The following is a 57,671-nucleotide window of genomic DNA, read 5'->3' on the forward strand; positions in this document are numbered from 1 at the left end:
TGGTTGAAAGCACCGGTCTTGAAAACCGGCATACGTTAATAGCGTATCTAGGGTTCAAATCCCTATCTCTCCGCCACATTGAAAAGCCCGCTGCATACGCAGCGGGCTTTTTCGTTTGACCCAACAATAAAATCATTTCTCACTTATCAGTAATACTGCTGATAGATACTTTCCGTTTCTCTATCGAGAGCCATTTGCTCAAGTACTTGCTTCATCGGGTAGGGTTTAGAGTCCGAATCACTATTTCTTTGTGACCAAGTTGGTTGGCCACTCGTCATAAGGGACTGGTCGGCTGTAGAGGAAACCTTGACCAAGTGAGCAACCTAGTTTGGTAATTAGGCGCTCTTGCTCATACGTTTCAATGCCTTCGGCTACTATGCTGACTCTCATTCCTCGAGTCATGTTAACGATCGCTGCAACAATCGACGTATCGAGATTTAGAGGATCTAGGCTACGAACAAAGGCACGGTCTATCTTAATGCAGTCAAACGGTAGTTTATGCAGATAAGCAAGGGAGCTGTAGCCTGTTCCGAAGTCATCGATCGCAATTCTTACCCCTAGATCTCGGATAGCCTGCAAGTTTTGTATTGTTACTGGATCGTTGTCTACGATGCGTGATTCAGTAATCTCTAAGGTAAGGTTACTGGCTTTGAGGTTTGACTGTGCCAGTATTCTTTGTAGGACTTGGATAAAAGTAGGTTGGGAAAGCTGATTAACTGAGAGGTTAACATGCATATTAAATGCCTCGTCCCACTTGCCCTCTTTGAGACCCTGAACAGTATCATTGCACGCTTGAGTTAGAATATGCTCTCCTATTGCACCCATTAACCCGCTTTCTTCCGCTAATGGAATAAAATCCATAGGTGGTAGTAAGCCTTGCGTAGGGGAGAGCCATCTTGCTAGGGCTTCTGCACCCACGACTTTGCCACTGTTCAAATCAATGAGTGGTTGATAGAAAGGTAAAAACTCCTTGTGCTCAATGGCATCTTTTATCTTTGCTAACATCATGGTTCTATTTCGAGAGATATCCGCCATTTCAGGACGGTAATAGCTGATGCTTGTCGCGTCATGTTTTGCATTACTTAGCGCGATGCTCCCGTTTCTTAGCCACACCGTCATGTTGGCATCCGGTCCGTCTTCAACAACGCCGACTGAGACGCTGATTAGCACACTCTCTTGTTCAATCAGAAATGGCGATACGAACATTGCAATGATTTGATCTGCAAGGATTTTAGAATTAGCGCAGGTTTGTCGATCGGGTATGTAGATAGCGAACTCATCACCACCGATTCTGGCTAGATAGTGTTGATTGGTGAAAAGGGATTTGAGTCGGCGAGATATAACACTGAGAATCTGATCGCCTAGACTATGGCCTAAACTGTCGTTGATATCTCTGAATTTATTGATTCCCACCAGTAACAAAATACCGTCCAACTTACCGAGAGAATCACACGTATCAATCAAGCCTTCTCGACTATAGAGGTTAGTTAACGAGTCATAAAGTAATTGAGTTCGTAATGCTCTGAATGAGGCTTTTAAGTTGTTGGCCATTTCGTTAAATGCGAACACCAGCATAGAGGTTTCATAGATATTGCCTGGCTGTGGCATATGGCTATCCCAGTCACCTTTCGCAAGACGTTTGGCTGCTGCTGCTGTTGATGTGATGGGTGTCATTATCTGGTTAAAGGCGAGCAAACCAACAACGATGCCGATAAAGCTCGCTATTAATCCAATAACCCAACTATTTCGCTGACTTTCTGGCAGTTTACCGAGCAGATGTGACTCGGAAATAGCGACACCGATATACCATTTCAAACCATGCTCATCGATGTAAGGGGTGAAATGGTTGAAATAGCGATCTCCACTGATATCGATTGTGAAACGTTGAGTCTGGTTCAGTTGGTATAACTCTTGTGATGCCGAATACTCGGCATTGGCTTTGATTATTGGATTTGTACTTTCTGTTGCGAATAGTCGCTCTCCTTTTGGAGTTAAAGATGTACCCCAAGAGACGACATTACCATTTGTTGAGTGAGCAATGAGACGCTTCTTGTCATCGACAATATAGATCAGTGCGTTGGTGTGCTTTTGCTGTTCTTTTAGGAAGGTATTAAACGTGTCGATTTTGACATCAGTTACTACCACCCCTTGGAATTGATCGCCATAAAATACGGGGGTTAGAGCGGATAAGGTGATCTCTTGCCTTTCATCTGCATTGGCATAGATGGATGACCACATGGGCAGACGCGTTTTGGCTACGGGGGCATACCATGGTCGGACTCTTGGATCATAGTTATCGATCACCGAGCGAACATTTTCGTTAATGACTTCTCCACGATAAATGACCAACTTATATTGGGTACGATTATCCTGAACCATTACGGTGTAGCTTTTATCGGGCTCTTTGCGGAAACCTACGTACTCAGCACTTTCTCCGCCGAAGCCGATAACATCGAGTTGAGGGAAGGTATTGTAGAGATCGCGAAAGGAGGTTAGCAAATACTGCTCAATATTAGATGTGTCTCCTGAACGATAAAGTTCATTGAACCCAATAGAGTGGCTGAGAGCAAGACTTGCCTGAAAGGGTTCATTGAGAAAACTATTAAGCTCAAGTCTGACGTTCTCAGTTAGAGCGGATAGTTGTTTACTGCTGATATCGACGACCATCTCTTCATAGCTGTTCTTCTGTACTGCTATGATCACTCCGATTGTAAAGATAAATATCAATACAAACGGCAGTACAACAGCTGTTCTGAGGGTGATCTTTGTAGTCACTTTCATCCGACCCCTTATGCACTGATCGTAATACAAGGCGAGTGACAGAGGGTAAAAACGGTGATTACCATACAAATAATAGACTGCAATCTGTCCGTAGTAACCTTCATTATCTGAGTCGGTTGTTAAGCGACTTGATGTCAGTAAAGCTCTTTGAGCTTTCGGGTCAGGGTGTTTCGTCCCCAGCCTAAAACTTTCGCTGCGTCTTGTTTATGACCGTTAGTATGTTCTAACGCTGCTTCCAAAAGTATACGCTCAAATTCAGGAAGTGCGTAAGAAAGTAGCTCGGTATCTCCTTGAGCAAGAGAGTTTCTTGCCCAGCTTGCCAATTGTTGCTGCCATGAACCTGCTGAACTGACATTGTTGTGCCTTTTGTCCTCAAGCAATTCAGTGGGTAGATCTCCGGGTAGAATTTCTGAGCCACTCGCCATAACAGTTAACCAGCGACAGATGTTTTCTAACTGACGAACGTTACCTGGCCAATCCAACCGATTAAGCGTTTCTACCGTGCTGGGATGCAGTGTTTTGACATCAACACTGAGTTCTTCAGCCGCTAATGCTAGGAAGTGTAAAGTAAGTTTTTCTATATCCTGTTTGCGCTCTCTCAGTGCAGGGATATGAATTCGAATGACGTTGAGGCGATGAAACAAATCTTCGCGGAAATTGCCTTTTGAAACGAGTTTTTCAAGGTTCTGGTGTGTTGCTGCGACGATACGAACATCCACTTTGATGGGGGAGTGTCCACCAACGCGATAGAACTGACCATCCGCTAATACTCGTAGTAGTCGTGTTTGAATATCGAGCGGCATATCACCGATCTCATCCAAAAATAAAGTTCCACCATTGGCTTGTTCAAAGCGTCCTTGGCGAACGCTGTTGGCTCCGGTAAAGGCGCCTTTTTCATGACCAAACAGCTCTGATTCAATCAAGTCTTTTGGTATCGCCGCCATATTAAGAGCAATAAAGGGTTTGCTGGCTCGAGGGCTATGGCGATGAAGCGCATGAGCGACCAGTTCTTTACCTGTACCTGATTCACCGTTGATGAGTACAGAGATCGAAGAACGAGACAGTCGACCAATTGCACGGAATACTTCCTGCATTGCTGGCGCTTCACCAATGATCTCTGGAGGCGTGTAACCTTCGCCAGCCAGTGATGCTTGCTCTTGTCTCTGCTCCTGGCTATGTGTGATAGCTCGCTCAACTAAAGTCAGAGTTTCATCAACATCGAAAGGCTTAGGGAGATATTCAAACGCCCCTTTTTGGTAGGCATTGACTGCTGCATCAAGATCTGAGTGGGCAGTCATGATAATGACAGGAAGTTCAGGTGAACATTCATGTACCTGTTTAAGGAGCTCAATCCCATCAATGCCTGGCATACGAATATCTGAAACGAGTACGTCAGGCGTTTCTCGTTCAAGTGCCATTAAAACGCTTTCAGCATCTGCAAAGGTTTCACACTTTATGTTGGCAGATGAGAGAGTCTTCTCCATCACCCAACGGATAGAGCTGTCATCATCAACAACCCAAACGTATCCTTTACTCATATTGATTTCCTTGCAGCAAGATTACTTTCCATTGTTTAAATGGGTAAATAAATCGTAAATGTGGTTCTTCCAGGCCAACTCTCAACGTCAATTTTGCCTTGGTGTTGGTCTATTAAATTTTGTGCTATCGACAGGCCTAACCCTGTCCCCCCTTCTCTTCCGCTGACCATAGGGTAGAAAAGAGTGTCTTGTAGGTCGGCAGGAATACCTGGACCGTTGTCTGTAATTTCGATTCGTGCCGCTAGCTTGCAGCGTTGACCGTGAATATTGGCCTGATGCACTGTTCTGGTGCGAATAATAATTTCGCCGTTTTGTTGCCCATTCAAAATTTGTCCAGCATTACTCACAATATTCAGTAGTGCCTGCTCAATCTGATCCGCATCCATAAGAATTTCCGGCAGGCTGGGGTCGTAGTCGCGTTCGATAGTGACACTCTGGTTGGCTTCGAGATCAACCAACTGACGGACTTTTTCAAGGATAAGGTGGAGGTTTTCTGGGCGCTTTTTCCCTGGTCTTTGTGGGCCCAGTAGTCGATCCACTAAGGCGCGTAAACGATCGGCCTGTTCGATAATGATTTGGGTATATTCAGCTAGGCTAGGATCTGGGAGAGTGCGTTCTAGTAGCTGAGCAGCACCACGTAAGCCACCGAGAGGGTTTTTAATCTCATGCGCAAGGCCTCTAACTAGTAGCTTTGCGGCTTGTTGCTGAGCATGTTGATTCAGCTCTTGGGACAAGCGACGTTGCTGGCCTATTTTCCTCATTTCAACCAGCAGCATTATTTTTTTATTCCAAGATATTGGGCTTACAGTCACTTCAAGCATCAATGGTTTGCCATCGACAACAAAGGTAACATCGCTGTCAGTAATGCTTTGTCCACTTTGTAGTGGTTGTGACAGCAGTGCAAGATCCAGTGAGGCATGCTGGATTAAATGTGATAGTGGATGATTGACTATTCGCTTAGCACTTTGAGAAAACAGTTGTTCAGCCGCTGGATTGGCGTACTTCACCTGAAGTGACTCATTCATAATTAGAATCGCGGTCACTTGGTGGTTTAAAATAATGTTATTGAGTTCGCTGTCCACTGCTCTCTCCCTCATCCTTGAACTTGAATAGTGCAGCGCACCAAATTGGTGCGAAAGAAAATTCAAGTATGGCGCATTCACTGTAAGAACTGAAGCTAAAACCTATTGCATACAGGTACTTTAGTGTCGATTTTGTTCAGTTATTCATCATGGCTACTGCTAATGCACGGTTTCTAGAGTTGTTAATGCAATAAGCTTGCCGTCTATAAGATGTTGAATTACAAAAGAGTTGAAGGTGTAAGTAATGTCTGACTCTCGACACCGGAAAATAAAAAGGCTCGCCTAAAAGGCGAGCCTTAATAATGTTCATTGCAACCGTGTGTTGCGCACTAATGTCGATTATACAGAGTAGTACAGTTCGAACTCTAGTGGGTGAACAGCTGTGTTCACACGTTCAACATCAGCAGTTTTTAGTGCAATGTAAGAGTCGATAAAGTCATCAGAGAATACACCACCCGCAGTCAAGAACTCACGGTCTTCATCAAGACACTCAAGTGCTTGTTTTAGTGACTCTGCAACCTTTGGAATCTCTGCAGCTTCTTCAGCTGGTAGATCGTAAAGGTCTTTATCCATTGCTTCACCTGGGTGAATCTTGTTCTTAATACCATCAAGACCAGCCATCAGCATTGCCGCAAATGCTAGGTATGGGTTTGCTGCTGGATCTGGGAAGCGAACTTCGATACGACGCGCTTTAGGGCTTGGTACCACTGGGATACGGATAGAAGCACTACGGTTACGAGCAGAGTAAGCTAGCATAACGGGAGCTTCGTAGTGAGGAACCAAACGCTTGTACGAGTTAGTCGATGGGTTTGTTAGAGCATTTAGCGCGCGAGCGTGCTTGATGATACCACCGATGTAGTAGATAGCCATTTCAGATAGGCCGCCGTACTTGTCGCCAGCGAATAGGTTAACGCCGTCTTTCGCAAGAGATTGGTGAACGTGCATACCAGAACCGTTATCACCTACAAGTGGCTTAGGCATGAATGTCGCTGTTTTGCCGAATGCGTGTGCAACGTTGTGTACAACGTACTTGTAGATTTGGATTTCGTCCGCTTTCGTTGTTAGCGTGTTAAAGCGAGTAGCGATTTCGTTCTGACCAGCCGTTGCAACTTCGTGGTGGTGAGCTTCTACAACTAGGCCCATCTCTTCCATGATTAGACACATAGCAGAACGGATATCTTGTGAAGAGTCAACAGGAGCAACTGGGAAGTAACCACCTTTAACGCCTGGACGGTGACCTTTGTTACCACCTTCGATGTCTGAACCAGTATTCCAAGCTGCTTCAACATCGTCGATTTTGAAGAAAGAGCCAGACATATCTGTTGAGAATTTTACATCATCAAATAGGAAGAACTCAGGCTCTGGACCAACGAGTACAGTATCAGCGATACCAGTAGAACGCATGTAGTCTTCTGCGCGTTTCGCGATAGAGCGTGGGTCGCGGTCATAACCTTGCATCGTTGCAGGTTCAAGGATGTCACAACGGATGTTTAGCGTTGCATCTTCTGTGAACGGGTCAAGAACCGCTGATGATGCGTCAGGCATCATTACCATGTCTGATTCGTTGATGCCTTTCCAGCCAGCAACAGAAGAACCATCGAACATCTTACCTTCTTCGAAGAAGTCTGCGTCGATTTGGTGAGCAGGGATTGAAATATGTTGCTCTTTACCCTTTGTATCTGTAAAGCGTAGGTCAACAAACTTAACTTCGTTTTCTTGGATCAGCGATAGAACGTTTTCTACTGACATCTTGGATAACCTCCAGTGTTATTAAAGCGGTTTAGCTCGATTCGTTTGAAATCCAGCATTGATTAATTTCTTTTCAATCGTATTAATCGATGCCGATTTAATTAAAGCCAAAACCGTGCCAAAAAAATTATTCCATTAATTTCAATGCTTTGGCTTGTTGGTGTTTAACTTGGTGCAATAATTTGCACCAAAATGATCTGTTGTTGCACTATTTTGGTGCTCATTGGGTTTGTTGCACCAATAACAAACAAAATCGTGTTCCATTCAGCCCAGTTTTCCCTTCGATGTCAATCAGGATTTGGTGTTACGTTTGGTGATTTAGTGGTGGCTAGAAAAATATCTGTTGAAATGCAGCGAATCAGATCACATATTTCTGGGTTTTTCGCTAGAATCTGGTACATTATGGCCGTTTTTTTAATCAAGTAAGTGCGCTATCCAAAACTGAGTTTTTGCTAGCGGGCTTCTTCTATCGAGCGAATCAAATCCATGGCTACTCCACAGATTGATAAATTAAGAAATATCGCGATCATCGCGCACGTTGACCACGGTAAAACAACACTGGTTGATAAACTACTACAGCAATCAGGTACTTTAGAGTCTCGCGGTGAAGCTGAAGAGCGAGTCATGGACTCGAACGACATCGAAAAAGAGCGTGGTATTACCATTCTTGCTAAGAACACAGCGATTAACTGGAATGACTACCGTATCAACATCGTAGACACTCCGGGACACGCGGACTTCGGTGGTGAAGTAGAACGTATTATGTCGATGGTAGACTCAGTGCTACTTATCGTTGACGCAGTTGACGGCCCAATGCCTCAAACGCGTTTCGTAACACAAAAAGCATTTGCTCACGGTCTTAAGCCTATCGTTGTTATCAACAAGATTGACCGTCCTGGCGCTCGTCCTGATTGGGTTATGGACCAAGTGTTCGACCTATTCGACAACCTAGGTGCTACTGATGATCAGCTAGACTTTAAAGTGGTTTACGCATCAGCACTTAACGGTTGGGCAGCTCTAGAAGAGGGTGAAACTGGCGAGAACATGGAACCACTATTCCAAACTATCGTTGAAGAAGTAGCGGCACCAGAAGTTGACCTTGAAGGTCCACTACAGATGCAAGTTTCTCAGCTAGACTACAGCTCTTACGTTGGTGTTATCGGTGTTGCACGTGTAACACGTGGTAGCGTTAAACCTAACCAACAAGTAACGGTTATTGGTGCAGACGGTAAAACTCGTAACGGTAAAGTCGGTACAGTAATGGGCTACCTAGGCCTTGAGCGTCACGAAGTTGAGCAAGCTCATGCGGGCGATATCATCGCAATCACAGGTCTTGGCGAGCTAAAAATCTCTGACACTATCTGTGCTCAAAACCAAGTTGAAGCACTGCCGGCACTGTCTGTTGATGAACCAACAGTAACAATGACGTTCCAAGTAAACACGTCTCCGTTTGCAGGTAAAGAAGGTAAGTTCGTTACTTCACGTAACATTCTTGAGCGCCTAGAAAAAGAACTTGTCCACAACGTTGCACTGCGTGTTGAACAAACAGACGATCCAGACAAATTCCGCGTATCAGGTCGTGGTGAGCTTCACCTATCTATCCTGATCGAAAACATGCGTCGTGAAGGTTTCGAGCTAGCAGTATCTCGTCCAGAAGTTATTATTAAAGAAGAAAACGGTCAGCTAATGGAACCGTTTGAAACGGTAACTATCGACGTGATGGAAGAGCATCAGGGCGGTATCATGGAAAACATCGGCCTACGTAAAGGTGAGCTGAAAGACATGTCTCCTGATGGTAAAGGTCGTATCCGTATGGATTTCGTTATGCCATCTCGTGGTCTAATTGGTTTCCAAACAGAATTTATGACTCTAACTTCAGGTTCTGGTCTTCTTTACCATACGTTTGATCACTACGGCCCACACAAAGGCGGTAATATCGGTCAACGTATCAACGGTGTGTTGATTGCTAACGCAGCGGGTAAAGCGCTAACTAACGCACTATTTAACCTTCAAGAGCGTGGTCGCTTATTCATTGGTCACGGTGTAGAAGTGTACGAAGGCATGGTTATCGGTATTCACAGCCGTGATAACGATCTGACGGTAAACGCACTGAAAGGTAAGCAGCTAACTAACGTTCGTGCATCTGGTACGGATGACGCACAGGTTCTTACTCCGCCAATCATCATGACACTAGAGCAAGCTCTAGAATTTATCGATGACGATGAACTAGTAGAAGTCACTCCTGAAAGCATCCGTGTACGTAAGAAATTCCTAACGGAAAGCGATCGTAAGCGTGCTTCTCGTGCAGCTAAGTAATCTGTAACGGATTAAATTGAATAAGCCCTGAGCGATGCTCGGGGCTTTTTTTTATCCGTTATTTTTGGCTTAGTTTCTGTAGGAACTTATCTGATTCAGCAATGGCTGCGTTCATTTGTTTAATTGCGTATTGAATATCTTGCTCTAAGCTTGTGAACTCACCTTGCAGTGCGCCAATGGCACTCGCGTTGAGGTTATGTTTTAAGTAGAGAGTGTTGTCACGCAGTGTATTAAGCACTGGTGTCATCTTATCTTCAGCACGTTTCATCGCCGACAGCATTGTGTTGTATGAGCGTTGAGTCTCTTTTAATTTTTGCTCACTGGCGCGACGGAGCTTGCTGCTAGTGTAGAGTTCGAGCTCGCTTTGCCACTCTGCAAATAAGGCATCAGAAACATCTTCAATGGCCGCAATTCGATCACTCACTTCTTGTGCCGCTTTCTCGCTATCTTGATACTTGTCATTGATTTGGTTGTACACCGTTTCCAGTTCACCACCATCAAAGTGAGTTAAAGCCGAGAGAGCTTCCAAAGCACTGGTAAATTCTTGTTGGGCATCTTGTTGTGATTCTTTTGCATCTTCGACACGATCCACCATGATGTCGCGTTTGTGGTAGCCTACTTGTTCCATTGCAGAGTAATAGGCTGATTGACATCCTGTTAAGGTAAAAATCGACAATACAATCGCCAGTAAGTACGGCATGATGGGTTCCTTTCCTTTAGAATTAGAACGTTAGGATGACTGAGTTAGTTGGGAGATACAAGTTGAAAATCGAGCCATTGATTAAGCAAGCGGTGTTGTTTGTACGCTATCTGCTGACCCGTATGGGACATGATAGAGTCAATGTGAATGCGGGATATCTTGCTTACATTACCTTGTTATCTATCGTACCAATGTTGACCGTATTGCTTTCTGTTCTTTCGTCTTTTGCGATATTTGAAAATGCCGGTGACGCGATGCAAGACTTTGTTATTACCCACTTTGTGCCTGCGGCTGGAGATGCAGTAAAGGGGGCGTTGCTGGAGTTTGTCGCCAACACTGGCAAGATGAGTGCAGTGGGTGGTGTTTTTCTTTTTGTTGCCGCGTTGATGTTGATTTCAAATATCGATAAGAACCTTAACTACATTTGGCGAGTTAAACAAAAGCGCCGCGCTGTATTTTCATTTTCGATGTATTGGATGGTTTTGACTCTTGGTCCAATTCTGGTTGGTGCCAGTATAGCCGCGACGTCTTACGTTACGTCTTTGAAAATTATCGAAAGTGAAGCCATCTCAGGGATTTATGATCTACTGCTGCGTTGGTTGCCGTTTCTGTTATCTTTCTTCGCGTTTGTTGGTTTGTACCTTTTGGTACCGAATAAAAAAGTTCGCATTTCCCATGCTATGGTGGGGGCAATTGTCGCGGCACTGCTGTTTGAAGCAAGTAAAAAAGGCTTCGCGGCCTATATCACTCAGTTTCCCTCGTACCAGCTGATCTATGGGGCGTTAGCGGCTATTCCTATTCTGTTTGTTTGGGTGTATCTGTGCTGGCTTATTGTACTCGTTGGTGCCGAAGTGACCGCTGCTCTGGGAGAAAGAGAGCAGTGGAGCGAGCCCAAAGAAGTGGTACACTCAACAAAAATTCAAGTTAAACCGTCAGAAGGAAAGCACAGTGATAGCCCTGATCCAAAGAGTGAGTGAAGCAGCCGTACGCGTAAATGGTGAAGTGGTTGGAGAGATAGACAAAGGTCTACTTGTGCTGCTAGGGGTAGAAAAAGACGATGATGAAGCAAAGGCGAAGCGACTAATGGAGCGTGTGACGACTTATCGTGTTTTTGGTGATGATGAAGACAAAATGAACCTCAACGTCCAACAAGTTGAAGGTAAAGTTTTGGTGGTCTCTCAGTTCACTCTTCCGGCTGACACAAAAAAGGGCACTCGAGCGGGATTTTCTAGAGGTGCTCATCCTACGGAAGCTGAGCGCTTATATGAGTACTTTGCTGATCGCTGCGCAGAGGTTCTTCCTACGGAACGCGGACGTTTTGCTGCTGATATGAAGGTATCTTTGGTCAATGACGGCCCAGTCACCTTCTGGTTACAAGTATAATTATAAAAAATAGTGGGGAGACATTATCTGTCTCCATAAAAAAGGATTTTTATGTTTAAGCTGATCACGCCAAAAACAGAGAACCAACTCAATAAGTATTATCACTTTCGTTGGCAGATGCTAAGAGAGCCTTGGCGTATGCCGATTGGCTCAGAGCGTGATGAATACGATCCTATGAGTCATCACCGCATGATAGTTAATGGACGTGGCTTACCTATGGCGATTGGCCGTCTTTACATAACCCCAGATAGCGAAGGTCAGATTCGCTATATGGCGGTAAAAGGTAATCGACGCAGTAAGGGGATGGGTTCATTAGTCCTCGTTGCTCTAGAGTCGTTAGCACGCCAGGAAGGTGCCAAACGACTGGTTTGTAATGCCCGAGAAGATGCCATTTCGTTTTATGAGAAGAATGGATTTGAGCGACGTGGTGAGTTGACCGATGAGCGTGGACCTGTTCGTCACCAACAAATGGTGAAGCAACTCGATCCGATGGCTAATGTATTGCGTAAGCCAGAATGGTGTACAGAGTTGCAAGAGCGCTGGGAGAATCAGATTCCTATTAGTGACAAAATGGGTATCAAAATCAACCAATACACAGGCTATCAGTTTGAGTGTAGTGCGCAGCTAAACCCGAACTTAAACCCTCACAATACGATGTTTGCTGGCTCGGCTTTTACTCTCGCCACCTTAACGGGCTGGGGTCTAACCTGGTTGCTAATGAAAGAGCGTAACCTCACTGGGGATATTGTATTGGCTGACAGCCAAATTCGTTATCGTCATCCAGTCACGCAGAACCCCGTTGCATCTACGTCCCTTGATGGCATTAGTGGTGACTTAGACCGACTGGCTTCTGGTCGCAAAGCACGTATTGTGATTCACGTGACCATCTACAGTGGAGACAAAGCTGCGGTGGACTTTGTGGGTACCTACATGCTGCTACCGAACTACAAAGCTGTGCTGGGCCCTGCTTCCAAATCAAAATCATGACTATCGATGGCCTTCGGCAGCGGAGGCTCCTTGTCGCTACAGGTTTGTTTAATCACATTCGCTTTACCTAGAACATCAGACCAAAGCTCTTGGCATTTCTGTTCAGTTTTCAGTAACAAAGTAGCAAATTCAGGTTTGGTGAGATCGACTTCACCCGCTATTTGAGCGTTGTCATTTCCTCCCGCAATCACCATGCGTCCTCTGTCAGCGCGAAGCGTGATCTCGCTGAGCTCTAATGTTTGTTGGTAGTTTTTTTCACCATCAAGGCTGACCGCATCTAGCTGAGTGTGATGTAGTTGAGTGAGAATATGCCCCGATAGGCTATGAGATAGCATCGAGTAGTCACCAGATAACCCTTTAAGTTCGACTTCTGCTTCTGCCAATCCTGATAGCGAGAACGGCATTCGTTGTTGCAGAAGATAGTGGTCTAATGGAAGTCCATCGGCATGTACCGAGAGTGACCAAGGAGCGCTAACAGAGCCTATGTCCCAAATCCCTGACGCTTCGATATAGCCTTGCTCTAAAGGAATAAACGCACGCTCAAGGGTGACTAGATTGTTCTCTGCGTGTGCTTTCACGTGTGCCTGAGTGGCGATCAGTTTGTCGATGCTTGCCGCGTTAGCGCTGATGTCTAAGTCTCCTGACAGCAGTCCTGCTTTGTTCTCGTCGATTAATGTTAGTTGCGAACCGGTCACGTTTAGCCCAGAAACTTGCCAGTATGGGCGTTGTTCTACCTGAATAAATTGGCTGTTCTCAACCTTCAGGGTTTCGATGGTTAACTTATTGAGGTTGACCACCATTTCAGTAAAGGCAGGGATGGCCAGTTCGGTTTGCTCCAGCCACTTTATGCCTACGATCTTGAGTTGCTTCAAAGATACTTGTTTAGGGCTGATCGTCCCCTGTAACTGAACTCTCCCTTGTTGAAAATCTGCGTCAAACTCTTCAATCGTGACTTGTTGTGGTGCAAATGCCAATCTCGTTCTAGGGGAGAAGAGTTGTACTTGTTGATTACTGATACTTTCGGCATCAAAAGAGACATATCCACTTTGATGCTGCCACAGTGAATCATTGAGTGAGAGGTTTTCTAGCGACGCGTCAAGCTGTTCGAAGCGCCAGTGCCCATAGTTAAATGAACTACTGAGTATATCGAGGCTATTAATGTGATTGATCGGCAAGCTAAGGTTATTTAAGGTCGTGACCAGTTGCTCAACTTGCTCGCTTTCTGGCAAAGAGAGTTTGTCGATGGTGACATTAACTAACGACCAACCTTGGGAATACTGCTCTGCTTGCCCAGAAAAAACAGCGCCCCGCCAGTTAAATGAGCCACCAAAAATCGTACTATCTTCTTCCTGATAACGCATATCGATCAGCAAGTTATTCAGCGCCTCGCCTTGCATATAGAGCTGTTCAGCCGAAAGTTGGATATCACCGTAAGGTAAGGATTGGCTGTTGGTAACCCAACGAGGCTGTTCGATTTGCAGATTGACGCCGCGAGCTGACCATCTTGGTGCACTAATGTCGACATGTTTCAACGCGAGCTGGTGGACGTATACACCACCAATGAGTTCTGCATACATTGCCTCAAGATTAATTGTGGCACCTTCTATTAGGATCGAGTCGAAGGAAAGTTTGTTCTGTTGCCACGGTATTTGGCTAAGCCAAAGCGTCACTGCTGGCAGCATGATGGCACGTTGAGAAGATTGAATTTCAACATCACTGAGTTTGAGTTGAAAGGGGGCCGTATATTGCACGCCAGAAGTGGTTATTGAGTAGGGAGTAAGCTTGCTGATTAGTAAGTTGACCGCTTTAGGAGCGTATTGTGATTGCATCACGATATAAAGCGTCAAAATAGACAGAGTGGCAATACTGACAAGCAGGATACTCAGCAGCAACAGTGCTTTTTTCACGATGAATCACTTCCCTTAATGATTAGTGATACTAGCTTGGAACAAATTTTGGTTTCAGGCAACAAAAAGCCCCTCAAATGAGGGGCTTAGATAGACAAATAGTAAATAGGTCACTAATCGAGCTGAGGACCAGCGGCGACAAGAGCCTTACCTTCATCATTATCAGTGTACTTATCAAAGTTATTGATAAAGCGAGTAGCCAGATCTTTTGCTTTGCTTTCCCATTGCAGTGGATCTGTGTAGGTATCACGAGGATCTAGGATGCCAGGGTCAACATCGTGAAGCGCTGTTGGTACTTCAAGGTTGAAGATTGGGATGTGCTTCGTCTCAGCGTGTTCAATTGAACCGTCTAGAATCGCGTCAATGATGCCACGAGTATCCTGAATCGAAATACGTTTGCCAGTACCGTTCCAGCCAGTGTTCACTAGGTAAGCTTCAGCGCCTGCCGCTTCCATACGTTTCACGAGAACTTCTGCATATTTGGTTGGGTGTAGCGTTAGGAATGCTGCACCAAAACAAGCAGAGAATGTTGGTGTTGGTTCAGTGATGCCTCGCTCTGTACCTGCTAGCTTAGCGGTAAAGCCTGATAGGAAGTGGTACTTAGTCTGCTCTGGAGTCAGTTTTGATACCGGAGGAAGAACACCAAACGCATCCGCAGATAGGAAGATAACTTTGTTTGCGTGGCCGCCTTTTGAAACTGGCTTAACGATGTTTTCGATATGTTCAATTGGGTAAGAAACGCGAGTGTTTTCAGTTTTTGAACCGTCATCAAAGTCGATTGAGCCATCCGAGCGCACTGTGACGTTTTCTAGAAGAGCGTCACGACGGATTGCATTGTAGATATCTGGTTCTGCTTCTTTAGATAGCTTGATGGTTTTTGCGTAACAACCGCCTTCAAAGTTGAAGACACCATCGTCATCCCATCCGTGTTCGTCATCACCGATCAGTGCACGCTTCGGATCGGTGGACAGGGTTGTTTTACCTGTGCCAGATAGACCAAAGAAGATCGCAACATCACCGTCTTTGCCCATGTTGGCGCTACAGTGCATCGACGCAATGTCTTGTAGCGGAAGGAAGTAGTTCATCATCGCAAACATGCCTTTCTTCATCTCGCCGCCGTACCAAGTACCGCCGATAAGCTGCATGCGCTCTGTGAGGTTGAATACTGTGAAGTTTTCAGAGTTGAGGCCGTGTTCTTGCCACTTCTGGTTGGTACATTTTGCACCGTTCATGACAACGAAGTCTGGCTCAAAAGTTGCGAGCTCTTCTTCGCTTGGACGAATGAACATGTTTTTCACAAAGTGCGCTTGCCACGCCACTTCTGTAATAACGCGAATACTTAAACGCGTGTCTGGGTTAGCACCACAGTAACCATCGATAACGAATACTCGTTTACCAGAAAGCTGGCTAGTCACAAGCTCTTTTAAATCATTCCAAACAGCCTGGTCGATTGGTTTGTTATCATTTTTTACTGAATCTGAAGTCCACCACATATGTTCTTCAGTGGTCGAATCTTTGACGATGTATTTATCTTTTGGTGAGCGGCCGGTAAAAATACCAGTATCAACAGCGACTGCACCTAATTCGGTGACTACGCCTTTTTCATAGCCTTCCAGATCAGCGCGAGTTTCTTCTTCGAACAACACTTCATAGCTAGGGTTACGAATAACCTCCTTTACGTTTTGAAGCCCGTGTTTGGTAAGATCAATTGTTGCAGCCTTTGTATGTTCCATAACGGTCATAGGTGCTCCTTATCGGAATATTTGTAGGGATTTTGTAATAATTTTTTAATTTTTGTCTGCTCACCATGCTAGCAATGGGCCTCAGATAAAACAGGGATATAGCTCAAAAAATATCCGTAATCTTATTGGGGTTTTAAGCGACACATCACATATTGGTAGAGCTAGTTTATCGTGTGCGCAAAGCTTTGCGCTAGAGCAAAGTCATTATTAATTGTCTAAAATTAATAGGTTAATTTATTACGGCGAAGGCTAGGTATAGCGAGGTTTTGATCACAAAAAGGCCAGCGAGTGCTGGCCTTTTGAAGGGTAAATTACAGACTTGATAAGTCGTAAGAATTAATGCAGCGTTTTGTTACCAGAATTTGCTTGATTAAACAGCTCTGATACTTCTGCTTCGTCGAACGAATAGTTCGTGCCGCAGTAATCACAATGTAAAGAAATTGAACCAATCTCTGCCAAAATGTCATTTATTTCCGTACGCTCTATAGTAAGAATTGCTGCGCCGCTACGTTCACGAGAACAACCACAGAAGAACTCAACCGGCTGAGGTTCGAACACGCGAACTTTCTCTTGGTTGTAGAGACGGTATAGAAGCTCATTTGCTTCTAAGCTAAATAGCTCTTCATCTTTAACGGTGTTGGTGAGTTGCTCTAGGTGCTCGAAATCATCCGGCGTACCAGTACCATCTGGCATAACTTGGATTAGCATACCTGCCGCATGCGCCTTGCCTTCATATTCACCAGTACGTAGCCATAGGCGAGTTTTTAGCTGCTCAGAGTTGGCAAAGTACGTTTCTAGAATCTCAGATAAGTTTTCGCCTTCAAGACCAACAATACCTTGGTAGCGCTCACCTTTCTTAGGATCAATAGTGATCACTAAGTGACCTTTACCCATCAGATCATGAATCGTTGCATCGTCAGCGATGTCGCCTTCAAAACGTGCAACACCACGAATCTTCTGATCGTGATCGCCATTGATGACGGCAAGCGACACAGGACCGTCACCCTGAAGTTGCATTGTAATTGAGCCTTCAAACTTCAGAGTTGCTGTCAAAAGTGTTGTTGAAACCAATAGCTCGCCTAGCAACTTCTGAATGGGTGCTGGGTATTCCTTGCTAGAAATAATACGTTGGTAAGCTTCATCCAATTGTACCAACTCGCCACGAACAGAAAGGTCTTCAAATAAGTAGCGGTTTAAAACATTGCTTGCCATGTGGCGTTTCCTCGTAAATCTGGTTGAGCTTATTGGTGCTTAAATTTAATGATGTCGCGGCGCTGTTTTTTATCTGGACGACGCTCTGGGCTTGGATTGTGAGCATGAAGTCTGCGACGTGTCGCGTTTTCTTCGCGCTTACTAATACTCTCAGCGGTCTCGGAATAGAGCAGTTGAGCTTCGGGAGCTCCACGGCGTTGATCTGAGATTTGCTCAATAACCACGGTTTTCTCTTCTTGGCCCTGCCTTAAAGTGATGATCGCCCCGAGTTCAACAGCTTTGCTAGGTTTACTGCGTTGCCCATTATAATGGACTTTGCCACCATCGACCATATTTCGAGCGATGGAGCGAGTTTTATAAAAGCGCGCAGCCCATAGCCATTTGTCGAGCCTTACCGCTTCGGTTTGGGAACCCATGGTGATTTTTACCCTCTAAGGTGAATATTATTGATGCCCTGTTACATGCACTAACAATGGTGACGAGTGTAGGTTTTTTCAAGCAAGATCATAAAAATTGGCATAGTCTGTCGTGACAATATAAGAGTTTGTTATGTTTGGATGTTGCTTATTTTGATACAATTCAACGCTATTTATCTGATAAATTACGGTAAATTCACCTAACCCAGCAAAGAAGGAACTTGAGTGAAGCACAACAGCATGAATACGCTAATGAAGTTAGGTGAGACATTTAAGCAACAGCAAGTACAGCAAAGAGTAAGCTTTGCGGTCATGTTCATATTGCTAGCAGTCACAGCATGGATAGCAGGACAAATGATTTGGCAACCATGGAGCATACCGAGCGTATCCAAATGGCAGCCTTCTAACGTGGCGAGACAAGAAACGACCAGTTCGTCACAAATAGACCTATCTAGCCTGCAAAATAGCCATCTATTTGGCCAATATCAGAGCAATGCGCCAGTGATTGAGCAACCCAAGGTTCAAGCTGCACCTAAGAGTCGTCTTAATTTGGTATTGGTTGGTGTTGTAACCAGTTCTGTTCCAGAGAAGAGCTTGGCGGTTATCGCGAATAAAGGTACGCAAGCAACCTACGGTTTGAATGAAATGATTGAAGGGACGCGAGCAAAACTGATTCAGGTGCAGCAAGACCGTGTGATTATTGATAATTCAGGTCGAAACGAAACCATCATGCTTGAGGGATTGAAGTTCACTAAGCCAGCCCCTCAGGTAATAGAAAGCAGTAGCAAACAAATAGTATCGAATGCATCTCAAGATACCTTGGATCAGATACGCGAAGAGATTCGTAACGACGCAAAAGTACTCTTTGAATACGTACGAATGTCGCAAGTAAAGCGAGATGAAGAGGTGGTCGGGTATCGATTGTCCCCAGGTAAAGATAAAGCTCTCTTTGAAACTATTGGATTACAAGCAGGTGATATTGCTACGGCGATCAACGGACTTGATTTAAAAGACTCAGCGTCAATGGGTGAAGTTTGGCAAAACTTGTCGCAGGTGAATGAAGTGACTTTGACTGTTGAACGCGATGGCCAGTTATTTGAGATATACATTGAATTATAAGATGGACGTCGTGACGTCCTCTCGAGGAGTGAAGAGTGAACCATTGGCTTAAAAAAAGCGCATGGCTTTTAGCGGGAAGCTTACTAGTATCACCAACAATGTCGGTAGCTGATGATTTTAGTGCCAGCTTTAAAGGCACAGACATCAGTGAGTTTATCAATATAGTTGGACGTAACTTAGAGAAGACGATCATCGTCGATCCTTCTGTGCGCGGTAAGATTGATGTACGTAGTTACGATATGTTGACCGAAGAGCAATATTACAGCTTTTTCCTCAATGTACTCGAAGTCTACGGTTTTGCTGTTGTTGAAATGGACAATGGCATTCTGAAAGTGATTAAAGCAAAAGATGCGAAAACGTCAGCCGTCCCTGTTGTAGGAGATGGCCATATCAATGGTGATGAGGTTGTTACTCGTGTTGTTGCTGTGCGAAACGTGTCGGTGCGTGAGCTTTCGCCGTTGTTGCGTCAATTGAACGACAATGCGGGTGCGGGTAACGTTGTTCACTACGATCCAGCGAACATTATCTTAATTACTGGACGCGCAGCGGTTGTGAATCGCTTGGCAGACATCATTAAGCGTGTAGACCAAGCGGGTGACAAAGAGATCGAGGTGGTAGAGCTATCGAACGCGTCTGCGGCAGAAATGGTGCGAATCGTTGAAGCTTTGAATAAAACGACGGAAGCCAAAAATACTCCAGCATTTTTGCAGCCAAATTTCGTCGCTGATGACCGCACTAACTCGATTTTAATTTCCGGTGATCCCCAAGTTCGTCAACGTCTGAGAAAGCTTATCCAACAGCTAGATGTTGAAATGGCATCCAAAGGTAACAACCGCGTCGTTTATCTTAAGTATGCCAAAGCGGAAGATTTAGTCGATGTCCTAAAAGGTGTGTCTGATAACTTACAAGCGGAGAAGTCGACGGGCACTAAAGGGAGCGGTACTCAGCGTGGTGAGGTGATGATCGCCGCTCACCCAGAGACGAATGCTCTGGTCCTTACTGCTCCGCCAGATATTATGATTGCTATCCAAGATGTCATTGCCCAGCTTGATATCCGTCGCGCACAAGTACTGATTGAAGCCTTGATCGTAGAAATGGCCGAAGGAGATGGGGTCAATCTAGGAGTACAGTGGGGTTCCCTAGAGAGCGGTGCGGTAATTCAATACGGAAATACGGGTGTACCGATTGGGCAAGTGATGGTCGGACTCGAAGAGGCTAAAGATACTACGACAACTGAGAGTTACTGGAACTCGACGACGAACAAGTGGGAGTCTCGCCAGTCGACTGAAAAAGGTAGCTACAGCACATTAGCTTCTGCCCTGTCTGGCGTTAACGGGGCTGCGTTGAGTGTTGTTATGGGCGATTGGACCGCTCTAATTAGCGCGGTTTCAACGGACTCAAACTCTAATATTCTATCTTCACCAAGTATTACCGTTATGGACAATGGTGAGGCGTCTTTCATCGTTGGTGAAGAAGTACCTGTTATTACGGGGTCGACTGCGGGCTCTAACAATGACAATCCGTTCCAAACGGTCGATCGTAAAGAAGTGGGTATCAAACTGAAAGTGGTGCCTCAGATTAATGAAGGTAATTCAGTCCAGCTCAATATCGAACAAGAAGTGTCCAATGTACTTGGGGCTAATGGTGCTGTCGACGTACGTTTTGCTAAGCGTCAGCTAAACACTTCTGTGATGGTTGAAGACGGTTCAATGATCGTATTAGGTGGCCTGATCGATGAGCGAGCGCTAGAAAGTGAATCCAAAGTGCCGCTATTGGGTGATATTCCGTATTTGGGGCATCTGTTTAAGTCAACCAGCACACAGGTTGAGAAGAAAAACCTCATGGTGTTTATCAAGCCAACCATTATTCGTGATGGTGTGACTGCGGATGGCATTACTCAACGTAAATACAATTTCATTCGTGCAGAACAGCTTTACAAGGCTGATCAAGGCCTAAAACTAATGAGCAATGACAATATCCCTGTGCTCCCTAAATTTGGTGAAGAAATCCGACACCCAGCTGAAATACAAGCGTTTTTAGACCAAATGGATAAACAGTAATGGACGTACAAGTCACGCCATACTCAAAGCGTCTACCATTTAGTTTTGCCAATCGGTTCAAGCTAGTGCTTGAACCGACTGAAGCGGGAATGGTGCTCTATTACGTTGAACCTATTTCAGTCCAAGCTTTGTTAGAAGTGAAGCGTTTTTGTGCCCAGACTTTTTCATTGCAGTCGATCAGTATCGAGGTGTTTGAAAGCAAACTAACGGAAGCCTATCAACGAGATTCTTCTGAAGCTCGTCAGCTAATGGAAGATATTGGCGCTGATAGTGATGACTTTTTCTCCTTGGCTGAAGATTTGCCACAAGATGAAGACTTGCTTGAGTCTGAAGATGATGCGCCGATTATCAAGTTGATTAATGCCATGCTAGGTGAAGCGATCAAGGAAGGTGCTTCAGATATCCACATCGAGACATTTGAAAAGAGTCTTTCTATCCGTTTTCGTGTTGACGGTGTGCTCCGCGAGGTACTTTCACCTAGTCGTAAACTAGCGCCGTTGCTAGTCTCACGCGTAAAAGTGATGGCTAGACTTGATATTGCTGAGAAGCGAGTACCACAAGACGGCCGCATTTCTCTGAGAATCGGTGGTCGAGCGGTTGATGTGCGTGTTTCAACGATGCCTTCTTCGCATGGTGAGCGAGTGGTTATGCGTCTACTCGACAAAAATGCCACACGGTTAGACTTGCATAGCTTAGGGATGACCCCGTCAAATCATGATGCATTTCGCGGCATGATTCAGCGACCACACGGTATTTTATTGGTTACTGGTCCGACTGGTTCGGGTAAATCAACAACCTTGTATGCAGGGTTGACGGAGATTAACAGCAACGAGCGAAACATTCTTACCGTCGAAGATCCGATTGAGTTTGATATTGATGGTATCGGTCAGACTCAAGTCAATCCAAAGGTTGATATGACGTTCGCCCGAGGCTTGCGTGCGATTCTTCGTCAGGACCCTGACGTGGTGATGGTGGGTGAAATCCGTGACCTTGAGACCGCGCAGATTGCAGTTCAAGCGTCTTTGACTGGTCACTTAGTGATGTCGACGCTCCATACCAATACGGCAATTGGTGCCATTACTCGTTTGAGAGACATGGGCATTGAGCCATTTTTAATCTCCTCTTCACTTCTTGGGGTTCTTGCACAACGTTTGGTTAGAACCTTATGCCCTAGCTGTAAGGAACCATATCAACCCGATGCCGAAACAAAAAAATTGTTTGCTATCGAGCCTGAAGCAGAGCTGACCTTATATCGAGCTTGTGGCTGTGAAGCGTGTAACTTTAAAGGTTATCGTGGGCGTACTGGTATTTATGAGCTTTTGGTCGTGGATGAAAATGTCCAGGCACTCATTCACAGTGAAGCGGGTGAGCAAGAGATAGAGAAGCATATCCGTCAGCATACTCCAAGTATTCGGAGTGATGGTTTGAGTAAAGTCCGTCAAGGCATTACGTCACTTGAGGAAGTAGTGCGAGTGACTAAGGAAAGCTAATGGCGGCATTTGAATATAAGGCTCTCGACGCTAAAGGCAAAACCAAAAAAGGCGTGATTGAAGGCGACAATGGTCGGCAGGTTCGAGCTCGGCTTAAAGAACAGGGTTTGATTCCAGTCGAAGTGAGTGAAACTCGCCAGCAAGCGAAAAAGAAGAGCGAACAGCCGTCTTTATTTCAGTTTAAGCGAGGTTTAAGTACACCTGATCTCGCTCTAGTGACCCGTCAACTGGCGACACTTGTTCAGTCCGGTATGCCATTAGAAGAGTGTTTAAAAGCCGTTTCCGAACAGTCAGAAAAACCTCGTATTCGCACCATGTTGTTGGCAGTGCGTTCCAAAGTGACAGAAGGTTATACCTTAGCGGACAGTTTGGCGGATTATTCTCATGTATTTGATGATCTGTTTCGCTCAATGGTTTCTGCTGGAGAAAAGTCAGGTCATTTGGATTCGGTTTTAGAACGATTGGCAGATTATGCGGAAAATCGTCAGAAGATGCGCTCCAAATTACAGCAGGCATTGATATACCCTGTGGTGCTGGTGGTGTTTGCGATCGGTATCGTCGCTTTCCTACTCGCAGCAGTCGTACCGAAAATCGTTGGTCAATTTGTACAGATGGGTCAGGAGTTACCTCAATCTACCCAGTTTTTGCTCGCTTCAAGTGAGTTTATTCAGAGCTGGGGGCTACAACTTCTTGTGGCCGTTATTGTGATGACTTATCTGTTTAAATACGCTTTGAGCAAGCCGAATGTACGTCTCAAATGGGACCGAAAAATTATCGCGATGCCACTGGTTGGGAAAATTGCTCGTGGGCTGAATACTTCTCGGTTTGCTCGTACATTATCGATATGTACCTCGAGCGCAATCCCTATCTTAGAAGGTATGCGGGTCGCGGTGGATGTTATGTCGAACCATTACGTCAAACAGCAGGTCTTAATTGCTACGGATAATGTTCGTGAAGGTTCAAGTTTGCGTCGAGCTTTGGAGCAGACCAAACTCTTCCCTCCAATGATGCTCCACATGATAGCCAGTGGTGAACAAAGTGGTGAATTAGAGGCGATGCTGACACGTGCTGCGGATAACCAAGATGCAAATTTTGAATCAACGGTGAATATTGCGTTAGGGATCTTTACTCCAGCACTGATCGCTCTTATGGCTGGGTTGGTTTTATTTATCGTTATGGCGACGTTAATGCCAATTTTAGAAATGAATAATTTAATGAGTTCATAATAGCTTTGAGCTTATCGAAGCTGCTTGTCGTGGAGAAAAAAATGAATAAGAAAATGAACGTTCAGAAAGGCTTTACTCTATTAGAGGTCATGGTCGTTGTCGTCATTCTAGGGATTTTAGCGAGCTTTGTTGTTCCTAACTTATTAGGTAACAAAGAGAAAGCGGATCAGCAAAAAGCAATCACTGACATTGTTGCGTTAGAGAATGCGCTTGATATGTACAAGTTGGATAACAGTGTTTACCCATCAACGGATCAAGGTCTTGAAGCGCTGGTAACGAAGCCATCAAATCCTGAACCACGCAATTATCGTGATGGTGGCTATATCAAACGTCTACCATCAGACCCATGGGGCAACGACTATCAATATTTAAGCCCAGGCGACCACGGCAGTATTGATATCTTTACCTTAGGTGCAGATGGTCAAGAGGGCGGTGAAGGCGCTAACTCGGATATTGGTAACTGGAATATTCAAGATTTTCAGTAAGACATCCAAGTTAGGTTAACTATGCGTCGTCACGCAGGCTTTACTCTGCTAGAGATATTGTTGGTATTGGTGCTGATATCTCTGGCATCCGTAGCCGTTATTTCAACACTGACCGTCAGTGCCGAAGATGTTGCAAAGAAGCAAGCCCAAGCGCTGTTTTATCGCATTCAACTGCTCAATGAAGAGGCGATGCTAAGTGGGCGTGATTTCGGCTTAAATATCAATGAGGAAAAGTCGACTTATCAATTTATGCATTTAACCTCCAAGGGGTGGCAGAAACTGGATGAACAACATATTCCAGAGAAAACCGAGTTGGACTCGGGATTGGCATTGATGCTGCAACTTGGGGGGGATGTCTGGAGCGATAAAGAGCGACTTTTTGAGCCAGGTAGCCTGTTCGACGAGGAGATGTTTGCTGAACAAGATGACGAGAAAAAACGCCCACCTCCTCAAGTCTTCATTATGTCGAGTGGAGAAATAACACCTGTATCAGTTGCTATTTATCCGCAGCAGAAAGATGCTGAACGTGATGCATGGCACATAGTGGTTAAAGAGAGTGGACAGATACTGTTGCTGGCTCCAGGAGAACGTGATGAAGGCGAGTAAACGTGGTTTTACCTTGCTGGAAGTATTGGTGGCATTAGCGATTTTTGCGACCGCAGCGATAGCGACGATTCGTTCTGTTAGCCAGCATATTAATACGCTCAACTTCTTGGAAGAGAAAACTTTTGCGAGCATGGTGGCAGACAATCAGATGGCGAAAGTGATGCTATCAGGACGAAAACCAAGCAAGCAAAAAGGAACTGAAATGTTAGCTGAACGTGAATGGTTTTGGTCGGTAGAGCCTGTTTCTACAGCGGGTGATCTTCTGCAAGCATTTGACGTGAAAGTGGCAGCAAGTGCGAAAGGAACACCCGTTGTGACGGTAAGAAGCTATGTACCGAAGTAGTCAGTCTTCCTCGCATGGTTTCACCTTAATTGAAGTTCTTGTCGCTATCGCGATTTTTGCCAGTTTGAGTATTGGAGCCTATCAGGTGCTCAATCAAGTTCAGCGCAGTAATGAACTGTCACTTGAACGTAGTGAACGGCTAAAAACGCTACAGAGAACGTTAGTTTTTATGGACAACGATTTTCGCCAAATGGCGCTGCGTCAATCGCGCACCAATGGTGAGGAGCCATCTCTAGAGCTGATTCATTGGCAAGATTACCTACTTGATTCTGATGCTAAAGGCGTAATGTTTGTGCGCTCTGGCTGGCATAACCCCCAACAGCAATTCCCGCGAGGGGAGGTGAGCAAAGTGGGGTATCGATTAAAAGAAGGCGAGTTACAGCGGGTGTGGTGGCGATACGTTGACACTCCAGTTGGCCAAGAAGGGATAGTGATGCCCTTGATTGATAAGGTCGACTCCTTTGATTTACGTTTTTACGATGGCAACCAGTGGTTAGAACGCTGGGAAACGAATTATACCTTGCCGAAAGCTGTGCTAGTGAAGTTGGTATTTGAGGATTACGGAGCAATAGAACGTATCTATCTAACTGCTGGTGGTGCTTTAGAGGTCGACGAGGAGCAAAACGCGGATGGGTCGTAAGCAGCGTGGTGTGGCTCTGATTATTGTTTTGTTGCTCTTGGCGGTGATGGTCAGTATCGCTGCGAGTATGGCTGACCGTTTGTTTGGTCAGTTTAGGCGCGCGAGCAATCAGCTCAACTACCAACAAGCTTATTGGTATAGCGTGGGCGCGGAAGCGTTGGCTGAAGCAGGGTTGAAACAGAGCTTTAGAGACTCAGATACCATCAATCTTTCTCAGCCATGGGCACTGGAGGAACAAACCTATCCATTGGATTACGGAACTCTGAAAGGGCGCTTAGTTGATAAACAGGCCTGCTTTAACCTCAATGCTTTAGCTGCCGTCACTGACCAGCCTAGTTCCAGCCGTTCGCCGTATTTAGTGGAAGTCTTTCAGCGTTTGCTCGAGGAACTAGAGGTGGAAAGCTATCAGGCAGAGATAATTTCTCAATCGTTGTGGGAATATTTGGATAGTAATGATGTCAGCAATTCCTCTGCAGGTGTCGAAGACAGTTACTATGAATCTATCTCTCCGGCTTACCTTACTGCCAATAGTATGTTGTCAGATAGCTCTGAGCTGAGAGCGGTGAATCAGGCTTCTGGTGAGGTGGTGCACAAGGTATTGCCTTATGTGTGTGCAATACCTACGTCTGACTTTCGCCTCAATGTGAATACACTGCAACCTGATCAAGCAGAGTTGCTGTCTGCACTGTTCTATCCACATTTGGCGACCAGTGAGGCAAAAAAACTCCTTGATAGTCGCCCTTTTGATGGCTGGACGACGGTTGATGAAATGCTTAGTGAAGGGGCCTTTTCTGGTATTGATGAAAAGGTGCTGCAACAGGCTAAGGGTTACCTTGCCGTCACAAGTGCTTATTTTGAAATGGATGTGGAGATCGTCGTTGATGACTCCCGAGTAAGAGTTAGAAGCTTGCTCTTTAGTAATAATCAAGAAACTGCGACGGTTATTCGCCGTCGCTTCGGAGGTATCGGTGAACGAGTTTCTGATCGTTCGACTGAGCAATAATCCGACCTTAGCTGTTCAATGGTTAGTATGGTCGGTGACACAGCAGGAAGTGATTGCGAGTGGCGAGCTTGCGAACCAAGATGCTATTGCGGACATCGCGCCGTATGGGGAAAACCGACGTACGATCGTTTTGCTCTCTGCTTCGAGCTTAGTGCTAAACGATATCGCGATCCCCGCGGGTGCCAGTCGTCAGCTTGAAGCGATGCTGCCGTACGTAATGGAAGATGAGCTGGCACAAGATGTTGATCAGCTCCACTTTACCATTTTTCATAAAGGTAACGGACGTGCTCAGGTGTGTGCGGTTGATAGCGAATGGTTAACACATATTCTGCAACGTTTGACAGCGATTGGTTGTCAGATTCAAAAAGTGCTGCCAGACGTATTAGCTTTGCCCGAGTCAAAGGGGATTTCCGCTGTTGAACTTGATGGACAATGGCTACTGAAGAAATCGACGTATTCAGGGATATCAATTGACAGCGAGTGGTTGGCTCTAGTGGCGCAGTCTGACTGGGTGAAACGTGAGGATGAGTGTTTGCCGTTAACGGCCTATTCCGCTTTGCCTGAATTGGAATTGGATGAAGAGCAAGATTGGCAAGAGACTCAGCCTCAGTTGGTGATGCAGTTACTTGCTGAACAAGCCGTTGCCAGCAAACTGACTTTGCTCACTGGGCGATTTAAGCCTAAGTCTTCATTTGGTCGTTACTGGAAAACATGGCAGAAGGTAGCTGTAGCTGCAGTATTGCTGCTCGCTGTCATCGTGGTCGACAATGTACAGAAGATACAGCGTTATGAAGCGCAAGCCACAGCGTATCGAGCGGAAAGTGAGCGTATTTTCCGCCAGTTGGTGCCAGGCAAAAATAAAATACCGACAGTCAGTTACTTAAAGCGTGAATTGGAACAGCAAGCACGATTGATGTCAGGGTCTGGCCGCGATAATTCCATATTAAGCATCCTTGCCACCTTACCGCCAATATTGAGCCAAGTGCCCTCTTTGGATCTGGTGAGCTTTAAGTACGACAGCAATAGAAATGAGGTAAGAGTGCAAGCTCAAAGTAAAGACTTTCAAACCTTTGAGAAAGCTGCAGAGTTGTTAGCCACTCGATTCGAGGTTGAGCAAGGGCAACTTAACCGCTCTGGGAGCCTAGTCAATGGCTCATTTATTTTGAAACCATTGTGAGGTGTATTGAGTGAATAATTTACTGACGTCCTTACAAACGTGGTGGCTAAGTATCTCTCAGCGAGAGCAACGCTTAGTGGTTGTGTGTGTTTTTTTTGCTGTCCTTGGAAGTGTCTACTGGGGGATCGTACAACCCATCGCTCAAAGGGCTGATGATGCACAGATGCGTATCCAAAGTGAGAAACAGCTTTTGGCTTGGGTTAAAAGCAAGGGTGATGAGATCAGCAAGCTAAAAGCACAGGGCGGTCTGACGGTGTCGAGTATGCCAATTAACCAGGCCATTTCATCAAGCGTTAAACGTTTTAATGTTGAGCTTATTCGTGTCCAGCCTCGTGGAGAGCAATTTCAAGTTTGGATTGCGCCAATGCCATTCAATCAGTTTGTTAGCTGGATTGCCTACTTACAAGAGACATACGGGATTGAGGTCGTATTTCTGGATGTAGATAAAGGCGCTCAAGATGGCGTGGTCGAAGTGAATCGATTGCAGTTAGGTAGGGGTTAACAGAGTGAAGAAAACCATTCTATCGGGTCTATTCATCAGTAGCGTGTTTGTCGTAAGTGCGATGTTTCACATGCCTGCACAGTTCATTCTTCAATATGCGCCTTTACCCAGTGCATTGCGCGTAGCTGATATCGAAGGGACGGTATGGCAGGGAAGTGCCCAGCAAGTTCAATGGCAGGGCACAAATTATGGGGCACTCAACTGGCAGTTTAATCTGGTTAAGATGCTCGCGGGTTCTCTAGAGGCGCAAATTCGTTTTGGCAGAGGCAGTGACCTCTCACTCCAAGGTCGAGGTGTGATTGGTTACGACTTCAGTGGCTTTTATGCGCAAAACCTTATTGCCGCTATTTCCGTCGAAGAAATGATTAAGTTTATCCCTCGCTTACCTGTACCGTTGGATCTCGAAGGTCAGGTTGAGGTCAATCTTCGCTCCTATCGCTACGCCCAACCATATTGCGATAGCGCTCAAGGAAGCTTAGTGTGGAATACTCAAGTGGTGAGTACGCCACTGGCAGATCTCTATCTCGGGCCGGTCATTGTACAATTTAGTTGTCAGCAGAGTCGTATTGATGTGCAAGGAGAGCAGCAGAGCCAAGAGGTTGAAAGTGGCTTCAGTGCTGAGGTTGGGGCGAGTAGCTACAAGCTGAGTGCTTGGTTTAAGCCGTTAGCGGAGTTCCCTCAAGCGTTACAACAACAGCTCAAGTGGCTGCCAGAGCCTGCGGATAGTGATGGTAAATACCATTTCAACAATCAAGGGCAATGGTAACTGCTAGGTATCGAGCAACAATGTATAAGGGCAGCGTGATTCACGCTGCCCTTTTGATTATTTGCTGGCGGGAAAACTGATTTGTACTCTTAAACCGCCACCACTGCGATTATTAACGATAACCGAACCGTTATGTTGGCTAACAATTCGTTTGACTATCGCAAGTCCAAGTCCAGTACCTTCGCTTCCTCGAGCGGTATCACCGCGAGTAAAAGGTTCAAACAGTTTGCTAATCTGGTTCTGTTCAATGCCAGGGCCGTTATCTTCAACACAGACCCAAACCAGTTTGTTGTCTGCGGTGATGCCGGTGCTGACCTTTATCCATCCATTTCCATATCGAATCGCATTCACAACGAGGTTACTAACGGCCCGTTTAATCGCGATAGGGCTGCCGAGCGTCTCTTTAAGTGGTTGAACCAAAGCGGTTTCAATTTGTACTTCATACCCACCTTCTGATGAGGCGACATCGTTAGCAATTTCATTCAAATCGACAGAGACAAATGACTGCTTGTTCACGGGCTTTAGATAGTCCATGAACTGGCTGATGATTTCATTACACTCTTCGGTGTCGCTAATAATGCCTTCTGCAAGATAGCTATCTTCTGGTGACATCATTTCGGTCGCTAATCGGATGCGGGTTAGAGGGGTTCTTAGATCATGGCTGATACCCGCCATCAATAGGGCGCGATCTTCTTCTAGAGCCTGAATGCCTTTTGACATCTGATTAAATGCGCGTGTTACGGAGCGAATTTCTGAAGCGCCTTTTTCCGGAAGTGGTGGTGGAATCTCCCCTCGTCCTACGACTTTCGCTGCCTTTTCTAAAGCAATAAGTGGTCGATTTTGTAAACGAATAAATAACCAACCACCGGCTACGATAAGTAGCGCCATGATCAAGCTGTTACGAAACAGCGGTGTGAAGTCTTCTTCCTGTAGTTCGGAGAGGGGAATACGTAACAGCGACCCTGGCAGAGAATCGATCTTCATCCATAACACATAGCTGTCGTTACCCAACATCATTCGCACATCTGTGGGTGAGCCAAGTTCATTGCTCATCTCCTCACTCATCAAGTCGATCGACACTGCATGGTAGTACTCGTCAGCAATCGGGCTATCTTCAGCATGGATGGTGACACCAAGCTGCTCCAAAACTCGTCTGCGTAGAGGTGCATCCATTGCTAGTTCATCCTCGAGGCTTGCCGAGTCATCAAGCATTAGGTTTATTTCATGCCCGAGGATTTTATTGAACTGTTGCAGGCTAGGCATTAACGCGTAGTTGAACACGGCGTAGTAAGAATAGACCTGACTTGCGATTAGTAGAGTAAGAAAGATAAAGATGGATTGTGTAAATGAGCTGCGAATGCGCATAACGCCAACCTTAGTGGAGTAGAAACGAAGAGTGCGAGACCGGGTCTCGCACTCTAGTAAATCTGGAAACTGTTAGGCTTCTTTACCATCAGGGACAAAGACGTAGCCCAATCCCCAAACGGTTTGGATGTAACGAGGTTTACTTGGGTCGACCTCGAGCATACGGCGCAAACGTGAGATCTGTACGTCTATCGAACGTTCCATTGCTGAGTATTCACGACCTCTAGCCATGTTCATCAATTTATCGCGAGACATTGGTTCACGTGCGTTTGTCACAAGTGCTTTCAGTACAGCGAATTCACCTGATGTTAGGGGCATCGATTCTTCGCCACGGAACATTTCACGAGTTCCTAAGTTGAGACGAAATTCACCAAACTCAACGATCGACTCTTCGCTGCTTGGTGCGCCCGGTAACTCAATGGTTTGTCGACGAAGAACCGCCTTGATACGCGCGAGTAGTTCTCGTGGGTTAAAAGGTTTTGGTAGATAGTCATCTGCACCGACTTCAAGGCCGACAATACGATCGATCTCATCACCTTTCGCTGTCAGCATTAGAATGGGTAGCGTATTATTCGCATTACGCAGGCGACGGCAGATGGATAAGCCATCTTCACCTGGCAGCATTAAGTCGAGAACCATCAAGTGGAAGTTTTCACGAGTTAGCAGGCGGTCCATTTGCTCGCTATTGGCAACACTACGAACTTGGAATCCTTGCTCAGACAAGTAACGCTCTAGTAGTGCACGAAGACGTGCATCATCATCAACAACTAAGATCTTGTGATTTTCTTGCATGTAATGGTTCCACCTATTTGATAAGCACGCACTAAAACAGGGTAGAGGAAGACTTACCCATTGCGCAGCTTAAAATGTAACACTGTTCACGCTCTAGTGGAGCAAAGAATTGTTAACGTTTATTTCCTTTTTAGCTAATGTATATCGTAACTTCAATCTAATAACGTCAAAAATATGAAAACAAACCTAATAACCCGAGAAGGCTACGACCGACTCAAGCGCGAGCTTGATTTTTTGTGGAGGGAAGAGCGCCCTGAGGTCACTAAAAAAGTGACTTGGGCTGCGAGTCTTGGTGACCGCAGTGAGAACGCAGACTACCAGTACAATAAGAAGCGCCTGCGAGAGATTGATCGTCGCGTTCGTTATCTGAGAAAGCGACTCGAACAGGTTAAGGTGGTTGACTATTCGCCCCAGCAGGAAGGCAAAGTCTTCTTTGGAGCGTGGGTTGAAATCGAAAATGAAGCTGGTGAGGTCAAGTCATTCCGTATCGTGGGGCCTGATGAAATTTATGGGGACGCCAAAGGGTATATTTCGATTGACTCTCCGATGGCTCGTGCGTTGCTTAAAAAAGAAGTTGATGATGAATTCTGTGTGAGAACGCCCGATGGTGACAAAGAGTGGTTTGTGAATCGCATTCGCTATTCAGCTGATTAAGGAAGGTTTCACCCACAGTATAAGTCCCGCCTATATAGCGGGACTTTGTATTTCGGTTTCTATTGAGCAGGCTCACTAACGAGATAGTTGCTTTCGCTGGCAACTACGGCCCCATACTTGAGGAAGTTCTTACCCAAAATCATGCTGTAATGGAAACGACTCCGATCCTGTAAATTGACGCGAATGTTTTTCTCAAGATGGCCAAGCGATACATGCATTTCGACAACAGGCCGTGTTGTCGCCTCTTCGCCCTTTTTGGCTGTAATCGTCATGTTATCGACCACTTTACGAGTGAAATCCTGTTTGACACCCTGATCGTTTTCATAGGTAAAGCTCACCATTTGCTGACCATTGCGTTTAAACAACTTGATGTTTTGCGCATTGATGGAGCTGACGTCGGCTCCAGTGTCTAACTTCACAGGGATACTCATACCTTCGACTAAAGCCTCCTCAATATGCCCGGCTTTAAACAGTGGATAAACATCAAGTAGGTGTTCACTGCGCGTATTGATGAGGACACCATCTTTTGACATTTTCTGGCCGATGACAAAGTAATCTTCTGACTCATTTTCATCTAACACGTCTATCGCATAAGGAAGTTCCACCGGCTCTCCGTAGAGCATGAAGGTACCGAATACCACTGGGCGAATAGAGTCGCCGACCTTGAGTTTTTTGTTGATAGGCTTTGAAAACTGCTTGGCTTCCCCTTCATGGTTGGTCAGATAGTAGGTCACCCAGTCTTTGCCATTCTTATCGAACATCTCGAAACTGCTGACTTTGAGTAGCGGTGTTTTGACCGTCAAAGATGGTTGAGCTTCTAAGATAACGTCATCTAAATCGATAGATTCGCTGCCTGAAACTTGCATTGCTTTAGAGCGAGGGTTGAAGAACTTAGGGCTGCCAGACAGTAAGGACTTTTGTTTGGTATCAACCATAAAGTGTCGATTCAACGTCTCTTTGCCTAATCGCAGTTGAGATCCATATTGACTTCGGTCACTCAAATAGACCAGCCAGTATTGAGTCGGTTGATTGGGAGTATCTATTGGTACAAACACCATTGGACGCGGTTTGCCACCGACACTGAGTTGCCTAATGACAGGTAGCGTCAGCGCTTTTTTCTCGCCTTGGCGGTTTTCAATTGTGAAAGTCACCCGTTGAGTCTTCGAGTCTACGTTGACGTCTTTGGCATGCAAAACGCTGTAGTTACTATGAAGTGAGTAGCTAATCTTTTGTTGGATACCTGCGATGGTGACCGTTTCTGCCCGACCGAGAAGCTGGGCCTGTTTTTGCTGTTGTAGATAGTCATATCCAGCAAGAACCCATGCGTTGTTGCTAAGGAAGGTTTTGCCAATCAGAATCGGAGAGGAAAATTGGCTTCGGTCGGTTAAGTTTACCTCTGTCATTACCGTTTTATCTGCGATGGTTAGAGGTAGGGTGACCGTTGGTCGCAAGATTGGCTGCTTCTGAGTTCGGTTTCGAATCACGCTGACACGAGTAATCGGTCTAGTAATTTCTATAGCCTCACCAGTGTATGGGTGAGTGATGGTGAAAGACACGCTGACTTGATAAGGGGCAAACAGCCCTGCATGCCACTTATCATAGTGAACGTTATCAATTGCTGGATGAGCAATGAGTGCTTTCATTAACTCTTGATCGCGCAATTGACTAAATTCTGGATGGCGACTGGACACATGAATATTGGTGGCATGCATTGAGGTGGTATCCGCACCGGTATCAATCTTGCCCGCAAAGGCTATCGTTTTTAGCGGCTCTACATCACTAAGGTAGACACTTTCTACTCGACCCAGCACCAATTTATCCTCAAGAGTGTAAAGAGGATGCTGTGTGGTTGCACTCAGCGCAGAATTGAGAGAGCTATTATCCGCGATAGAGAGTGACGAAAAGAAAACGGATAATACAGAAAAGGCCAGCAAGATTTTTTTCATAGTGGTTCCATATATTCATTGTTCGTTCAAAGACTTGAACGAAGTTAGTTCCAATTTTCAAATTTTAGTTCGAATGATAGCAATAGTTCTGACATAACTTTCACACAATTGCCAACCTATCGTTCTAACTATTGCGTAACCTTGCTAGCGGTAGCAAAAAGTGTTGGTTTTTACCTTTGTTACCCCAATATATTAGACGTTTAACTTAGAAAAGAGATTCAACGGATGAGCCAAGCTATCTGTAATTTGATTGCTCAGGAACTCAATGTTCGCCCTGAGCAAGTCACTGCGGCTGTTAACCTGATTGATGATGGTAATACCGTTCCGTTTATCGCGCGTTATCGTAAAGAGGTGACGGGTGGTTTAGATGATACTCAGCTGCGAAACCTAGATAGTCGCTTATCCTATTTGCGTGAGCTAGACGAACGTCGCCAAACTATCCTGAAGTCGATTCAGGAACAGGGAAAAATGACGCCTGAGCTAGAAGCTGAAATACATCAGGCAGATAGTAAAACTCGCCTAGAAGATCTTTACCTGCCGTACAAACCAAAACGTCGCACTAAGGGACAGATTGCGATTGAAGCGGGACTTGAGCCGCTAGCCGATAAACTGTGGAATGAGCCGCAAACCGATCCCGAAGTTGAGGCGGCGGGTTACATCTCTGCCGAGAACGGCATTGAAGATACTAAAGCTGCGTTGGATGGTGCTCGTGCGATCGTGATGGAACGCATTGCAGAAGATGCGAACTTGCTAGAAAAAATTCGTCACCACCTTAACCGCAATGCTGAGTTGGTATCTCGTGTTGTCGCAGGAAAAGAGCAAGAAGGTGAGAAGTTTAAAGACTACTTTGAGCACAATGAAGCCCTAAACAAAGTCCCTTCGCATCGTGCATTGGCGATGTTGCGCGGCCGCAACGAAGGCTTCTTAACCTTGGCGATGAACGCAGATCCGGCGCAAGATGAAGGTGTCCGTCAATCGTATTGTGAGACGATTATTAGTGACCACTATGGTATTTCATTAAGTAGCGCTCCAGCTGATGCTTGGCGCAAACAGGTGATCAGTTGGGCATGGCGCATCAAGGTGTCTATGCATATGGAAACCGAGTTGATGGGCGCGATGAAAGAGCGCGCAGAGATTGAAGCCATCGAAGTGTTTGCTACTAATCTCAAAGACTTGTTAATGGCGGCTCCGGCTGGTCCTCGTGCGACATTGGGCCTTGACCCTGGCTTACGTACTGGCTCCAAAATTGCGGTTGTAGACTCGACTGGTAAAGTCTTGGCGACAGAAACGATTTATCCTCATCCTCCGCAAAAACAGTACGATAAATCGGCGCAAATTGTTGATGCTTTGGTACGTAAATACAATGTTGACTTGATTGCGATTGGCAATGGTACTGCTTCACGTGAAACGGACAGTTTCGTGGCTGATCTTATTAAGCGTGGCAATCTTAAAGTCCAGAAGGTCATGGTCAGCGAAGCGGGCGCTTCGGTTTACTCTGCATCTGAGTTGGCGGCGAATGAATTCCCTAATCTTGATGTTTCATTGCGGGGCGCGGTGTCTATCGCCCGTCGTCTGCAAGACCCGCTTGCTGAGTTAGTGAAAATCGATCCTAAATCTATAGGTGTTGGTCAGTATCAGCATGATGTGAGTCAGTCGATGCTGGCTAAACGACTTGATGCGGTAGTTGAAGACTGTGTGAACGCGGTGGGTGTTGATGTCAATACGGCATCGCCAGCACTTCTTACACGAGTCGCAGGTCTATCAAGCACTATTGCACAAAACATCGTTGATTATCGTGATGCGAATGGCCGTTTTGAAGCGCGCTCGACCCTTAAAAAAGTGGCACGTTTAGGGCCTAAAGCCTTTGAACAGTGTGCTGGTTTCTTGCGTATTATGGATGGTAAGAACCCGCTTGATGCCTCTTCGGTTCACCCAGAAGCGTATCCAGTCGTTAAAGCCATTGCAGAGAAAAACCAAAAAGATATCAAAGCTCTGATTGGTGACACTCAGTTCCTACGTGGTCTGCATGCGGTGGATTACACCGATGAAAACTTTGGTGTGCCAACGGTTACTGACATCATTAAAGAGCTTGATAAGCCAGGTCGTGACCCTCGTCCAGAGTTTAAGACGGCGACCTTTGCTGATGGCGTTAATGAGGTATCCGACTTAGAGATTGGAATGGTTTTGGAAGGCGTGGTTTCCAACGTGGCTAACTTTGGTGCCTTTGTCGATATCGGTGTTCATCAAGATGGTTTGGTTCATATTTCTGCTTTAACTGACCGTTTTGTCTCTGACCCGCGTGAAGTGGTCAAGGCCGGTGATATTGTTAAAGTGAAGGTCATGGAAGTCGATGTACAACGCAAACGAATCGCGCTTTCTATGCGTCTCAATGATGAGCCGGGACAAGACAATCGAGCTCAGCGTTCTGCGTCGCCGCGTGGGCAGCAGCGCCAGACACAGGGTAGCCAAAGTCGCCGTGATGAGTCACAGAACAATGCGATGGGTGGCGCGTTTGCCGCAGCCTTTGCCAAAGCCAAACGCTAATTGAGTCACCGCAAGTAAGAGAAAAAGCAAATCCCCGCAGTAGAGATACTGGCGGGGATTTTTTCGGCATTACTTAATCGAAGTAAACCTCGATTGAGTACTACAACACCGCAATTACATCAGAAGGTGTATTGGGAGCAACCGCATCGCCGTAATGGAATTTAATTACGGTTCTACGTTTGGCCATTTTCCCTTCTGTTATCGCCGCATCGATTATGCGTTTCGGCAAGCGAAAACGCATGGCGTAGCCTTTACCTTGATGTTCGCTGTAACTGTCTAGCGCCAGCAACTGAAATAGCCTTTCGAGTGTGTCCTTGGGCTCTTCCTGATAAAGCGAAATTGCTTCACCACTTTGTTCCGTCTCATAGCTTGGGTGCTCTGAAGGATCCCATGATGATTGCTTTCGCCGTTTATCGTCCGCTGTTACCTTTCGTTCTGCGTTGCTCTTGGTCAATGCAATCGTAGGAGCAACAGGTTCGCGAACTTTGTTGTCGCGTGCCGCTTGTTCCGTTTGCACATTAACCGATGGGGCGATGAGTGGAACACTTACGTTCGTAGGTGATACGAGCATATTTTATCTCCTCACGCCCAACCTAGAGAGTTGTTACTCCGTTCGGTTAGTCTATTTATCGACCAATTTAGTCAGATGTTTAGCGACGTTTACAATTTGTTGCACAAACCCTATTTTTGGGTGTCTTGAGAAACAAAAAGCAGCACTTGCTGGCAGAAGTTACCCAACTCGGTCATAAAAGGGGCGTGAGAGGAGTCAGAAAAGACATATTGGTCGCTGTGGGGCATTAAGCGTTCCACGTCACTGGCGACTTTGATTGGAACTAATCCATCTAGCCGCCCATATAGGCGAAGAACGGGAATTGTCAGTCGTTCTAGTTCCGCTCGGTAGTCAATGTCCGCTAGGAGTTTGAGCCCAGCCAGCAGCGCATCTGGGTTGGGAGTAGGGCGCGATAACACGGCTTTTTTAAGCTGCTTTACGTCTTGTCTTGCAGATGGACTGCCCATTGCCTGCAATGCCATAAATCGCTCAATAGTAAGTTGAAAATCCTCGACCAGTTGTTCAGTAAAGGCGCTCAGAACGTTTGGTTGAATACCTCGCCAAGGACGCTCAGCGGCAAATTTCGGTGAGCTTGCGACAGTGATCAGTTTGGTGACTCGTAGGGGGTGGTTTAGCGCAATATGTGTTGCCAGGAGGCCACCTAGTGACCAGCCGATCCAAGTCGCTTGTTGTGGCGCGCTAGCAAGCACTTGCTGGGCAAGATCGTCCATGTTGATGAAGCTGGATTGATGGCTATGGCCAAACCCTGGTAGGTCAACAACGTGCACGCGATAATGCTTGCTGAGTTCAGTCACGGTTTGTTGCCAAACTGCGCCATTCATTCCCCAGCCATGAATGAGGACGATATCCGCTCCTTCGCCACAACTGTGCCAATATAAAGCTTCGGTCTTGCTCTCAGTCTCTGCCACTTTTTCCATCCCTAAAATCCTTACTCTATCGCCACAATTAGAATGTCATCGTTGTTTGGAGTTGAGGTATGTTAGCGCAAAGGGTAGGAAAATACATCGCGGACCTGTTACCTGTGTATTGTGGTATATGCTCGCTGGAAGTGGACTCGACGACAGAGATTCAAGGTGTCTGTCGACATTGCAGCCAATATTTTGAGCCTTTACCACGTTGTCTGCGTTGTGGTTTGCCTATGGTTACCGAGGCGTTCGCTTGTGGTGAGTGCCTCAAGCGTCCACCCATTTGGCAACGAGTCTATTGCGTCGGAGATTACCAGTTTCCCCTATCCAATTACGTTTATCGCTATAAGTACCGAGGGCAATTTTGGTTGAGTGGTCAATTGTCTTCTATGCTGGCGGCAAGAATTGAACAACCAGCACAACTAGTGACCAGTGTGCCGATGCACTGGCGACGTTATTGGGTGCGCGGCTACAACCAAAGTGATTTGCTGGCGCAGGCGATAGCCCGCAAACTCAACGTATCTTATCAACCTCTTTTTAGGCGATTAAGAGCAACACCACCGCAAGCAGGATTAAGTAGAGTTGAACGAAAAGAGAACTTACTCAATGCGTTTGCTTTGCAAGGTCAGCAAGCCCTCACGCAACATGTGGCAATTGTTGATGATGTTCTCACCACAGGTAGTACGGTGTATCATTTATGCAAACTACTGCTTGAAGCCGGAGTCAAAACCGTTGATATTTACTGCATCTGTCGGACTCCTGAACCCGCAAGTTAGCTGAATTTAACTAAAACGCTAGATCTCTCAGCTTTCAGGAGTAGAATGGTCAACTAATAGCCTACAAAATTACTCAGGTATTCGTCGTGTCAAATACAATTACTATTACTGAAACTGCCCAAAAACACTTTGCTAACCTATTGGAACAGCAACCTGACGGCACTAATATTCGTGTATTCGTTGTTAACCCTGGAACCCAGAATGCAGAGTGTGGTGTTTCTTACTGCCCACCTGAAGCCGTTGAAGCTACGGATACTGAGCTAGCTTTTGACGCTTTCTCTGCTTATGTCGATGAGTTAAGTCTTCCATTTCTAGAAGATGCAGAGATCGATTTTGTCACCGACAAAATGGGCTCACAACTTACTCTTAAAGCGCCTAATGCTAAAATGCGCAAAGTCTCTGATGATGCACCGCTCGTTGAGCGTGTCGAGTATGTCATTCAGACACAAGTGAACCCACAGCTTGCTGGCCACGGCGGTCACGTAAATCTTGTTGAGATCACCGAAGATGGCATTGCAATTGTTGCGTTTGGCGGTGGGTGTAATGGTTGTTCAATGGTTGACGTAACACTTAAAGAAGGCATCGAGAAAGAACTGCTACAACAGTTTGAAGGTGAATTGTCTGCCGTACGTGATGCAACGGAACACGATCGTGGTGAGCATTCTTACTACTAATCACGTTATTTAAACCGAATGAAATACATAGGGTTGGCCGTTGAGCTGACCCTTTTTTTGTTTTCAAAGCGGACTAATTTCTCATATATTAAGAACTTCAATTTTTGCATAGGAGCAAGCTTGTGGCTAAAAGGACTCCACCAGAAATTCTGGCCAAGAATACGGTCGCGCAATCACGATTATTCGCAATTGAAGCGTTAGATCTCCGCTTTAGTAATGGTGAAACGCGCACTTATGAACGAATGAAACCTAGTGGTCGCAATGCTGTGATGATGGTACCTGTGACGGCGCAAGGGGATATTTTACTTGTTCGTGAGTATGCCGCAGGAACTGAGCGTTATGAGCTTGGCTTTCCGAAAGGACTGATTGATGCTGGCGAATCACCGCAACAAGCGGCTGTGCGTGAATTGAAAGAAGAAATAGGTTTTGGTGCTCACAAACTTACTCCTTTAAAAGAGGTGGTGCTTGCCCCATCCTATTTCTCCAGCAAAATGACCCTATTCATTGCAGAGGATCTATACTCAGAGCAATTGGAAGGTGATGAACCTGAACCGTTAGAAGTGGTTCGTTGGCCTTTAGCACAAGCTGAAGAGTTGCTAACGCACCTCGATTTTAGTGAAGCGCGGAGTATTACTGCGTTGTTGCTGGCTCTACAAAGACTAAAACCATAATCAACGCCCCCTCAATTTAGACAACAGGGAAGCAGATACGTAGAGCGCTAAGGATTTTTTATGCCAATAACTGAAGACTATTCGCATCATTTACCTGCAGTGATAGAGATTGCTCGTTCAGCAGGGCAATTGATTCTCGATATTTATGAGAAAAAAGAGTACGAAGAGTACACCAAGAGTGACGAGACGCCTGTTACCAGCGCAGATATCGCCGCACATAAGCTAATTGTAGAGAAACTGTCTGATCTGACTCCTGATATCCCAGTGTTATCAGAAGAGGCGGCAGATATTAGCCTGGAGAAGCGTTCACAGTGGAATTGCTATTGGTTAGTGGATCCACTCGATGGTACACAAGAGTTTATTGCCCGTAGTGGAGACTTTGCGACCATTATTGCGCTGGTGGAGAACCATAAGCCCGTAATGGGAGTGGTTTATGGCCCTGTCTCTGGTGTCACTTATTACGCCTATCAAGGCAAAGGCGCGTGGAAGATCCCGGATCTTAGCGAAAGTGTGCGTATTAAGGCTCATCAGCATGACGGGAAGGCAAGTCCAATTGCGATCGCGATTAGTCGCCGTCAGGATATTAACCGTATTACCAATCGAATGAGCAGTAGTTGGAACTATGATTTGATTCCTCTTGGCTCAGCTGCGCTTAAAGCATGTTTAGTTGCTGAAGGGGCTGTGGATTGTTATTTGCGTCTAGGTCCGACGGGTGAATGGGATACAGCGGCCACTCAGTGTATTGTTGAGGAAGCGGGGGGAAGAATTTTAAGTACGCTCCTTGAACCCTTGTCATACAACGAACGAGAAACATTAGAGAACCCGAATTTTATCGTGCTAGGTGATGAGAGCCTACCGTGGGATGAGATTTTGCAAGTTAAAGGCTAGTTGCAAGCTTTTAGCCGCGAGCTTCGAGAAGGAGAGCTTGATATGATTGCTCTCTACGATAACTTCTCGTAGCTCGTAGCTCGTAGCTCGTAGCTCGTAGCTCGTAGCTCGTAGCTCGTAGCTCTTCACTTACGCCTTCGAATACACATCCCTCTCTCCTAACCAGCGATCTATGATTGCGACGGCATTGTCGGGATAGTTGTCATGAATATGGCGTGCGATACGCTGAACTTCGGGGATTAAGCGTTGATCTCGTACCAAATCGGCAATTTTGAAATTCGCCATTCCTGTCTGTTTGGTCCCGAGTAACTCGCCTGGACCACGTATTTCCAGATCTTTTTGTGCAATCACAAACCCATCGTTGCTCTCTCTAAGCACACCTAAGCGTTTTTGAGCGGTTTTCGATAGTGGTGAGTGATAGAGCAGAACACAGTGGCTTGCGACGCTACCACGTCCAACACGGCCTCTCAACTGGTGAAGTTGGGCCAAACCTAGACGTTCTGGGTTTTCGATAATCATCAAGCTTGAATTTGGCACATCTACACCAACTTCAATGACTGTGGTTGCCACTAACAGATGGAGCTTATTGTCTTTAAAATCCTGCATCACAGCTTGTTTTTCTGCCGGTTTCATTCGTCCATGTACCAAGCCAATTTTTACGTCAGGTAGCTTTCGTTGTAGCTCTTCCGCGGTGTCCGCGGCCGCTTGTGCTTCAAGGACCTCAGATTCATCAATCAGGGTACAGACCCAGTATGCTTGTTTGCCTTCATTGAGGCAGGCGTTTCGTACACGATTAACGATGTCATCGCGTTTCGTATCGGGTATCGCTACGGTCTGAATCGGCGTTCTACCTGGAGGCAGTTCATCGATAACTGATGTTTCTAGATCCGCATAAGCGGTCATGGCTAAAGTACGTGGAATAGGTGTAGCCGTCATAATCAACTGATGTGGATAGGCACCTTGCTTGGCGCCTTTTTCACGCAGTTCAAGCCTCTGGTGAACACCAAAACGGTGTTGCTCATCAATAATCACAAGCGCTAAGTGATCAAATGCCACATGTTCTTGAAACAGAGCGTGGGTGCCCACGACCATTTGTGCTTCTCCACTGGCGATCTTAGCCAGTTCAGTTTCTTTGGCTTTGCCTTTTAGTTTTCCAGCTAGCCAGCCGACTTTTATGCCCATCGGTTCCAACCAGTTGGCAAAATTGAGCGCGTGTTGCTCCGCGAGCAGTTCCGTTGGTGCCATTAGCGCAACCTGATAACCGTGCTCAAGTGCGCGTAGTGCGGCAAGGGCAGCAACTAAAGTCTTACCAGACCCAACATCTCCCTGTACCAAGCGCATCATTGGGTGTGCTTTTTCTAAGTCCTGTTCTATTTCTTGTACGACACGTGTTTGAGCATTGGTGGGTGAAAAAGGCAGTTGATCAAGTAATTGCTGTTTGAACTTATTGCTGGCAGGTAAAGGTAGTGCCGCATCCTGCTGTCCTTTACTACGCACAGATAGCATAGAGAGATTCTGTGCCAATAACTCTTCCATAATGAGGCGAATTTGTGCAGGGTGTTTACCTTGGTCAAATTGCTCCAGATCGATACTTGGAGGTGGTCGATGAATGGTGTGAAGTGCTTGAGCTAGCGTTGTTTGATGGTCATAGAGTCCGCTAGGAAGCAGCTCTTGAACGGCGCTTTTATCGAGTAGCTCTAACGCCTGATCCGCTAGGTTACGTAGTGTAATTTGTCTAAGGCCATCTGTAGTCGGGTAGACAGGGGTCAGAGTCTGCTCAACTTCAGCCGTTTGATTGGGTGCATAGAATTTGTAGTCTGGGTGAACAATCTCTAGACCGTAACCTCCACGCTTAATTTCTCCATAGGCGTGAACCATCTTGCCTTGGCTAAAGTTGTTCTTCATCGCCGCAGTGAAATTAAAGAAGCGCAGGGTGATTGTGCCGTTTCCATCACTTATTTTGACCGTTAACATTTTCCGTTTCCCAAACAGTGTATCAACACTCATCACGGTTCCTTGCACTGCTGCCCATAGGCCTGCATGCAATTTAACGATGGGATAGATCCGGGTGCGATCTTCATAACGCAAAGGTAAATGAAAAAGCAGATCTTGGACGGAGTTGAGCCCTATTTTAGCAAGCTTTTCTGCGACTTTGGCACCGACACCAGTCAGTGAAGTCAGGGGAATGGCAGATAAGAGTTGGGACATAACTAAGCTCGCTAAGTTATTCAATCGGTTAGTAAGGCTATCAGCATTAATAGTTAACCATTGGACTGTGTTTTTGTACAGGAAAAAATGAAGGGCGAAGATCGGGCTGCGCCCTGAGAGAATCTAGAACGCTTCGCTTCTCGCTACTTCTTCTGCATTTCCTTCCACCACTCGTCATCTGCGACAATTTGCCCTTGGTCATCAAGAGGCGGGTAAGGCAATTTCTTTCGTTTGGCTACTTTCGCGAGCACAGGGTGGCCGCGCTCAAATAACAGGCGGTTGATGGTTTCTTCAGGAACGGAACTGATTTCATTGTCATACATACCCGCTGCTTGGCGTTGGCGTTGTGCTTCATAGAGAATCACGGCACTAGCGACAGATACGTTGAGTGATTGAACCATACCAACCATAGGGATGATGATGTCTTGGTCGGCCATTTTCTTAGCTTGCTCAGAAGCACCTACTTTCTCACTGCCCAGAATGATAGCGGTTGGCTTGGTGTAATCAATGTCACGGAAGTCGACCGCTGATTCGGACAGATTGGTCACCAGAACCTGCATTCCTTGAGATTTAAGCTCGCTGATTGCTTGCTCGATTGAATCATGGGTTTCGACATCTACCCAGTTACGTGCACCTGCTGAAGTATGGCTAAGTGTTCGCATTTTGTTTGGCCAGACAGCATGTATCTTATGAATGCCCGTCGCATCTGCGGTTCGAATAATCGCTGAGACGTTATTGGGCTTATGGACTTCTTCAAGGCATAGAGTCAGGTCAGACTGACGAGCTTTGAGTACTTGTTGGATGCGGTTGTAGCGTTCTAAATTCATAATCTTATACAAAACAAAAGCCCTTGAAACGGTGATTTCAAGGGCAGTGGATAATCAAATCGGAGTCTTAGTTCTTACGTCGACGAACTTTAAGCGTCTGCGGCATCGCTTTTATCTTACGCATAATTCCTGCAAGATGGACGCGATCTTTTGTCGTGAGCAATACCGTGACTGTATACAAGCGACCATCTCGTTCTTCGGTCGACAGACCATGAATGTTTGAGCCGGTCTTAGAGATAACGTTGGTCAGCTCTGCCAATGCGCCTTGACGATTTTGTACGTCTACCGTCACTTCCGTAATGAACTCTTTATCGTAATCTTTCGACCACTCAACAGCCATGTACTTGTCAGGCTCTTTTTGATATCCACGTACGTTAGGACACATTTCACGGTGAACCACGAGGCCGCGACCAGGTGATACGTGAGCAATAATGTGATCATCTGGGATAGGGTGACAACAGTTGGCAAAGGTGAGCAAGATGCCTTCAGCTCCACGGATTGGTAGCTTTTTCTTGTTGCCATTATTACCATTATCAACTTCAGTAAGTTCATCGGCATCGCCTAACAGTCGACGGGCAATAACGATACTCATCAGTTCACCCAGACCAATATCAGCAAGCAAATCTTCAATTGTTGCGATTTTTAGGTCACCGAGAACATGAGCGATGTTCTCTTCGCTTACATCCGATAGAGAGCGTTCACCAAGAGCGTGGTTTAGTAAACGACGACCAAGCGTAATCGACTCTTCACGGCGCATGGTTTTAAGAACCTGACGGATCTTAGTGCGAGCACGCGAGGTAACAACATAGTTGAGCCAAGCTGCGTTAGGGCGAGCGCCCGGAGCACTGATGATCTCGATAGTCTGACCGTTTTTTAGCGATTTACTAAGCGGGTATGGATTGCGATCGACACGTGCACCAACACAGGTATTACCGACATCAGTGTGTACCGCGTAAGCGAAGTCTACCGCAGTTGCGCCAACTGGCAGTTCGACAATACGGCCTTTCGGCGTAAAGACGTAAATCTCATCAGGGAACAGATCAGATTTGACGTTTTCAATGAACTCAAATGAGTTGCCGGCGCTTTGTTGTAGCTCCAGTAGGCTTTGCATCCAACGTTGAGCTTTCACTTGAGCAGTAGTGCCAGTGCGCTCTCCGTTACCTTTGTATGACCAGTGGGCTGCGACACCTTTGTCCGCCATCTGGTCCATATCTTCGGTACGGATTTGTACTTCAACAGGTACGCCGTGAGGGCCGACCATTGAAGTGTGAATGGATTGGTAGCCGTTAGCTTTTGGTACCGCGATGTAGTCTTTCATACGCCCTGGACGTGGCTTGTAAAGACTGTGTACCTGACCTAGCACTCGGTAGCAGGTATCTGCATCTTCAACGACAACGCGGAAAGCGTAGATGTCCATAATGGTATGGAATCGTTGCTCTTTGGTCTTCATCTTGTTGTAGATGGAGAAGAGGTTTTTCTCTCGACCAAATACACGCGCGTTCAGACCTACCTCTTCGAGGCGACCTTCAATCTCATCGTAGATGCGCTGAATCATCTCTTTACGGTTACCACGAGCCGATTTTACTACCTCTTTTAGTACGCGATAGCGATTAGGGTAGAGGGCTTCAAAACCAAGTTCTTCGAGTTCAGTTTTGATGTTGTGGATACCAAGGCGGTGTGCCAGAGGTGAGTAGATTTCTAGAGTTTCACGAGCGATGCGGCGCTTTTTGTCTGGGCGAAGTGCGCCCAAAGTGCGCATATTGTGTGTGCGGTCAGCGAGTTTGATGAGAATAACGCGAATGTCTTGCACCATGGCAAGCACCATCTTGCGGAAGTTTTCAGCCTGAGCTTCCTTGCGATCGCGAAACTTGAGCTTATCAAGCTTAGAAACGCCATCCACGAGCTCCGCAACCGTAGTACCAAATTGAGACTCTAACTCTTCTTTGGTGACTTCAGTGTCTTCAATGACATCATGCAGCAGAGCGGCTTGTAGCGTCTCGATGTCTAGGCGCATTTCAGCCAGAATACGAGCAACAGCAACAGGGTGGATGATATATGGTTCACCGCTAGAGCGGGTTTGCCCTTCATGGGCGTCTTTCGCTACCACATAAGATTGACGCAGAGCCTCAATTTGAGGCTCTGTTAGGTATTCTTGGGCAACGTCTTTGAGGCTATCAAATAGATACAAATTTTAGGCCCGGAAGATAGTTGTTATAGAGAAGCGTTAATTAACGGCTGTGAGCGATGCTGCTAACAGCGGCTAGTTCAGCGGCTTCTTGCTCTTGCTGCTCTTGACGCTCACGTGCATCAAGGATCTCTTTAGTGATAAGACCTTCTTCGATCTCGCGCAGAGCGATAACCGTTTGCTTATCATTCTCTTCTGGCACTAGTGAATCTTTGCCACCAGTTTGCATTTGACGAGCGCGGCGTGCCGCAATTAGAACTAGGTCGAAACGGTTGCCTACTTTTTCAACAGCGTCTTGAACAGTTACGCGTGCCATGAGAACTCCAAATTAGTTAACTTAAATTTTGAATGACGAGAAATTATACAGGTAGAGTGGCTTAGATGCTAGTCACTAGTTACGAGCCACTGGTTTGTTGAAACTCTCGCCTATTGGTTAATAGAACTATTATCTTTTCGAAACTCGAAACTCGAAACTCGAAGCTCGAAACTACAACTTATTCAGCTAAAAGAGCATCCAGCATGCCTTTATATTTATCAGCTTGCTTGTCTTGCTTCAATCTTTCTGCGCGAATGATGGCCTTAAAATCCATTAGTGCGTTGTCGAAATCGTCATTAACGATCACGTAGTCGTACTCACTATAATGTGAAATTTCAGACTTCGCTTCTGCCATACGCTTGGCAATCACAGCATCGCTGTCTTGACCACGCGCGTTAAGGCGACGCTCTAGTTCACCGTTTGATGGTGGCAGGATAAATAGGCTTTTTGCCAATGGCATTTGTTCACGGATCTGACGAGCACCTTGCCAGTCAATATCTAGAAAAACATCGATGCCTTTTTTTAGGTTGTCTTCAATCCAAACGCGAGAGGTGCCGTAGTAGTTCCCGAATACTTCTGCATATTCTAGAAACTCACCTTTTTCAATCAGCTCTTCAAAGAGCTCTTTTTGTACAAAGTGATAGTGGACACCATCTTGCTCACCTGGACGCATACCTCGAGTTGTATGTGATACCGACACTTTCATCGCGTAGGTTGGGTTGGTTTCTAGCATGGCCGAAATCAGACTAGATTTTCCCGCACCGCTTGGTGCAGATACGATATAGAGAGTGCCTTTACCCATAGGGACGATTCCATATTTGGTTTGATGACCGTCAGTATCTAATGACTGACATATTAAAGATAGCACTGACCCACTAAAACACCGATGTGGTTAAATTTAGGCCAGAAAAATGGAGGCGAAGAGTAGCACAATCTATCACTCAGAAACAAGTATCTGGGCCTTTGGGTTTCCTTTGTCACTCTTGGCGGTTAGTCCGGCTGATATTACGTATTTTCTTGTTGCGGGGATATTTCTTATGAGCTATGCATGGTTGTATTGCTTATGGTTCGGAATATTCCTGTAGGCTTAATCTTATTTACTGAACTTGGAGTGATTTCGCTTCATATCTCTACTTAATTAAGTTGTTTATCAGTAATTAGGCTGGGAATATTTATCACCAATGTGAGTGAACAACAAAGTACATCAAGCCCAATCATCAAGGTCGTTGCTATCGCGCTCCTTTCGGTCTACCTTCTCTGTTATCGCTCATATTTCACTAGTTATTGATATTAAGTGTTAAGAGTGATGTTACGTGATATGAAAAAGAGCCTTCACTGCTTTCTATGCCTAAGTGCTTTGTTATTACAAGGCTGCTTAGATCAATCGGAGCAAGAACAGAGAGGTGTCAACCAGTCTCCTGTCGCTAGAGACTATACCCATCAACAACAATTGAAATACGGACAACCAGTATCTATCGATCCAAATTCAGTCGGGAGTGATACAGATGGGGATAACTTGCAGTTTGCATCGCTTGAAGCCGGGGATGATGTTTCGATTAGCATCGCTGGCAATGGCAGTGCCAGAATTACTCTTCTATCTCCGGGGACACATAAGGTTTCCTTTACCTTGAGTGATGGGAAGTCCGAGTCCCGATCAGCGAATCTCACTTTCTCAAGTAATGGCGTTGATATCCAGCAAGCTCATCGGTTTTTTTTACAGTCCACCTTTGGCCCCACTCAAGAAGATATAGAAAATGCCACTCAACTTCAGCCATTAGATTGGATAGAGGCGCAGTTTGAACTGCCAGCAACGCTCCATTCACCGTTAACCCCTAATTGGGAACATGAAGAGCGTAATGACGCATGGTTCAAGTTAAGCCTTTATGCGCCAGACCAATTACGTCAGCGAGTCGCATTTGCTTTAAGTGAGATGTTTGTGGTCTCACAGTTTGGAGTGTTAGCAAAACGACCAGCTGCAGCAATCTCGTATTACGATGCCTTGGTTGAGGGGGCATTTGGTAACTATCGAGATCTGCTCGAAACGGTTTCTCTGCACCCTGCGATGGGGCTTTATCTTACACTGGTTAACAGTCGTAAGATGGATGAGGCGAAGGGCTCTATGCCTGACGAAAACTATGCTCGTGAAGTGATGCAGCTATTTAGTATTGGTCTATATGAGCTGAACTCGGATGGCACACTACAGAGAGATAGCGAGGGGAACACCATCCCAACCTACACTCAAAAAGATATCCTAAATGTTGCCCGTGTATTTACAGGTTGGCGAATGGGCGCAAACCATACCGTTCCCATGGTAGCAGAGCCCACCCACCACGATACAGGTAGAAAGCAGGTGTTGGGTCATTCGTTTGCTGCTGAGCAAACCGCCTTAGAAGATATGCGTCAGATGCTGGATATACTGTTTGAGCATTCCAACACGCCTGTTTTTTTTGCCAAGCACATGATCCAGAGGTTAGTCACATCGAATCCTTCTCCCGCCTATGTTGAAAGGGTCGCTGGGGCATTTATTGATAATGGCAAAGGAGTACGTGGAGACATCAAAGCGGTTGTCAAAGCCACTTTATTAGATGAAGAAGCCCTAGGTGTTTCTGATGTGGCGCAGCCGATTAAATTCAAAGAGCCTATCGTTGCTATTCTCAACCTGTATCGCGCTAACCTGAGTTTATCGAACGATCCCACAGTGAGTTTGACTTCATTGACTGACTATCCAGCTGTTAGTGGTAGTAAATATGCCTACAACCCCGCGGGTCAAGGACCATTGCGTTCGCCATCAGTGTTTAACTTCTTTTCTCCTGACTATCAGATTGGCACAGAGCGTAAATTGTCCCCAGAAGCTGAGCTTCTTACTTGGTCAACATATAGCACTACCTATAACTATATGCGCAAATATATCAGGGGCAAAAACAAGACTGGTCAGCCTGATCTTAGCTACTTTACTCAGCATTTCGATGACCCGGATAAGTTAATTAAAGCCATTGGCGATCTCTATTTTGGTAACAGTATTGAACCTGTCCTTGAGGCTGAACTTCGAACAACTATTCAGGATGGTGTCAATGCGTCTAGTTATGACTTTTACGCAGAAAGGTTGGCAGAGCTGGTTGTGAGTTCCGAAGAGTTTTTTATACAGGATTAATGTTATGTCGCTATCAAGAAGAACCTTTATCAAGGGCCTAGGCGCAACAACTATGGTGTCTCAGTTTGGTTGGGCTACACCATCGGTGAACTTAAATGACTATCGAGCATTAGTGTGTGTTTTCCTCAGTGGTGGTAATGATGGCTTTAATACAATTATTCCGATGGACGATGCTCATTATTCTGAGTACGCATCGATAAGAGAGTCGATCAAAATCGAAAAAAATGACTTACTGCCAACCAATCTAACTTGTTTTGATAATGATGGTATGGAAGTTCAGTTGGGTCTTCATCCCGCAATGACTGGGATACAAGAGTTATCTAATCGAGGCTATGTTAACGCTGTGATTAATTGTGGAGTGCTCAAGCAACCAATGGAGCGAGGGGACAATGGTAGCGAACCGAGCATGTTGTTCTCGCACAACTCCCAATCTCAAGAGTGGTTAAGAGGGAATGCTGCTGATCGGGCACTGCCGAGTGGTTGGGGGGCGCGCTTAATGCAGCAGCTACTATTAACCAGTAATCATTCGCCACTATACAGTTTCTCGGGTAACTCTCGATTGTTTCGTGGTGGCATCAAATCGAATAGTTTATCTCCCTCCGGCGCTAAAGGTATGACAATGCACCCCAGAACATTAGAGCAGTTTAAAAACACTTTAGATAATCCACGTCCTGAATATTTTAGAGAGTATATGCGTGGTTTGATGCGTGATAGTGTTTACGCTAGTGAGCAGCTCGACGCTATTTTAGAGGTAGAGTCGCCGGATCCTTATGGGGCATTGCGGTTAGATACTGAAAACTCACTGAGTTTGCAGTTGGATGCGGTGGTTAAGTTTATCGATAGCAGGGTCGTTTTAGGTCAGAACCGCCAGATCTATTACGTCAATCTTGGAGGCTTTGATACCCACGCGAATCAGGTGAGTGATCACCATATTTTGCTGGAGAACTTCAGCCGCGCGATGAAGAACTTTTACGATATATTGGATGCGAAGGGGCTAGCTACACAAGTTACCAGTGTCACTATGTCAGATTTTGGCCGCCGTATTGTCCCGAATCATACGGGAACTGATCATGGCTGGGGCAACAATCACTTTATTATTGGAGGCGCACCTTTTACATCGAATACGACAGGAGTGTGGCCATCATTAGTTCCAGGCAGCCGGGATGATTTTTCAACTGGGCGTTTAATACCAACTACGTCTGTTGATCAAATTGGCGCGACTATGGCCCAGTGGCTTGGTGTTCAAGACTCCCAGTTAACAGCGGTATTTCCAAATTTAGATAAGTTCACTCCATCGATACTCTCTTTGTTCGCTTGATAGAGAGAAGACTTATCCAAAGCTAAGGCAAAAATCGACTAAAGGATGAGCGGAATCTAACCTCTTTTGGTACTTCGCGTGATAGACTACTTATTGAATTAATGTCTTATCGAGAAAAGAGGTTATGCCTTCCAATCTACCTAAATCTTTCAGTAAACCATTTCTCAAGAGTTTTCACGTTTTAGAAGCTGTCCTCTTGATTGCGATAACGTTAGCGACCTTGTTTGCTATGGTGGAAGAGTTTGTTCATGTCTTTACTGAGAAACGTGTTTTACTGACAGACATTCTATTGATGTTCATCTATCTAGAAGTACTGGCGATGGTGAAACAATTCGTGATGAACGGTAAGATCCCTGTACGCTATCCTATATACATTGCTATGATGGCAATAGCTCGTTACATCACATTAGGTATGAAGGAGCTTGATGCGACTCTCGTTGTTTGGCTTTCTATTGCTGCATTTATTCTAGCAGCTGCCACTTTAGTGATTCGAGTTGGTCATCACTATTGGCCTTATGTTGATCACACGACAGAAGAGAAGGATGAGTAGACACTAATCCACTTCTTCATCTCTTGCATCCTCAGGCTAGGAGCAAACATCTATGCTTCTAGCGCTGTGAAAGCGTAAGTCTCAGGTTACGTTTTTGCTTCCTTAAAATCTCAAAAAAGCTAAATTTTTGTATGCAAATATAAAATAATCGCATGTCTCACATGTGAGACATTTCTTGTGTCCTAATCTGCCGTCACACAATTTGCTGCCGCTACACCAATAGTTTAATTTAGTGATGGTACGACGTTCTTTAAAGTATATTTCACGATAGACTCTCAGACTGTGAGCTAGACTTAGTCTGATCATCAAGGTTCGGTTGTTATGTGTTTACAAATGCACCACACGCATTTCCCACTACTGTTTAGAGACGATGTATGCCTTCTACTACCTTCCTATATTGGATTGGAAATCAGCCTCAGCAAACCACTGAGTTTGATCAAATTGTTTATGTTGAATCCATAGAGCAACTGCCGGAGAAGATTGGCGGAGCCGTTTGTTTTGACTTCAGCGAACCTGACAAATTAGATGATGCCATCAAGACGTTTTATCACAACCGCTGGCGTTGGTCTTGGTCGCTATTTACTACACAGAAAACGTCGTTCTCTGACTGTACAACCGATGGGCTCTTTGAACCCGATCTTTGGACCTCGGTTACTAAAGAGGCAGAACGACGGTTATCTATGACGGCTGACATTGAGCAGCTTGATCCACTAATAGGTTGGTTGAGTTTAAATCGAGAGCGTAAGGTGTTGTGTAATAAGGATGTTCACTCAACTTCACTTTATCGCTACCCGATTATTGAAGCGCTGTACCCTGAGTTAGAGTCAACGTATCGATTTGTTTTAGCAGAAAAAAATCGAAGTATTCTTGACGCGGAACAGTTGGTGGATCGTATCCGAGTTTGCTCAACGTGTAATAGTGGCCATCTCAATTATGTCGATGTGTGCCCAAGCTGTTCTAGTATTGATATTGAATCACAAAGCTCTTTGCACTGTTTTACATGCGGGCATGTTGATGATCAGCAGAGCTTTCTTCGTCGTGGGAAGCTTGAGTGTCCGAAATGTATGACTCAATTGCGCCACATAGGGGTGGATTACGACAGACCGTTAGAAAATCATAAGTGTAACAGCTGTTCCAACCTTTTCGTTGAAGCGGCAACCTTAACCCAGTGCATGAGCTGTGATAGCAAAGTACCAGTCAATGAACTTGTCGTAAGAAAAATATATCAGTATCGGTTAGGTGAGGCGGGAGAATATATTTTTAAACATGGAAAATCTCAGCAGGCACCTCAGTTATCGATCAAAGGCAAAGTTGAAAGTGGCTATTTCCAAAACCTACTGAGCTGGGTGAATAAAGTGGCGATACGTCATAAGGAAGAGCATCTGTTGCTGGCCCTCTATCTTCCTTCTCTGGGCGACTACGGTAAACAATATGGAGATGCAAAGTTATTTGCATTGATAGAGCAGATCACTACGCGCTTGAGCAGCCTTTTCCGCGACACGGACATTTGCTGTCAGTACAAGCAGGATGTATTGCTAGTATTGATGCCAAATACGACAAAGCAGAGCTTATCCGCTCTTCAATCAAAGCTTTCAGAGCTGAGTGAGTTGATTGAGGAAGACGATTTTGAGCTGAATGTGCATGTAAGAAGTATTCCCGAGCCTGAGTTAAGTGTTGATGTTGAGCATTGGCTAGAGACCTTACTGAGAGATATCTATGCTGCAGGATAGTTTAGTTCTACTTGACTACCTCAAGGGAATGCTACTGCATAATCAAGAGCTTTGGTTACTGATTTTTCCTCTGATGATTGTTATCGAGTTGCCGCTCTATCTATTGGTTTTAACCGGAATTTTCCGTTGGGCATATCGTCCTCAGCCCCCGGAGCCAATAGCGTTCCCATCAGTGAGCTTTGTGATTACGTGCTACGGTGAAGGGGAAGCGATTGGTATTACCATAGATACTTTGGCTGAACAGGTTTATCCAGGTTTAATCGAGATACTGGCCGTAGTTGATGGCGCTGTACAAAATCGGGATACCTATCAGGCAGCGGTAGATGGAGTGAAGCGTCATGCTGGTCGGCATAACAGAATTGTTCGAGTTGTACCTAAATGGCAGCGTGGTGGGCGTGTTTCGACACTGAATGCGGGACTATCGGTGGCCTGCGGCGAAATCGTGATAAATGTCGATGGAGACACTTCATTTGATAACGACATGGTCTTTACCATGATGAAACAATTTAACTCATCAAACGTTATTGCGAGTGGCGGTGCGTTGCGTGTGCGAAATCACGATAAAAACCTGCTGACGAAAATGCAATCACTGGAATACATGCTCTCCATGCAAGCTGGTAAAACAGGAATGGCTAAATGGGGAGTTTTGAACAATATATCTGGTGCCTTTGGCGCGTTCCGTAAGAACATACTTCGTCAAGTGGGGGGATGGGATACCCATACCGCGGAAGATCTCGATTTAACCATGCGCCTTAAACAGTATAAGCGTCGATACCCACAAAACCAGTTGGCGTTTGCTACCCAAGCAATAGGGCATACAGATGTTCCAGACACCCTAAAAGGCTTAGTTCTGCAGAGATTGAGATGGGATGGTGACTTATTGTTTCTCTTTCTTCGTAAGCACAAGCAGGGTTTAACACCTGCGTTGCTTGGGTGGGGGAACTTTATTTTCACTTTAGCCTACGGCGTTATTCAAAATGTTCTTCTACCTCTTCTGGTGGTGTTTTTTACGCTGTTTATGATCGTCAGTTACCCATTGCCGTTTGTTATCGCGTTGGCGCTGATGCTTTATTGCGTCTACCTGTTTTTATCGTCGTTACTATTTATCGTTTACATAGGCCTGATTTCAGAGCGAAAGATTCAGGATTTAAAGGATGCCAAATGGTTATTGATTTACCCAATATATCAATACTGTATGCGCTTGATTACTGCATTCTCAATGATCAATGAAGTTATAAGACGAAGCCATGAAGAGTCGAGTATGGCACCTTGGTGGGTGCTGAAAAAAGGTAAAAGATTTTAGTATGAAAGTGAATTTTCATTTAGAAAAGAAGGACAAACCACAGTCCGAAAATGGTATTAAAGTAGTCTATGGTCAAGCAAAGCGAGGAGGCTATCGTGTACGTTGGTATTTGATACTAGCGATAGTGGTCAGCCCTTTGCTAGCGATGGCGTATTATTTATTTCGTACTCAAGTTTTAGTTATTGCTCCAGCAATCCTTACCACTAGTCCCGTAACGATTAATGCCCCTCACCCAAGTGTGGTTGGCCCAATACCATCGATGGTGGGTAAAGCCGTGTTGGAAACAGAAACGCTGGTGTTACTAGACAACGATACCTTAGAGCAGCAGATCGACTTTATTCAACAGGAGTTACTTAAACTGCCACATCGGATCAACGACCAAGTGAAGAGCTTACATCTGCAAGCGATAAAAGAGTCGAAAGAAAGCTTGGAGAAAGTGAATGAAATCCGAGAGAAATATGCAACGTATCGTGCTAAGGGCCAAGTTTCTGATGTCGATTATGCTTCAATTATAAGCACTTACAATGCTCTAAATAGTCAACTCAATAGTCAAAAAATTGCTTATGAAGAGGCAAAAAACAAGCAAGCGGAGAGTGATTTGGCTGGTCCTGTCGCGGTCACATATCGTTCTTTAATGAAAGAAATGGTGGTATTGCGAGCAACTCAGAATAATTTGACGATAAAAGCCCCTTTTACTGGGCGCGTGATTGATGTGCATGTGCGTGAAGGAGAACAGGTGGATGTAGGAGACCCTTTGGTCACAGTATCGAAAAACATAACGCCAACGATCACCGCTTTCCTTGATCCAAAATTTCTTAAACACAGTCATTTAGGGAATAAAGCAACAGTCAAATTCCCTGATGGCAAAAAGTATCAAGCCACCGTTTCTAGTGCTGTAGAAGTTGTGAATAAACTACCGCCAGAGCTACAAAGTCCGTTTGAAGGCCAACCTGCTTATCTTAAAGTCACCTTAAGTTTTGATGAGAAACTAGAAGAGAAGCGTTGGATAGAAGGTGTAGAGGTTGAAGTCATATTTTAAATACTCTGATCGGCTTTGATGCGTAATTCGAGGCAACTAAATCAGACATTTACGATCTGAGTTGTGTGTGAAGTGATTCGTTGAATTAAAAGGCCCTAACATCTGCAAAGCGATTTGGACGGGAAAATAAAAAAGCCCTGTATTTACAATCAAATAACAGGGCTTTTAAGACATTCTTGGACGGGTAGCTTGCTACCCAAGAATCTATTCGATGTTTTGGATCTGTTCGTTGAGCAATAAGTTTTATTGCTTAAAAATCATAAACTTAGTGGTTTTGTGTTGTCTGATTTAGAATTTTACTACCCAATATACTACCCAGTTGGTTTAAGTTGCTATGTTTCTTACGTTGACAATAGTTCTGTTTTTGATGAAATAATCTTCACTCAGTCACTCTAAGTTGTGACAGTATCCTGTAGTTCAACTATCGATTACTATGTCGCCAGAATATTAATGATAATGATGTTCATTTGCATGTGTTCTGTTTGACTAATCGAAGCACCAAGCTGTCAGAGTGAGTTATATTTGTATACTGAGGTACTACACATAGTGTCATGTAATTCTGCCGTAAACAACTGTGCCTTTGTTTTAGGTGTTGCTACACCAGAGCATCTAGAGCAGAGCTCGATAGGCGTGAGCTTTAACCACCTCCACCACCTTTGGCTTTCTTACTAAGTTCAAGAGTCTCACTTTAAGAGTGTATATTTTATTTTGATACCAGAAGAAGCCTTCCTTACCATGTAGATAATAATCTGGCTTTTTGGCAGTTAAGTTTTCCTCTGTGTCATCATAGATGCTTTCTTGAGCGGCAATGCTTTTTATGAAGTTGTCATAATCTTGTTCAGGGGCAGTCTGAATCTTAGGTGTACCTGCTTCTGGCTCTTCTTTTGGTATTGTTTTCCCTTTTCTAAATAGAGACGTAAATTTCAGTACAAATGTGCTGGTAGGTTCAATAAAACAAGGAAGAGTCACCTTGTCGATATCTGCCCGTCTTTGGTGAAAAACGATTAATCCCATTTCTTCGAGTGATTTGATACTGACGGTTATCTTACGGCTGTTAGTTCCAAGTCTAGTGGCCAGCATTTTTATCCCCATTGGGATTCCGCCTAGTTTCTCATCATAATTTTTTGCTAGCAACATACACAAACAAATGAGAGTAGATTTTGGCTGTTGCCTGATGCTCTTTTCTTCGAAATAACGATAGATGTTTCGATACTCAACGAATTCATCAGCTATGGGTTTATTTCGAAATCTTGATTCGCTTAACGGACTGAATGGCATCAGGTAAGCGTCATCAAAAGGGGTGAACCCCGGCCATATTGACTTTAGTTGTTCCCAGTTTTTTATTCCCAAATAACGTGTGGGAGAGTGACGATTTTTATCAATAACTAGCGTCTTTGAATACCCTCCTGAAAGCAAAATATAACTGTCTTGCCTATCAAACGGGTTGATGAAATTGTGGAGCTGGTAGGTTGTATCTGTTATCTGATTTGGGGTCATAGTGATCTACTTATTGGTAGCTGTTTTTAGCTGATTATTTATGTTCATAAAGTGTAGTCCGATTGATATATCTAAATAAATTATTTTTTGGATTGTCACTTTTTATGTGAGTGAACTCCAGAAGTAAAAATGCATGAGCCGTGATTTTTGATAAAAAATGAAGGTTAGCTGGTTGGATTTAGCCGATGTGAAGGCTCAGTAATCACCTAAAAACAGAGTGGGAGTGAATCGAGGGGGATCGGTAATTAATAATATATATACCTCTCCATCTACTCATCTAATCCCACACCTCAACCAACGACCTCATCACTCGATATCTTGGTAGGGGATGGGTTCCCCTACCCAAAGAGAGACTTAGAAAATAACGTCACTATCAGTACCTATGTCATTAACAAAACATAGGTCTCTATCATGTCTAAAAATCTAACCATCACACACGAATCCACTTTCAACGGAAACAAGATATACATCGACAAGGAGGGTTTGGTCGTTGAATACCTAGAAGGGATAGAGTCAGTCCTTGAGAAAGCT

Annotated in this window: 49 protein-coding genes (1 of these 49 running past the window's edge); 29 read left to right on the forward strand and 20 right to left on the reverse strand. The window is 45.3% G+C overall.

The features are described 5' to 3' along the window. Positions 1 to 240: 240 nt before the first annotated feature. From ACQEXT_RS17035 to glnA, 4 genes are all read right to left on the reverse strand, one after another. The gene (locus ACQEXT_RS17035; protein ID WP_426953014.1) at positions 241 to 2,781 is read right to left on the reverse strand and encodes an EAL domain-containing protein; all 2,541 of its coding nucleotides are present in this window, start codon (positions 2,779 to 2,781) and stop codon (positions 241 to 243) included. 134 nt (positions 2,782 to 2,915) lie between these two features. Further along, positions 2,916 to 4,319, reverse strand: a complete 1,404-nt coding sequence (gene glnG / locus ACQEXT_RS17040; RefSeq protein ID WP_426953015.1) for a nitrogen regulation protein NR(I) — start codon at positions 4,317 to 4,319, stop codon at positions 2,916 to 2,918. Between the two features lie 35 nt (positions 4,320 to 4,354). Next, positions 4,355 to 5,401: a nitrogen regulation protein NR(II) gene (gene glnL, locus ACQEXT_RS17045; RefSeq protein WP_331427711.1), complete on the reverse strand. Its 1,047-nt coding sequence runs from the start codon at positions 5,399 to 5,401 to the stop codon at positions 4,355 to 4,357. Between the two features lie 339 nt (positions 5,402 to 5,740). Continuing rightward, positions 5,741 to 7,150, reverse strand: a complete 1,410-nt coding sequence (gene glnA / locus ACQEXT_RS17050) for a glutamate--ammonia ligase (RefSeq protein ID WP_331416653.1) — start codon at positions 7,148 to 7,150, stop codon at positions 5,741 to 5,743. Between the two features lie 486 nt (positions 7,151 to 7,636). Here glnA and typA point away from each other — a divergent pair, with 486 nt between their 5' ends. Then, positions 7,637 to 9,466: a translational GTPase TypA gene (gene typA / locus ACQEXT_RS17055; protein WP_269376950.1), complete on the forward strand. Its 1,830-nt coding sequence runs from the start codon at positions 7,637 to 7,639 to the stop codon at positions 9,464 to 9,466. 58 nt (positions 9,467 to 9,524) lie between these two features. On the opposite strand, the gene ACQEXT_RS17060 is transcribed toward typA, so the two are convergent. After that, positions 9,525 to 10,166 (reverse strand): DUF2959 domain-containing protein, encoded by a 642-nt coding sequence (locus tag ACQEXT_RS17060; protein WP_331427710.1) that lies wholly within the window; start codon positions 10,164 to 10,166, stop codon positions 9,525 to 9,527. Positions 10,167 to 10,228: 62 nt separating this feature from the next. Between ACQEXT_RS17060 and ACQEXT_RS17065 the strand changes: the two genes are divergently transcribed. From ACQEXT_RS17065 to ACQEXT_RS17075, 3 genes are read left to right on the forward strand one after another with little or no spacing between them, the layout of a single operon-like run. After that, the gene (locus tag ACQEXT_RS17065; RefSeq protein ID WP_138972898.1) at positions 10,229 to 11,143 is read left to right on the forward strand and encodes a virulence factor BrkB family protein; all 915 of its coding nucleotides are present in this window, start codon (positions 10,229 to 10,231) and stop codon (positions 11,141 to 11,143) included. Then, positions 11,115 to 11,549, forward strand: coding sequence for a D-aminoacyl-tRNA deacylase (gene dtd / locus ACQEXT_RS17070; RefSeq protein WP_138972899.1), 435 nt, complete (start codon positions 11,115 to 11,117; stop codon positions 11,547 to 11,549). The genes ACQEXT_RS17065 and dtd overlap by 29 nt, the downstream gene beginning before the upstream one ends. A 51-nt stretch (positions 11,550 to 11,600) precedes the next feature. Next, positions 11,601 to 12,536, forward strand: a complete 936-nt coding sequence (locus ACQEXT_RS17075) for a YiiD C-terminal domain-containing protein (RefSeq protein ID WP_426953016.1) — start codon at positions 11,601 to 11,603, stop codon at positions 12,534 to 12,536. On the opposite strand, the gene ACQEXT_RS17080 is transcribed toward ACQEXT_RS17075, so the two are convergent. The 4 genes from ACQEXT_RS17080 to hslR form a co-directional block, all read right to left on the reverse strand. Beyond that, positions 12,494 to 14,443: an AsmA family protein gene (locus ACQEXT_RS17080; protein WP_426953017.1), complete on the reverse strand. Its 1,950-nt coding sequence runs from the start codon at positions 14,441 to 14,443 to the stop codon at positions 12,494 to 12,496. The two genes, ACQEXT_RS17075 and ACQEXT_RS17080, sit on opposite strands and share 43 nt — an antisense overlap. 113 nt (positions 14,444 to 14,556) lie before the next feature. Next, positions 14,557 to 16,185, reverse strand: coding sequence for a phosphoenolpyruvate carboxykinase (ATP) (gene pckA / locus ACQEXT_RS17085; protein ID WP_426953018.1), 1,629 nt, complete (start codon positions 16,183 to 16,185; stop codon positions 14,557 to 14,559). Between the two features lie 336 nt (positions 16,186 to 16,521). Further along, positions 16,522 to 17,397, reverse strand: a complete 876-nt coding sequence (hslO, locus tag ACQEXT_RS17090; protein WP_426953019.1) for an Hsp33 family molecular chaperone HslO — start codon at positions 17,395 to 17,397, stop codon at positions 16,522 to 16,524. A 29-nt stretch (positions 17,398 to 17,426) separates the two neighbouring features. After that, on the reverse strand, positions 17,427 to 17,813 hold the full coding sequence (gene hslR, locus ACQEXT_RS17095; RefSeq protein WP_138972904.1) for a ribosome-associated heat shock protein Hsp15: 387 nt from the start codon (positions 17,811 to 17,813) through the stop codon (positions 17,427 to 17,429). Between the two features lie 225 nt (positions 17,814 to 18,038). Between hslR and gspC the strand changes: the two genes are divergently transcribed. Genes gspC through ACQEXT_RS17155 form a run of 12 tightly spaced genes read left to right on the forward strand, consistent with a single transcriptional unit; the run spans position 18,039 to position 29,230 of the window. After that, positions 18,039 to 18,932 carry a type II secretion system protein GspC gene (gene gspC / locus ACQEXT_RS17100; protein ID WP_426953020.1) on the forward strand — a complete coding sequence of 298 codons (894 nt, stop codon included), beginning with the start codon at positions 18,039 to 18,041 and terminating at the stop codon, positions 18,930 to 18,932. Between the two features lie 35 nt (positions 18,933 to 18,967). After that, a complete protein-coding gene (gene gspD, locus ACQEXT_RS17105; protein ID WP_426953021.1) occupies positions 18,968 to 20,992 on the forward strand; it encodes a type II secretion system secretin GspD in 2,025 nt (674 codons plus the stop codon). Further along, positions 20,992 to 22,482: a type II secretion system ATPase GspE gene (gene gspE, locus ACQEXT_RS17110; RefSeq protein WP_426953022.1), complete on the forward strand. Its 1,491-nt coding sequence runs from the start codon at positions 20,992 to 20,994 to the stop codon at positions 22,480 to 22,482. The genes gspD and gspE overlap by 1 nt, the downstream gene beginning before the upstream one ends. Continuing rightward, positions 22,482 to 23,708, forward strand: a complete 1,227-nt coding sequence (gene gspF, locus ACQEXT_RS17115; RefSeq protein WP_138972907.1) for a type II secretion system inner membrane protein GspF — start codon at positions 22,482 to 22,484, stop codon at positions 23,706 to 23,708. Before gspE ends, gspF begins: the two co-directional genes overlap by 1 nt. Before the next feature lie 41 nt (positions 23,709 to 23,749). Continuing rightward, complete coding sequence (gspG, locus tag ACQEXT_RS17120) at positions 23,750 to 24,193, forward strand: type II secretion system major pseudopilin GspG (protein WP_138972908.1); 444 nt, start codon at positions 23,750 to 23,752, stop codon at positions 24,191 to 24,193. A gap of 21 nt (positions 24,194 to 24,214) precedes the next feature. Continuing rightward, complete coding sequence (gene gspH / locus ACQEXT_RS17125; protein ID WP_426953023.1) at positions 24,215 to 24,799, forward strand: type II secretion system minor pseudopilin GspH; 585 nt, start codon at positions 24,215 to 24,217, stop codon at positions 24,797 to 24,799. Then, positions 24,786 to 25,142, forward strand: a complete 357-nt coding sequence (gspI, locus tag ACQEXT_RS17130; RefSeq protein WP_138972910.1) for a type II secretion system minor pseudopilin GspI — start codon at positions 24,786 to 24,788, stop codon at positions 25,140 to 25,142. The genes gspH and gspI overlap by 14 nt, the downstream gene beginning before the upstream one ends. Next, positions 25,129 to 25,782, forward strand: a complete 654-nt coding sequence (gene gspJ / locus ACQEXT_RS17135; protein WP_426953024.1) for a type II secretion system minor pseudopilin GspJ — start codon at positions 25,129 to 25,131, stop codon at positions 25,780 to 25,782. Before gspI ends, gspJ begins: the two co-directional genes overlap by 14 nt. Next, the gene (gspK, locus tag ACQEXT_RS17140; protein WP_426953025.1) at positions 25,772 to 26,785 is read left to right on the forward strand and encodes a type II secretion system minor pseudopilin GspK; all 1,014 of its coding nucleotides are present in this window, start codon (positions 25,772 to 25,774) and stop codon (positions 26,783 to 26,785) included. Before gspJ ends, gspK begins: the two co-directional genes overlap by 11 nt. Next, positions 26,751 to 27,962 (forward strand): type II secretion system protein GspL, encoded by a 1,212-nt coding sequence (gspL, locus tag ACQEXT_RS17145; RefSeq protein ID WP_426953026.1) that lies wholly within the window; start codon positions 26,751 to 26,753, stop codon positions 27,960 to 27,962. The genes gspK and gspL overlap by 35 nt, the downstream gene beginning before the upstream one ends. A gap of 10 nt (positions 27,963 to 27,972) precedes the next feature. Then, entirely contained in the window at positions 27,973 to 28,464 is a 492-nt protein-coding gene (locus tag ACQEXT_RS17150; protein ID WP_426953027.1) for a type II secretion system protein M, read from the forward strand. 4 nt (positions 28,465 to 28,468) lie between these two features. Continuing rightward, positions 28,469 to 29,230, forward strand: coding sequence for a type II secretion system protein N (locus ACQEXT_RS17155; RefSeq protein WP_138972915.1), 762 nt, complete (start codon positions 28,469 to 28,471; stop codon positions 29,228 to 29,230). A gap of 57 nt (positions 29,231 to 29,287) precedes the next feature. Here ACQEXT_RS17155 and envZ read toward each other — a convergent pair whose 3' ends face one another. Beyond that, positions 29,288 to 30,595: a two-component system sensor histidine kinase EnvZ gene (gene envZ, locus ACQEXT_RS17160; protein WP_138972916.1), complete on the reverse strand. Its 1,308-nt coding sequence runs from the start codon at positions 30,593 to 30,595 to the stop codon at positions 29,288 to 29,290. 72 nt (positions 30,596 to 30,667) lie between these two features. Then, complete coding sequence (gene ompR, locus ACQEXT_RS17165; RefSeq protein WP_138972917.1) at positions 30,668 to 31,387, reverse strand: two-component system response regulator OmpR; 720 nt, start codon at positions 31,385 to 31,387, stop codon at positions 30,668 to 30,670. 174 nt (positions 31,388 to 31,561) lie between these two features. Here ompR and greB point away from each other — a divergent pair, with 174 nt between their 5' ends. After that, complete coding sequence (gene greB, locus ACQEXT_RS17170) at positions 31,562 to 32,041, forward strand: transcription elongation factor GreB (RefSeq protein ID WP_426953028.1); 480 nt, start codon at positions 31,562 to 31,564, stop codon at positions 32,039 to 32,041. A gap of 59 nt (positions 32,042 to 32,100) precedes the next feature. Here greB and ACQEXT_RS17175 read toward each other — a convergent pair whose 3' ends face one another. Next, the gene (locus ACQEXT_RS17175; RefSeq protein WP_426953029.1) at positions 32,101 to 33,987 is read right to left on the reverse strand and encodes an ATP-dependent zinc protease family protein; all 1,887 of its coding nucleotides are present in this window, start codon (positions 33,985 to 33,987) and stop codon (positions 32,101 to 32,103) included. 225 nt (positions 33,988 to 34,212) lie between these two features. On the opposite strand from ACQEXT_RS17175, the gene ACQEXT_RS17180 reads away from it, so the two are divergent. Then, a complete protein-coding gene (locus ACQEXT_RS17180; RefSeq protein ID WP_426953030.1) occupies positions 34,213 to 36,531 on the forward strand; it encodes a Tex family protein in 2,319 nt (772 codons plus the stop codon). A 100-nt stretch (positions 36,532 to 36,631) separates the two neighbouring features. Here ACQEXT_RS17180 and ACQEXT_RS17185 read toward each other — a convergent pair whose 3' ends face one another. Together ACQEXT_RS17185 and bioH are read right to left on the reverse strand one after the other, a co-directional pair. Next, positions 36,632 to 37,102: an ATP-dependent Lon protease gene (locus ACQEXT_RS17185; RefSeq protein WP_269376986.1), complete on the reverse strand. Its 471-nt coding sequence runs from the start codon at positions 37,100 to 37,102 to the stop codon at positions 36,632 to 36,634. Positions 37,103 to 37,212: 110 nt separating this feature from the next. Then, positions 37,213 to 38,019, reverse strand: a complete 807-nt coding sequence (gene bioH / locus ACQEXT_RS17190; protein WP_426953031.1) for a pimeloyl-ACP methyl ester esterase BioH — start codon at positions 38,017 to 38,019, stop codon at positions 37,213 to 37,215. Positions 38,020 to 38,078: 59 nt separating this feature from the next. On the opposite strand from bioH, the gene ACQEXT_RS17195 reads away from it, so the two are divergent. The 4 genes from ACQEXT_RS17195 to cysQ all read left to right on the forward strand — a co-directional run bounded on the left by ACQEXT_RS17195 (position 38,079) and on the right by cysQ (position 41,016). After that, on the forward strand, positions 38,079 to 38,783 hold the full coding sequence (locus ACQEXT_RS17195; RefSeq protein WP_426953032.1) for a ComF family protein: 705 nt from the start codon (positions 38,079 to 38,081) through the stop codon (positions 38,781 to 38,783). 86 nt (positions 38,784 to 38,869) lie between these two features. Further along, entirely contained in the window at positions 38,870 to 39,457 is a 588-nt protein-coding gene (nfuA, locus tag ACQEXT_RS17200) for a Fe-S biogenesis protein NfuA (RefSeq protein ID WP_138972923.1), read from the forward strand. Positions 39,458 to 39,579: 122 nt separating this feature from the next. Then, entirely contained in the window at positions 39,580 to 40,128 is a 549-nt protein-coding gene (gene nudE / locus ACQEXT_RS17205) for an ADP compounds hydrolase NudE (protein WP_138972924.1), read from the forward strand. Positions 40,129 to 40,188: 60 nt separating this feature from the next. Next, entirely contained in the window at positions 40,189 to 41,016 is an 828-nt protein-coding gene (cysQ, locus tag ACQEXT_RS17210; protein ID WP_426953033.1) for a 3'(2'),5'-bisphosphate nucleotidase CysQ, read from the forward strand. Between the two features lie 129 nt (positions 41,017 to 41,145). Here cysQ and recG read toward each other — a convergent pair whose 3' ends face one another. The 5 genes from recG to gmk form a co-directional block, all read right to left on the reverse strand. Then, positions 41,146 to 43,224 carry an ATP-dependent DNA helicase RecG gene (gene recG / locus ACQEXT_RS17215; RefSeq protein WP_426953034.1) on the reverse strand — a complete coding sequence of 693 codons (2,079 nt, stop codon included), beginning with the start codon at positions 43,222 to 43,224 and terminating at the stop codon, positions 41,146 to 41,148. Positions 43,225 to 43,367: 143 nt separating this feature from the next. Then, positions 43,368 to 44,051, reverse strand: coding sequence for a tRNA (guanosine(18)-2'-O)-methyltransferase TrmH (trmH, locus tag ACQEXT_RS17220; protein WP_138972927.1), 684 nt, complete (start codon positions 44,049 to 44,051; stop codon positions 43,368 to 43,370). A gap of 67 nt (positions 44,052 to 44,118) precedes the next feature. Further along, a complete protein-coding gene (gene spoT / locus ACQEXT_RS17225; protein WP_426953035.1) occupies positions 44,119 to 46,239 on the reverse strand; it encodes a bifunctional GTP diphosphokinase/guanosine-3',5'-bis pyrophosphate 3'-pyrophosphohydrolase in 2,121 nt (706 codons plus the stop codon). 40 nt (positions 46,240 to 46,279) lie between these two features. After that, positions 46,280 to 46,552 carry a DNA-directed RNA polymerase subunit omega gene (gene rpoZ, locus ACQEXT_RS17230; protein ID WP_004410883.1) on the reverse strand — a complete coding sequence of 91 codons (273 nt, stop codon included), beginning with the start codon at positions 46,550 to 46,552 and terminating at the stop codon, positions 46,280 to 46,282. A 178-nt stretch (positions 46,553 to 46,730) separates the two neighbouring features. Further along, positions 46,731 to 47,354, reverse strand: a complete 624-nt coding sequence (gene gmk / locus ACQEXT_RS17235; protein WP_138972929.1) for a guanylate kinase — start codon at positions 47,352 to 47,354, stop codon at positions 46,731 to 46,733. 516 nt (positions 47,355 to 47,870) lie between these two features. Here gmk and ACQEXT_RS17240 point away from each other — a divergent pair. The 6 genes from ACQEXT_RS17240 to ACQEXT_RS17265 all read left to right on the forward strand — a co-directional run bounded on the left by ACQEXT_RS17240 (position 47,871) and on the right by ACQEXT_RS17265 (position 55,643). Beyond that, a complete protein-coding gene (locus ACQEXT_RS17240; RefSeq protein ID WP_426953036.1) occupies positions 47,871 to 49,703 on the forward strand; it encodes a DUF1800 family protein in 1,833 nt (610 codons plus the stop codon). 4 nt (positions 49,704 to 49,707) lie between these two features. Continuing rightward, on the forward strand, positions 49,708 to 51,021 hold the full coding sequence (locus ACQEXT_RS17245) for a DUF1501 domain-containing protein (protein WP_426953037.1): 1,314 nt from the start codon (positions 49,708 to 49,710) through the stop codon (positions 51,019 to 51,021). A 124-nt stretch (positions 51,022 to 51,145) separates the two neighbouring features. After that, positions 51,146 to 51,571 carry a phosphate-starvation-inducible PsiE family protein gene (locus ACQEXT_RS17250; protein ID WP_331427694.1) on the forward strand — a complete coding sequence of 142 codons (426 nt, stop codon included), beginning with the start codon at positions 51,146 to 51,148 and terminating at the stop codon, positions 51,569 to 51,571. Positions 51,572 to 51,945: 374 nt separating this feature from the next. Continuing rightward, positions 51,946 to 53,301, forward strand: a complete 1,356-nt coding sequence (locus ACQEXT_RS17255) for a diguanylate cyclase domain-containing protein (protein ID WP_426953038.1) — start codon at positions 51,946 to 51,948, stop codon at positions 53,299 to 53,301. Then, positions 53,288 to 54,604, forward strand: coding sequence for a glycosyltransferase family 2 protein (locus ACQEXT_RS17260; protein WP_426953039.1), 1,317 nt, complete (start codon positions 53,288 to 53,290; stop codon positions 54,602 to 54,604). Before ACQEXT_RS17255 ends, ACQEXT_RS17260 begins: the two co-directional genes overlap by 14 nt. A 1-nt stretch (position 54,605) precedes the next feature. Beyond that, positions 54,606 to 55,643 (forward strand): HlyD family secretion protein, encoded by a 1,038-nt coding sequence (locus tag ACQEXT_RS17265; RefSeq protein ID WP_426953040.1) that lies wholly within the window; start codon positions 54,606 to 54,608, stop codon positions 55,641 to 55,643. Between the two features lie 609 nt (positions 55,644 to 56,252). Here the strand turns inward: ACQEXT_RS17265 and ACQEXT_RS17270 are convergent. Continuing rightward, positions 56,253 to 57,140: a hypothetical protein gene (locus ACQEXT_RS17270; protein WP_426953041.1), complete on the reverse strand. Its 888-nt coding sequence runs from the start codon at positions 57,138 to 57,140 to the stop codon at positions 56,253 to 56,255. A 411-nt stretch (positions 57,141 to 57,551) separates the two neighbouring features. On the opposite strand from ACQEXT_RS17270, the gene ACQEXT_RS17275 reads away from it, so the two are divergent. Continuing rightward, positions 57,552 to 57,671 carry the start of an inovirus Gp2 family protein gene (locus tag ACQEXT_RS17275; protein WP_139046588.1) on the forward strand. Its footprint extends 525 nt past the window's final position, so the window shows 120 of its 645 coding nt (coding positions 1-120); its start codon is at positions 57,552 to 57,554; its stop codon lies beyond the right edge, outside the window.

Source organism: Vibrio sp. TRT 29B02 (assembly GCF_050113655.1).
Lineage (GTDB): Bacteria > Pseudomonadota > Gammaproteobacteria > Enterobacterales > Vibrionaceae > Vibrio.

What these genes read in the sequence shown, in the direction of transcription:
- ACQEXT_RS17195 (WP_426953032.1), top strand. Translation starts at nt 38,079, where the DNA reads ATGTTAGCGCAAAGGGTAGGAAAATACATCGCGGACCTGTTACCTGTG.
- ACQEXT_RS17035 (WP_426953014.1), bottom strand. Translation starts at nt 2,781, where the DNA reads ATGAAAGTGACTACAAAGATCACCCTCAGAACAGCTGTTGTACTGCCG.
- trmH (WP_138972927.1), bottom strand. Translation starts at nt 44,051, where the DNA reads ATGAATTTAGAACGCTACAACCGCATCCAACAAGTACTCAAAGCTCGT.
- ACQEXT_RS17245 (WP_426953037.1), top strand. Translation starts at nt 49,708, where the DNA reads ATGTCGCTATCAAGAAGAACCTTTATCAAGGGCCTAGGCGCAACAACT.
- gspF (WP_138972907.1), top strand. Translation starts at nt 22,482, where the DNA reads ATGGCGGCATTTGAATATAAGGCTCTCGACGCTAAAGGCAAAACCAAA.
- gspH (WP_426953023.1), top strand. Translation starts at nt 24,215, where the DNA reads ATGCGTCGTCACGCAGGCTTTACTCTGCTAGAGATATTGTTGGTATTG.
- ACQEXT_RS17265 (WP_426953040.1), top strand. Translation starts at nt 54,606, where the DNA reads ATGAAAGTGAATTTTCATTTAGAAAAGAAGGACAAACCACAGTCCGAA.
- gmk (WP_138972929.1), bottom strand. Translation starts at nt 47,354, where the DNA reads ATGGGTAAAGGCACTCTCTATATCGTATCTGCACCAAGCGGTGCGGGA.
- ACQEXT_RS17060 (WP_331427710.1), bottom strand. Translation starts at nt 10,166, where the DNA reads ATGCCGTACTTACTGGCGATTGTATTGTCGATTTTTACCTTAACAGGA.
- rpoZ (WP_004410883.1), bottom strand. Translation starts at nt 46,552, where the DNA reads ATGGCACGCGTAACTGTTCAAGACGCTGTTGAAAAAGTAGGCAACCGT.
- gspG (WP_138972908.1), top strand. Translation starts at nt 23,750, where the DNA reads ATGAATAAGAAAATGAACGTTCAGAAAGGCTTTACTCTATTAGAGGTC.
- typA (WP_269376950.1), top strand. Translation starts at nt 7,637, where the DNA reads ATGGCTACTCCACAGATTGATAAATTAAGAAATATCGCGATCATCGCG.
- ACQEXT_RS17185 (WP_269376986.1), bottom strand. Translation starts at nt 37,102, where the DNA reads ATGCTCGTATCACCTACGAACGTAAGTGTTCCACTCATCGCCCCATCG.
- hslO (WP_426953019.1), bottom strand. Translation starts at nt 17,397, where the DNA reads ATGGCAAGCAATGTTTTAAACCGCTACTTATTTGAAGACCTTTCTGTT.
- ompR (WP_138972917.1), bottom strand. Translation starts at nt 31,387, where the DNA reads ATGCAAGAAAATCACAAGATCTTAGTTGTTGATGATGATGCACGTCTT.
- recG (WP_426953034.1), bottom strand. Translation starts at nt 43,224, where the DNA reads ATGTCCCAACTCTTATCTGCCATTCCCCTGACTTCACTGACTGGTGTC.
- gspI (WP_138972910.1), top strand. Translation starts at nt 24,786, where the DNA reads ATGAAGGCGAGTAAACGTGGTTTTACCTTGCTGGAAGTATTGGTGGCA.
- hslR (WP_138972904.1), bottom strand. Translation starts at nt 17,813, where the DNA reads ATGGGTTCCCAAACCGAAGCGGTAAGGCTCGACAAATGGCTATGGGCT.
- cysQ (WP_426953033.1), top strand. Translation starts at nt 40,189, where the DNA reads ATGCCAATAACTGAAGACTATTCGCATCATTTACCTGCAGTGATAGAG.
- gspK (WP_426953025.1), top strand. Translation starts at nt 25,772, where the DNA reads ATGGGTCGTAAGCAGCGTGGTGTGGCTCTGATTATTGTTTTGTTGCTC.
- greB (WP_426953028.1), top strand. Translation starts at nt 31,562, where the DNA reads ATGAAAACAAACCTAATAACCCGAGAAGGCTACGACCGACTCAAGCGC.
- ACQEXT_RS17260 (WP_426953039.1), top strand. Translation starts at nt 53,288, where the DNA reads ATGCTGCAGGATAGTTTAGTTCTACTTGACTACCTCAAGGGAATGCTA.
- ACQEXT_RS17250 (WP_331427694.1), top strand. Translation starts at nt 51,146, where the DNA reads ATGCCTTCCAATCTACCTAAATCTTTCAGTAAACCATTTCTCAAGAGT.
- ACQEXT_RS17270 (WP_426953041.1), bottom strand. Translation starts at nt 57,140, where the DNA reads ATGACCCCAAATCAGATAACAGATACAACCTACCAGCTCCACAATTTC.
- ACQEXT_RS17240 (WP_426953036.1), top strand. Translation starts at nt 47,871, where the DNA reads ATGAAAAAGAGCCTTCACTGCTTTCTATGCCTAAGTGCTTTGTTATTA.
- gspE (WP_426953022.1), top strand. Translation starts at nt 20,992, where the DNA reads ATGGACGTACAAGTCACGCCATACTCAAAGCGTCTACCATTTAGTTTT.
- envZ (WP_138972916.1), bottom strand. Translation starts at nt 30,595, where the DNA reads ATGCGCATTCGCAGCTCATTTACACAATCCATCTTTATCTTTCTTACT.
- ACQEXT_RS17075 (WP_426953016.1), top strand. Translation starts at nt 11,601, where the DNA reads ATGTTTAAGCTGATCACGCCAAAAACAGAGAACCAACTCAATAAGTAT.
- pckA (WP_426953018.1), bottom strand. Translation starts at nt 16,185, where the DNA reads ATGACCGTTATGGAACATACAAAGGCTGCAACAATTGATCTTACCAAA.
- glnG (WP_426953015.1), bottom strand. Translation starts at nt 4,319, where the DNA reads ATGAGTAAAGGATACGTTTGGGTTGTTGATGATGACAGCTCTATCCGT.
- ACQEXT_RS17180 (WP_426953030.1), top strand. Translation starts at nt 34,213, where the DNA reads ATGAGCCAAGCTATCTGTAATTTGATTGCTCAGGAACTCAATGTTCGC.
- glnA (WP_331416653.1), bottom strand. Translation starts at nt 7,150, where the DNA reads ATGTCAGTAGAAAACGTTCTATCGCTGATCCAAGAAAACGAAGTTAAG.
- ACQEXT_RS17255 (WP_426953038.1), top strand. Translation starts at nt 51,946, where the DNA reads ATGCCTTCTACTACCTTCCTATATTGGATTGGAAATCAGCCTCAGCAA.
- gspJ (WP_426953024.1), top strand. Translation starts at nt 25,129, where the DNA reads ATGTACCGAAGTAGTCAGTCTTCCTCGCATGGTTTCACCTTAATTGAA.
- bioH (WP_426953031.1), bottom strand. Translation starts at nt 38,019, where the DNA reads ATGGAAAAAGTGGCAGAGACTGAGAGCAAGACCGAAGCTTTATATTGG.
- ACQEXT_RS17175 (WP_426953029.1), bottom strand. Translation starts at nt 33,987, where the DNA reads ATGAAAAAAATCTTGCTGGCCTTTTCTGTATTATCCGTTTTCTTTTCG.